Consider the following 55,000-nt stretch of genomic DNA (forward strand, 5'->3'; position numbering starts at 1 on the left):
AGGGTGGGCCGGGGGCGGCGCCCGGCCGCCCCGGGGCCGCGCACGGGCGGCCCGAACGGCGAGGAGAGGCGGGCACCCATGGCGGACGGCACGACCGGGGCGGAGCTGGGCGTCATCGGCGGCACCGGCCTGTACGCGCTGCTCGACGAGATCACCGAGGTGAGCGTCGACACGCCGTACGGGCCGCCGAGCGACTCGCTCCTCGTCGGCGAGGCGGCCGGCCGCCGGGTCGCCTTCCTGCCCCGCCACGGCCGCGACCACCTGTTGCCGCCGCACCGGATCAACTACCGGGCCAACCTCTGGGCGCTGCGCTCGCTCGGGGTGCGCCAGGTGCTCGGGCCCTGCGCGGTCGGCGGGCTGCGCCCCGAGTACGGGCCGGGCACGCTGGTGGTCCCCGACCAGTTCGTGGACCGTACCTGCGGGCGGCCGCAGACCTACTACGACGGCCGGCCGCTGCCCGACGGCTCGCTCCCGGAGGTCGTGCACGTCCCGATGGCCGACCCCTACTGCCCGGCCGGGCGCCGCGCCGTGCTCGACGCGGCGCGCGACCACGCCTGGGAACCGGTGGACGGCGGCACCCTGGTCGTGATCGAGGGCCCGCGCTTCTCCACCCGCGCCGAGTCGCGCTGGTACTGCGCCAACGGCTGGTCGACGGTCGGCATGACGGGCCACCCGGAGGCCGTCCTCGCCCGGGAGCTGGGCCTCTGCTACACCTCGCTCAACCTGGTCACCGACCACGACGCGGGCGTGGAGGCCGGCGAGGGGGTCACCCACACCGAGGTCACGGCGGTCTTCGGGCGGCACGTCGAGCGGTTGCGCACGGTGCTCTTCAAGGCCCTGGCGAGTCTGCCGGACACCCGCGACTGCGTCTGCTCGCACGCGCTGGACGGTGTGCGAACCGGCCTTCCCGGCGTCGGGGCGGACTGAGCCGCGGGCGGCCGACGGACCGACCCGCGGGCGGTCCCGGGAACCGTCCCCGGCCGGCCGCCGTCCTGTCCGGTGGGCGGACGCGGCGGACAAAGGGCTCGGCGGCACCCGTGCTGAGCACTAGTCTTTGCTGTCTCTTGGAGGAGACCGCTCCTTCAGACGCAGGAGCAGGGGGAGTGCCGGTGTCCGAGGCGAAGGGTGTCGAACTCACGATGTCGCGGGTACCCGAACCCAGATCCGTACGCCGTGACGAGCCCGCCCCCGGCGTCCCGGCCTCCGCCACCGGTGCCTCCCGCGCCCCCGCACGCTCCGGCGCGTCGTGCGGCGGGCCGGTGCTGCGTCCGCGCGGCCTGCACGACCTGCGCCGGGGCGCCGGGCCGGGCGCCGACCGCGCCGAGGGTCGCGGCCCCGCCGCGCTGCACTACCCGGCCGACGACCTGCTGGTGGTCTCCGGCCTGCCCGGCAGCGGCAAGAGCACCCTGATGCGGCGCTGCATCCGCGGCCGGCTGATCGACTCCCAGCAGGTCCGGGAGGAGCACGCGGAGCGGCTGCCCGGTTGGCTGCCGTACTTCGTCTACCGCCCGCTGGTGCGGTTCGAGCACTACCGGCGGCTGCGCCGGGCGATCCTGGCGGGCGGCCCGCTCGCGGTGCACGACTGCGGCTCGCTGCCGTGGGTGCGGACCTGGCTGACCCGTACGGCCCGGCGCCAGGGCCGGCGGGTGCACCTGGTGCTGCTGGACGCCAGCGCCGCCGAGGCGAGGGAGGGTCAGCAGGCCCGGGGGCAGGCGGTCTCCGCGTACGCCTTCGCCCGGCACCGCGAGGCCTCGGAGCGACTGCGCCGCCGGCTGGCCGGGACGGGGACGCCGCCGGCCGGGTGTGCGTCGGCCGTGGTACTCGACCGGGCCGCCGCGCGTGCCCTGCGGGAGATCGTCTTCGTGGCGTCGTAGGCTCGGCGCGGGCGGTCCGGGCCCCAGTGCCCGGCCGTCCGTGTCGTTCCGTCAGCTCCGGCCCGTGGGCCCGGAGGGCGGCCTCGGCGCGGGCGGAGTGTCAACTTTCGGACATCTCACGGCCATCCCGGCGAGGTCTCGGGTCGGTAAATGCTGCAACTCCGACCGGGGGCACCCGGGCAGGCTTCCGGGTTATGTCCGGATTGTCGTCAGAACTTTCAGGCTGGAAGACATCTGACGCGTACACGCGGCCCTGCGTAGCCTCGGCTCGGCGGCTCCCTCACAGCCGCCGACCCCCCCCACAACTCCCCCTCAGGAGCGCAGATGCGTCGTTCTGCCCACGTCCTCGGGCGTGTCCCCAGCAGATTCCTCAGCGCCGCAGCCCTCGTCGCAGCCCTCGGGCTCACCCAGTTCGCCGCCCCCTCCTCCTTCTCCTCGCCGGCAGCGGCACAGGCCGTACCGGCCGCCTCCGCCGCCGAGTGCGTCGGAGGGGACGGTGCCGACGCGGGTGCCCGCAGGCCCGCCGGCAGCGAGGCGCACGAGCCCAACGCCGTCAGCGACGTCCAGGCCAAGGCCATGGACGTCGACCTGAAGGCGCGGATCGCCCAGCTGCAGAAGTCCCCCGAGGGCAGCCAGCTGCTGGCCACCGGCACGCTCGCCGCCACCACCGTCCCGGTCTACTTCCACGTCGTCCACGCGGGCAGCACCGGCAAGCTCACCGCGACCGACGTCAGCCGGCAGCTGTCCGTCCTGAACGCCGCGTACGGCGGCCAGGGCGCGGGCAACACCGCCACCCCGTTCCAGTTCCAGCTGGTCTCCACCGACTACACGGACAACTCCTCCTGGTACAACGGCGTCACGCCGGGCTCGACCGCCGAGAGGTCGATGAAGAGCAGCCTGCGCAAGGGCGGCGCCAACGCGCTCAACATCTACACCGCCAAGCTGGGCCAGTCGCTGCTCGGCTGGGCGACCTTCCCCAGCTCCTACCGGTCGAACCCGACCGACGACGGGGTGGTCATCCTCGACAGCTCGATCCCCGGCGGCTCGGCCGCCAACTACAACGAGGGCGACACCGCCACCCACGAGGTCGGCCACTGGCTCGGGCTCTACCACACCTTCCAGGGCGGCTGCAGCGGCAAGGGCGACTACGTCGCCGACACCCCCGCCGAGAAGAGCGCCGCGTACCAGTGCCCGGCCGGCCGGGACACCTGCACCAGCACCGGCGTCGACCCCATCCACAACTTCATGGACTACACCTACGACTCCTGCATGACCCAGTTCACCGCGGGTCAGGTGACCAGGATGTCGGACTCCTGGGCGGCCTACCGGGGCTGACGCCGGGAATCCTCCGAGACCCTGACGGGTGCGTGGGCGATGGAGCCCGCGCACCCGTCAGAACCATGTCCGGGGGCCGTCCTCGAATCACCCTTTCGAGTGGACATTTCCGGGATTGCACCGCCGCTTCCGGTGGTTGATCCGGGTGTCGCGCGAGGTGCCGCGTGACGTGCCGTGCGATGTGTGGGCCTCCGGCGGCCCGGCCCGGCGCGGCATCCGGTGGCCTTATGTCCGGTTCGATCTATGTTTGGGGTGCAAGGGATGGATTTCGTGACGCGGTTCGGTCGCGGTGAGGAGCGGTGGCATGGGCAACGGCCTGGGTACGGGGACCGAGACGGGCGCGGGCGGCGCGGGCACCCGCGCGGGGAGGATCGTGGTCGGCGTCGACGGCTCGCCCGCCTCCGAGCATGCCCTGCGCTGGGCCGTCGCGTACGCGCGGGCGGTCGGCGGCACGGTGAACGCGATCTGCGCCTGGGAGTACCCGGCCTTCTACGGCTGGTCCGGGCTCAGCGTGCCGCCCGTCGAGGGTTACAACCCGGAGGAGCTCGCGGGCCGGACGCTCTCCGACACCGTGACGAGGGTGGTCGGGGCCGAGCCCGACGTCCGGGTGACCGAGGCCGTGATGCCGGGCAACGCCACCCAGATCCTGCTGGAGGCCGCCAAGGGGGCGGACCTGGTGGTCACCGGCAGCCGGGGCCGCGGCGGGTTCTCCGGCGCCCTGCTCGGCTCGGTCAGCCGCCACCTGACCGAGCACGCCCCGTGCCCGGTCGTCGTGGTCCGGGAGCAGCCGCCCGCCGGCGACTGAGCACCCGGCCCGCGACCGCGTGCCCGACCTGCGACCGCGTGCCCGACCTGCGACGGCGCACCCACCCGGCGGCCGGGAGTACCCGTCCGGCGGCGTCGGGGCGGTTCGGCGGGGCAGGATGGAGTCATGCCAGAAGGTGACTCCGTCTACCGTGCGGCCGCCCGGCTGCACGACGTCCTCGCCGGTCAGGTGCTGACCAGCGCCGACCTGCGGGTGCCCGCCCACGCCACCGCCGCCCTCACCGGCCGGCGGGTGCTGGACGTCACCCCGCGCGGCAAGCACCTGCTCACCCGGCTCGAAGGCGGCCTCACCCTCCACACCCACCTGCGGATGGACGGCCGCTGGGAGCTCTACCGGCCCGGCGAACGCTGGGCCGGCGGGCCCGCCTGGCAGATCCGGGCCGTACTCGGCACCGACCGGGGCACCGCCGTCGGGTACCGCCTGCCCGTCGTCGAACTGCTGCGCACGGCCGACGAGGAGCGCGCCGTCGGCCACCTCGGCCCGGACCTGCTCGGCCCCGACTGGGATCCGGCCGAGGCCGTCCGGCGACTCCTCGCCCACCCCGTGCGCCCGGTCGCGGAGGCCCTGCTCGACCAGCGCAACCTGGCCGGCGTCGGCAACGTGTACGCCAACGAGCTCTGCTTCCTCGCCGGGGTCACCCCCTGGACGCCGGTCGGCGAGGTCTCCCGGCCCGACCGCCTGGTCGAGCGCGCCCGGCAGCTGCTGGACGCCAACAAGCTGCGCCCCGGCCACGTCACCACCGGCGACACCCGGCCCGGGCGCCGGAACTGGGTCTACGGCCGGGCCGGCCGGCCCTGCCCGCGCTGCGGCACACAGGTGCTGACGGCCTCGCACGGGACACCGCCGCAGGACCGGGTCGCGTTCTGGTGCCCGTACTGCCAGCGCGGCCCGGCGCCCGCGGCCGCGACGGTCAGGGGCGCTCGACCAGCGCCGGGTGGCGGGGGTCGTCGACCCGGACGGTGAGGTCGGCGAGCTCGGCGGGCCCGGTCTCGGCCTCGTAGCGGGCGAAGGCGGGCAGCGTCCACCGCTCCTCCTCCGGGGTGCGGCGGGCCAGCGCGGCCGGGGTCATCGCCAGGTGCACGGTGAACTCGAACGGCAGCCACCGGCCGAGCAGCAGCGTCCCGTCCAGCAGCAGCACGCCCCCGGGCGGCAGCTCCCGGTAGGGCGCGCGGGTCGACCGGTCGGTCACCGGGTCCCGCAGCGAGGGCAGCACCCGGGCGCTGCCGCCGGGCTCCAGTGGGTCCAGCACCTCCCGGAGCAGGGCGCCGTCGTCCAGCCAGAGGTCGTGGAAGGCGTCGGCGTCCCGCTTGCCGTACTCCAGCCGTACGGAGGCCGGCCGCAGGAAGCCCGTCGCCGGCACCCGCAGGACGGCCCGGCCGCGGGTGCGCAGCTCCTTGGCCAGCGCGTCCGCCAGCTCCCCGGGCCGGGTGGCGGGCGCGCCGTCCACGGCCACCCGCAGTCGGCGGTCCTCCTCGGCCGGCAGTCCGGTGATCCGGTCGGCGAGGTGCCGGACCAGGCGTTCGGGGGTGATGGGCTGGGCGCGCACGGCGGCTCCGGTGGGCGGGGGTCAGCTGAGGGGCAGGGCGTGGAGGGTGTCGTCGTGGCCGGCGTAGAGGTGCTCCGGCCCCGACGAGAGGGTCCAGACACCGACCCCGGGGGCGGAGTCGCGGAAGGTCCACCGCTCGGCGCCGGTGGCGGCGTCGAGGGCGCACACCCCCTCCGCGGCCGGGCCCGGGACGAGCAGGAGGGAGCCGCCGAGCAGCAGCCGGCTGCGGGAGTCGAGACGGAAGGGGAAGCGGTGGGACCACAGCTCCGCGCCGGTGTCGGCGGCGTGTGCGGTGACCAGGCCGTTGTCCCGGGGGACGTACACCCGGGGGCCGTCGGCCAGCGGCGGCAGGCAGCGCCACTCCTCCGGCGGGCGTGGGGCCAGCCGCCAGGCCGTGGTGCCGTCGGAGCCGCGCACCGCCCGCAGGCCGGAGGGGCCCTCGGGGACGTGGAGGTGTTCGGGGCCCGGCACGTGCCATTTCAGCTGTTCGTCGGCGGGCACCGACCAGACCCGGTTGCCGGCGCGGTCGAGCAGCGTCAGCCGGACCGTGCCCCCGGTCATGGTGCGGGCGACGACCCGGCCGTCGGGCAGGGCCGCGGCGGGTGGCAGCAGTTGCAGGGCGTCGTCGGCCGGGAGGACCCAGCGCAGCTTCCGCTCCTGGGTGTCCAGGGCGAACATCCGTCCGGCGTCGACCACGGTGAAGCCGTAGAGGGTGGTGGCGTCGCAGCCCTGCAGCCAGATGCCCCGCTCGCCGAGCTCCTCCGGCAGGGGCAGGCTCCAGTCGGCGGCGGGCTCGGTCAGGTGACGGCTGTCGACATGGCCGTTGGAAGTGGTGAAGAGCCGGTCCGGGCCGATCACCAGCTGCTCGTAGGGGCTGCCGGAGCCGCCCCGTTCGGCCGGGACCTCCATGCGGCGCCGGGGTGTCCCGGTGGCCGGGTCCAGGGTCAGCAGCTCGTCGCGCGACGGGTAGACGGGCAGCACCGGGCGGGAGGTCAGCCGTTCGACGGACATCGGGGCACCGCCCCGGTACGTCCAGACCGGCGCCGGGCCGCTCAGCCGGGTGGGCAGCGGCCGTGGCACCGGCGCGGGGCCGTCCGCGTCCGGGCGCCCGAAGGCCCAGGCCGCCGCGCCCGCGAGCAGTGCCCCGCCGCCGGCCAGCAGCAGCCGCCGCCGGCCGAAGGACGACCGCTCCCCGGCCCCGCTCACCACGTCGCCGGCCACCCCGTCGGACGGGCCGTCCGCCGTCGGCCCGTCCCACTCCCAGGAGGCCCCCGACTCCTCGGGCGACACCTCGCCCCCGGCCCGCTCCGACCCCATGACCACTGCTCACTTCCCCCGTGGCAGCGGCCGCACCGGCCCACCGCACTGTCCACGGAGGATATCCGAGCCACCCCCACCGCCCGCGCCGCCCGGGTCCGCACCTACCGACTCGGCCCGGCCGCGGGCCGGGGGTCAGGGCGGCGGGCCCTCGTCGGCGAGGGTGGCGAGGACCTGGGCGTGGCAGGGGAGGGGGACGCACCAGCAGCCGAGGCGGTGGCCGCGGAGGGCGGGGACGAGGGCGAGCAGCTCGGGGCGGGCGAGGAGGTACGCGCGGTAGCGGGCCAGCATCTCCTCGCGGGTGAGGTCGGGGCCCGGCCGGAAGGGACAGTGGAGCGGTGAGCCCTCCAGGTGCCAGCCGCCGCGGTGCATCGGCCGGCCGACGTAGACCACGTCCGCGTAGGACGGGTCGTCCCGGTGGCCCTTGAGGTTGACCACGGTGGTGGGCATGCAGTCATGGTGCCCCGGCGGCGGCGGGACGCAAGCGGGGGACGTTCGCCTTGACAGGGTCCTGACCCCGGCGTAGCAAGAGAGGATGCGCCAGGGTGTGCCGGCGGACCAGGACGGACCGCCTCTGACCGGCGGTACCCGGGCGGAGCGGTCGGACCCGCCCCGCCCCGCCCCCGACGATGCCGACGCCCGGGCCACGCACGATGCCGACGCCCGGGCCGCGCACGAGCGGGAGACCCTGCTCGCGACCGCGGTCCGGCGGGCCCTGAGCACCAGCGATGCGTACGGCGGCATGGTGTACCTGCGCTCGCGGGACCGCCGTTCGCTGGTCCTCAGCACCCTCGCCGGGGTGCCGCTGTCGATCATCAGCGCGTTCCGTCGGGTCGCCGCCGCGGGGCCGCTGCCGATCGCGGTCAGCTACCGCACCGGGCGGACGATCGCGATCTCCGACACCGAGGACACCATGCGGCGCTTCCCGCAGCTCGCGGTCGGCATGCCGTACGACTTCGCCTCCGCCTACGTGCCGGTCCGCGCGGGCGAGCAGACCTTCGGCGTGATCTCGGTGCTCTGGCCGGCCTCGGACGACGGCGTGCCGGAGGGCGCGCAGCGGCAGCTGCGCATCGTCGCGGACCGGCTGGCCGCCGGGCTGGCCGCGCTGGAGTCGGACGGGCACCCGGTCGAGGTGGTCGGGGACGTGCCGGTGGTGGAGCTCGCGCCGTCCGTCGAGCCGACCACCCGGGTCGGCCTCTTCGACTGGAACCTCGCCACCGGGGCGCTCTCCGTGGACGACCAGTTCTGCGAGATCTTCGGCATCGACCCGGCCGGCTTCGACGGCCGCGCCGCCAGCCTGTCCACCCGGATCGCCCCCGGCGACCTGCCCGGCTTCCGGGCCGCCGCCCGCGACGCGCTCCAGCGCGGGCAGGTGCTGGCCGCCCAGGTGCGGGTGCTGGACCGGGACGGCCACCCGTACCCGGTGGAGCTGTGGGGGCGGGTCCCCGAGGGCGGCGGCCCGGACGGGCGCGCCCACCTGGTCGGCGCCGTGCTGGACACCCGGACCGGCACCGCCGCCGCGGCCGCCGTCGAACGGCTGCTCGACGGCGTGTTCTCGCTCGACCCGGACGGCCGGATCACCTACGCCAACCACAGCGTCGAGGTCCTGCTGCACGCCCGCCGCGAGGACCTGGTCGGCCACCACCCCTGGGACGTGCTGCCCTGGCTCGGCGACCCGATCTACGAGAACCGCTACCGGGCCGCGATGCTCTCCCAGCAGCCCACCGCCTTCCTCGCCGCCCGCACCCCGGACGCCTGGCTCGCCTTCTCGCTCTACCCCGACGCCCACGGCGTGACCGGCCGCGTCGTCGCCGCCGAGCCGCCCCCCGGCCGCCCCGAGCACCCGGTGGAACCGCAGCCCGTCGGCCGCACCGGCGTCGGCGGCATGTACCACCTGCTCCAGCTCGCCAGCGCGCTCACCGAGGCGGTCAGCGTGCGCGAGGTCTGCCAGGCGGTCGGCGACCAGATCCTGCCGGCCTTCGGCGGACAGGAACTCGCCATCTACACCGTCCGCGACAAGCGGCTCCACCTGGTCTCCCAGACCGGCTACCCCGACGGCTTCCTGGACCGCTTCGAGGGCACCCCGATGGCCGCCCGGCTGCCCGGCGTCGAGGCGCTCAGCACCGGCACCCCGATCTTCTTCGAGTCGGCGCACGACCTCGCCGCCGCCTACCCCGGCATCGCGCTGGACGAGATGGGCTCCTGGGCCTTCCTGCCGCTGATCGCCTCCGGCCACCCCGTCGGCAGCTGCATCATCGGCTTCGACGAGCCCCGCCCGTTCAGCCTGGAGGAGCGTGGCCTGCTCACCGCCCTCGGCGGCTTCATCGCCCAGGCGCTGGAGCGCGCCCGCCTCTACGACGCCGAGTTCGCCCTCGCCCGCGGCCTCCAGCAGGCCCTGCTGCCGCACCGGCTGCCGCAGACCGACGGCATCCGGGTCGCCGCCCGCTACCTCCCCGGCACCCAGGGCATGGAGATCGGCGGCGACTGGTACGACGCCATCGTCACCGGCCGCGACCTCAGCCTGATCATCGGCGACGTCGAGGGCCACAGCGTCGGCGCCGCCGCCACCATGGGCCAGCTGCGCAGCGCCGTCCGGGCCTTCACCACCGGCGGCCACCCGCCCGACGAGGTCCTCTCCCGCACCAACCAGCTGCTGCTCGACCTCGACCCCGGCCTGCTCGCCAGCTGCTGCCTGATCCGGCTCACCCCGGGCGACGGCACCGCCGTGATCGCCCGGGCCGGCCACCTCCCGCCGCTGCTGCGCCACCCCGACGGCCGCACCGAGGCGCTGTACGTGGCGGGCGGCCCGCTGCTCGGCGTCGACCACCGCGCCGAGTACCCGCTCAACGACCTGCGCCTGGAGGCGGGTTCGGTGCTCGCGCTGTACACCGACGGGCTGGTCGAGGACCCGGCCCTGGAGATCGACCAGGGCGTCGACCGGCTGCGCACCGCCCTCGCCCACGAGGACGTCGTCGGACAGGACCTGGACCGCCTCGCCGAACGGCTGCTGCACGAGGTCTCCACGCACCGGATCGACGACGTGGCGCTGCTGCTCACCGCGTACGACGCGACACCGGCGGCGGCCCGGGCGGCCGGGTAGCGCGGCGCGGGCGCGACTTTCGTCGAGGGCGGCCGCGACGAACGGTGACGGTGGCCCGCCCACCGCGGCCGTTAGCCTCACCGGGTGAATGCGATTGCGGGGATCCGGCCGGCGGCGGTGCGCCGGGCCGGGGCGAAGGCGGTACGGAAGGCGCTGCCCGGGCCCTGGCGGCCCCGGCGGCTGGTGGCCGAGATCGGCGGCGCCCTGCTGCTGGGCGCACTCGCGGCCCTGTTCGAGGTGGTCAGCAGGTCCGGCCTGGCCGCCGTCGTGGGCCCGGCGGTCGCCCTGCTGTTCCTGCTGCGCCGCGGCCTGCCCGCCACCGTGCTGGTGCTCACCGCCGCAGGCTCCGGCGGGGCGGGCGGACCGCTCCTGCTGCTGGTCTGCGCCGGCTGGTCGGCCGGCGCCAGGGTCACCAGGGTGGTCACCCTGGTCTGCTCCTTCACCGGGGCGTTCGCCCTGATGACGGTGATCGGGCTGGTGAAGGACGCCGGTGCGGTGCCGTCGAAGCTGCTGCTGGGCCTCTCGCTGGGCAGTTTCCTGCTGCTCGCCGTGCTGCCCGCGCTGTGGGGCCGCTACCGGGCCCAGCGCCGGGCCCTGCTGGACGCGCTGCGCGAGCGCAACGTGCAACTGCTGCGCGAACGCGCCATGATCGCCCACCAGGCGCGGCTGCGCGAGCGTCACCGGATCGCCCAGGACATGCACGACAGCCTCGGCCACCAGCTCGCCCTGATCTCCGTGCACTCCGGCGCCCTGGAGGTGGACCGCACGCTGACCGACCGGCAGCGGGAAGCGGTCGGGGTGCTGCGGCTGGCGGCGGTCGCCGCGATGCGGGAACTGCGCGAGGTGGTCGGGGTGCTGCACGACGAGTCCACGGCCTCCGCGCCGGGCGCCGGCGCCCCGGCCGTCCCCGGCACCGGCGCCGCCGGCGTGGCGGTCGGCGGGGTGAACGGCATCGAGCGGCTGGTCGCGTCCTCGCGCGCCGCCGGGACGGCCGTCACCCTGGGCCAGGACGGCGAGCGCCGTCCGATGACCGCGGCCGTCGACCACGCGGCGTACCGGATCGTGCAGGAGGCGCTCACCAACGCCCACAAGCACGCCCCCGGCGCGCCGATCACGGTGGCCCTGCGCTACGAGCCGGACGCGCTGGTGGTGGAGGTCGCCAACGCGCCCGCCCCGGTGCCGGTCGGCGCGGGCGCGGACGGCGGCGGTACGGACGGCGGCGCGGGCACCCGGGTGGTGGTCAGCGGCGGGCAGGGCCTGACCGGACTGCGTGAACGCGCCCGGCTGGTCGGCGGCATGGTGCACGCCGGCCCCACCCCGGACACGGGCTTCCGGCTCGCCGCGGTGCTGCCGTACGGCGGCTCGCCCGACGGCGCCGCGGCGGGGGACGGCGACGGTGACGGTGACGGTGATGGTGAGCCGGCGTACGGAGGTGGCGCGTTGGTGGTCGGTGGCGCGGCATCGGGCGGTGGCGCGTTGGCGGGCGGCGTCGCGACGCCGGTGCGGTCCGAGGAGCCCGGCTTCGGGGTGTGGGACCGTACGGCCGCCGACACCGGGGCGCGTGCGGCCCGCGGACGCCGGATCAGTCCCGCGGTCGGCTGCGCGGTGGGCGGGCTGATCGTGCTGTTCACCGTGCTCGGCCTGCTGGTGTGGGGGGTGGTGGCGCTGGTGCGCACCACCACCGACGCCACGGTGGAGAAGTCGGTGTACGACTCGATCGCCGTCGGCGAACCGGAGGCGCAGGTGCGGCGCAGACTCCCGGCCGGCAACTCCTTCTTCACCAGGGACCTGGAGAAGGCCGGCCCGACCCCGCCGGCGGGGTCGTCGTGCGTCTGGTTCCTGTCCGGGGAGACGGCCGAGAGCTGGGGCCAGGACAACGCGGCGCGGTTCTGCTTCAAGGACGGCGTCCTGGTCGAGAAGCAGCACTACCTCGTGAAGATGTGAGGATGTGACGCGGTGCCGCCCGACCGGCACCCGCGCCCACCTATCGAGGGGATGACCAGCAGTGATCCGAGTCCTCGTCGCCGACGACGAGCCGCTCATCCGGGCCGGGATCAGGATGATCCTGTCCTCCGCCGACGACATCGACGTGGTCGCGGAGGCCGCCGACGGCCGGGAGGCCCTGGAACTGGCCCGCGCCCACCGGGTGGACGTGGTCCTGCTGGACATCCAGATGCCGGTGATGGACGGACTGACCGCGCTGGGCGAGCTGCCCCGGGTGGCGCCCGGCGCGCGTGCGCTGATCCTCACCACCTTCGGGGAGCGGGACAACGTGCTGCGCGCGGTGACGGAGGGCGGCGCCGGCTTCCTGCTCAAGGACACCGCCCCCGGCGAGCTGATCCAGGCGGTCCGCGCGGCGGCCACCGGCAACGCCTTCCTGTCGCCGGCCGCGACCCGGCATATCGTGGACAGCCTGGCCGGCGGCAGGGGCGCCGCGGCCGCCGGCCGGGGTGCGGCCGCCCGGCGCCGGCTGGAGGTGCTCACCGCGCGCGAGCTGGAGGTGCTGGCCCTGCTGGGTGAGGGACTGTCGAACGCGGACGCCGGGGCCCGGATCCACATGAGCGAGGCGACCGTGAAGACCTACGTCAGCCGGATCCTGGCGAAGCTGGGCTGCGAGAACCGGGTGCAGGCGGCGCTCCTCGCCCGGGACGCGGGGCTGGACGGGGTGACGGGCTGACCCGTCGGGCCGGCTGACGGGCGGCCGGTTGATCGTCGGGCCGGGCGGGTGGCTGAGCGGTCGCAGGGCCGGGCGGGTGGCTCAGCGGGAGGCGAGCCGCAGGGCGATCCGGGTGTTGGAGTGCGCCACGCCGGCGTCGTGCTTGAGCCGGCGCAGCAGCTGGTCCAGGGCGGCGGCGTCGCTCGCGCGGGCGCGCAGCAGGTAGTCGTACTCGCCGGTGACGTGCGCGGCCTCGGTGATCCCGGGCAGCCGCAGGGCCGTCGTCTCGAAGGCGTCGCTGTCGGTCTCGGGCCGCAGCCGGACGTCGATGAAGACGGTCAGGCCCGGACGGGTGACGTCCGCGGCCGGGTCGATCAGTGCGGTGAAGCCGCGGATCACCCCGGTGCGCACCAGCCGGCGTACCCGGTCGGCGGCGGCGTTGGCGCTCAGGCCCACCCGGGCGCCGAGATCCCGGTAGGAGATCCGCGCATCCGCGCGCAGCTCACCGAGGATCTCCCTGTCGAGGTCGTCCATGCCGTGATTATCGCGGCGGACGCCGGAATCGGGCAGCGGGTTTCCGGGCCCGCGGGGCACGGTGGCCGACATGACGTTCGAGGTGGAGGCCCTGGTGGGGGCGGCCGCGGCGGGTGGCGCCGCGGGCCTGGGAGTGGCCGTGCCGCTGGGCGCGGTCGGGGTGCTGGTGGTGGAGGAGGGGCGCCGGGGGTGGCGCGCGGCGGTGAGCGCGGCGTGCGCGGTCGCCTTCGTCGACACCTTGTACGCGGCGCTGGCGACGGTGCTGGGGGCGCGGCTGTCGGAGGCGCTCGCCGGGTGGGAGCCGTGGACGCGGGCGGTCGCGGCGCTCCTGCTGGCGGTGGTGGCGGTGCGCGGACTGCTGGGGCTGCGGCGGCCGGTGTCCGCGGAGGTGTCGGCGGCGGTACCCGGCGGGGCCGGCACCGGGGCTGACGGAGGGTCGGGAGAGGGGGTCGGCGGGGGCCCGGGGCGGGGCGTCGCGGGGACGTTCCTGCGGTTCACGGGCCTGACGATGGTCAACCCGACGACGGCGCTGTACTTCGCCGCGCTGGTGACGGGAGGGGGCGGCCCGGGTGGCGTGGCGGCGGGGGCCGCGTTCGTGGCCGGGGTGTGCGTGGCCTCGCTGACGTGGCAGCAGTTCCTGGCGGTGGTGGGGGTGTCGATGGGCGCGCGCCTCTCGCCGAAGGCGCGGCGGCTGACCTACTGCGCCGGGTACGGGTTGGTGGGTTATTACGCTGTGCGACTGATCTGGCCGTGATGGGTGACGGCTGTGGCTGGTGCCACCAAGACAGGTGGCGGAATCGGGAACTCCGCTTGGTGCGGTGACGGATCGTTATATGACGATCGCTTCGGGTGGAGCTCGCGGGCGGCTTTGCCGGGGCATTGGTGTGATCGGGGGCGCATTGGCGGCCTTCTCGATCACGATAATCCTCTCAAAGGATGACATTCCCGGCGCGATTTCTTGATCGTTACCGCCGGTAACAGTCGGCTGACCTGCGCCGTCAGGGAATCGCTTGATGACTGACCGCAACCGCCCGTAGCTTCTTGGGCGGTGCAACGAGCACCACCCGGGTTCACCCCGATGCACGGCCCGCCGGCTGACCCCCGGTGCGAGGGCCGTGCCCGCCGACCGGCCGAGCTCGGACCGGGCCGGCGGCGAGCGGGGGACGCCGGGGCGGCACGGCACGTCGGACACGTGCCCGGCCGCCCGTCGAGTGAGGTGAGCGAAACGTGGCCCCACCGGGGCCTGGTTCCGCATGCCTGCCCGGGGCTTGTCGAGAGGATGTTCATGACTTCCGGTCACGAGACCACCGCCACCACCTCCTCCAAGGCCACCACCAAGCGCAACCGAGTCCGCGTGGCCGTCGTGGCCGGCGCCGCCGTCGTGGCGCTGCCGGTGGCCGGCCTCGTCTCGGCCCCCTCGGCCTCGGCCGCCTCCGCCTCGACCTGGGACGCCGTCGCCCGGTGCGAGAGCGGTGGCAACTGGTCGATCAACACCGGCAACGGCTTCTACGGCGGTCTGCAGTTCACCGCCAGTACCTGGCGGGCGTACGGCGGCACCGCGTACGCGCCGCAGGCGAACCAGGCCAGCAGGGCGCAGCAGATCGCCGTCGCCGAGAAGGTGCTCGCCTCGCAGGGTCCCGGTGCCTGGCCGGTCTGCTCCAGGAAGGCCGGTCTGACCAGGGGCGGCGCGCCGGCCCAGGTCGACGCCGCCACCGAGGCCAAGCCGGCCGCGCCCAAGGTCCAGGCTCCGAAGCCGCAGCCGCCCAAGCCCGCCCCCAAGTCCCAGCCCGCTCCCAAGTCCAAGCCCGCGCAGGCCGGGCCGGCCCAGAAGCCGGCCGCTGCCCCGACGCCTGACCGGAGCTCCAGCGACGCCACGCGATCGGCGCGGACGCCGACCCCGGCGGCCCCGGTCAACTCCCCGAGGAACGGCGCCCCCACCGGCACCTACACCGTCAAGAGCGGCGACACCCTGAGCGAGATCGCGGTCACGTTCGGCACCGACGTGCGGAGCCTGTACGCGAAGAACGTCAAGACCATCGGCGGCGACCCGGACCTGATCTTCCCGGACCAGGTGCTGGACCTCTGACCCCTGGTCGGACCACGGCCGGCCACCCCTCCGAGGGGCGGCCGGCTCCGGCGCGTGGGCCCGGTGCCCGGGCCTGTGTGCGGCTTTCGGCCCATGACCGGGCGGGGTCGCCCCGGTGTCCGCGTCAGTGGGCTCGCGGGGTGCCGAAGCTGATCGGTGACCACGAGTCGACCGGTTCCCCCGTCGCCGCCGACAACACCATGAACCGCGAGCGCGGGCTGAGCGGCGTCAGTGGCCGGGTTCTCGTACCGGGCGCGGCGCCATCTGCTGACGCTGGAGGGCGGGCGCGAGGTGCGGCTGCCGTTCGACCACCTCGGGGCGGATCCCGCGGCCGGCCCCGACCGGACGGGCCGGCCCGCCGTGGCCCCGTACTACCGGGACGCGTCGGGCGTCGGCGCCCGGGCCGATAGTTGAACGTTGAACGCGACGTCCGAATACCGCCGGACCCGTGATCGCCGGCACCCGATGATCGAGTCATGTCCGAGAACACGACAGCGAGGTCGGGGGAGATGGCGATGAGCACGACCATGGTGGCCGCACGGCTGGCGGGCAAGGCGGCGCTGGTGACCGGCGGCAGCCGGGGGATCGGCGAGGCGGTCGCGCTGCGGCTGGCCGAGGAGGGCGCCGACGTGGCGCTCACCTACCGGGACAGCGCCGAGCGTGCCGAGGCGGTCGCGGCCGAGATCGAGGGAATGGGCCGCCGCGCCTGGGCCGTACGGGCCGACAGCGCCGACCCCCGGGCGATCCGGGAGGCCGTGGACGCGGTGGCGACGCGGTTCGGCCGACTCGACATCCTGGTGAACAACGCGGGCGTCGGCGTGGTCGGCCCGATCGAGGAGATCGACGAGGCCGACATCGACCGGGTGCTGGACGTCAACGTCCGGGGGCCGCTGCTGGCCTCCAAGGCCGCTCTCGCGCACCTGGGCGAGGGTGGACGGATCGTCACCATCGGCAGCTGCATGGCCGAGCGGGTCGCCTTCCCCGGCGGCTCGGTGTACGCGACCAGCAAGGCGGCCCTGGCCGGGCTCACCAAGGCGCTGGCGCGGGAGCTCGGGTCGCGCGGCATCACCGCCAACCTGGTGCACCCCGGTCCGACCGACACCGACATGAACCCGGCCGACGGGCCGAGCGCCGAGTTCCAGGCGGGCTTCACCGCGCTGGGCTCGTTCGGCACCCCGGCGGACGTGGCCGGCACCGTCGCCCACCTGGTGGGCCCGGAGGGCCGCTACATCACCGGTGCCGCGATCGCGGTGGACGGCGGGTTCGCGGTCTGAGACCGGCGGGCCCTTCGGGGGCGCGGCCCCACCCGGGTGGTGAACCGCCATCCGGGCGGGGCTGCGCGCCGGTCCGCGCTCGGCGCACGCCCGCGGGTCATCATCGGCGGGGGTGCCGGGAACGACCCCGGGGACCGGGCGGAGCGAGCAGAGGGAGACGGCGGATGGCCACCTTGCGGATCGAGCACGTGCTGACCGACTACCACATCTGGAAGCGGCTGTTCGACGCCGACCCGCTGCACCGCGAGCGCTCCGGCGTGCGCGGGTACCGCATCCACCGGGCTCCGGGGCCGTCCCAGTTCGTGGCCGTCGACCTGGAGTTCGACACCGTGATGCAGGCCGAGGACTTCCTGGGCCGCCTCAAGGAGATCTGGGCCGGCCGGGCCGACCTCGCCCACGACCCCCACGGCTGGGTGGTCGAGACCGTCGCGACCCACCGCTACTGAGCGCGCGCCCGCCCACCCGAGGGAGACACCGCATGACCGGGAACGACGACGTGGCCGGAAACGATGACACGGCCGGGAACGGCGGCACGGCCGGGAACCACGACGCCGCCGGGAACGACGACGCGGCCGGGGGCGCGGCCGATCCGATCGGCCGGCTCGCCAGCGTCCTCGCGCAGACCGCCGGGCTGATCGACGGCGTGGGCGAGGAGCAGCACGGGCACGCCACGCCCTGCCGCTCGTGGACCGTGGGCGAACTCCTCGGTCACCTGGTCCACGACCTGAGGCAGTTCACCGTCACCGCCGAGGGCGGACGGCCGGACTGGGAGGACCCCGTCGACCGGGTGGACGCGGACTGGCTGCACGTCTTCGAGGCCGGCGCCGAGGACCTGGTCGCGGCCTGGCGGGAGAACGACGACCTGACCGCGGAGTACGAGAGCGGCTCCGGAGCCACACCACCCCGGGGCTTCCTGCTGGACCAGCAGGTGGCCGAGTTCGCCGTGCACGGCTGGGACCTGGCCCGGGCGACCGGCCAGTCCACGACCGGGCTGGACCTCGACGCCGCGCAGGCCTCGCTGGCCTGGGGGAAGGGCGCGCTGCGCCCGGAGTTCCGGGGCACCGAGGCGGACGGCCACCGCTTCGGCCCGGAGGTGGCGGTGGCCGGGGACGCGCCCGTCTACGACCGGCTGGCGGCGTTCTTCGGGCGCGACCCCGGCTGGCGCTGAGGCCCGGTGTGGTGCGGCTCGCTGCGGTGGGCCACCTCGGGCGGTGAGCCCGGCTGCGGCGGACCGGTCAGTCGCGGCTCCAGCGGAAGGCGATCTCCGGGTAGCGCTGGGCGGGTCCGTCCAGCAGCGGGGAGCGATGGCCCCTCAGGAAGCGGTCGAAGAACGCCCGGACGTACACCCTGACCAGCTCGGTGGAGCGCTCGGCGGCGACGGTGCCGAGCAGTTCCGCGTACAGCTCGGGCGGCCAGACCCCGGCGACCCCGCCCGGCCCGGCGAAGTGCGGCACGTCGGTGAAGGTGAGGTGACCGGCGCCGCCGAGTCGCAGCTGCCGGCCCCAGGCGCGCTGGTGCTCGCGCCACTGCTGCCAGGTCGCGTGGTCCTCCAGCGAGGTGAGCAGCAGGAACGGCCGGTCCAGGCCCTCCTGCGCGACCGGCGAGCCGAAGAGGCCGCCGTCCAGGTCGAGCCCGGCGGCGAAACGGCGGTCCTGGCGGATCGCCTCGGCCGCCGCCGCGCCGCCCATCGAGTGGCCGAGCACGCCGATCCGCCCGGGGTCCGGGCAGGGCAGGCCGCCGCGGCCCGGGGCGGCGAGCCGGCGGCCGGTCAGCTCGGTGGCGACGAACCGCAGGTCACCGACCCGGACGGCGATCTCCTTGCGCTCCTGCGCGTCCCAGTCGTCCGGGGTCTGCGGCAGTGCGCCGAGCACCAGCCGACCGTCCGGGAACTCCACCGCGCCGGCGTCGTAGGTGTGGTCGATCGCCGCGACCAGGTAGCCGTGCGCGGCGAGCTCCTCGGCCAGCGCGGTGCAGTCGCTGCGGTGGCCCCCGCGGCCGTGGCCGAGCAGCAGCAGCGGCAGCCGGCCCGGGAGGGCGGGCGCGTCGAGCCGGGCGTGCGGGCGGACGGCGGCCAGGGTGCCCGGGTTCAGCGACAGGTCGGCCTCGATGGTGGCGGCGACCCCGGGCGAGGTGTACGGCGCGAGGGGGCGGCCGGGCGCGGGGAGCGCCGGGTACCAGAGCTGGACCATCAGTTCGCGCGGCCGGGGGGTCGGGGCGAAGGGGTCCTCGCGGTCCCGGTCGACCAGGTGCAGCGCGGTGGTGCCGACCGGCCGCCGGACGGTGGGGGCCGGGAGTCCGCCGGACGGCCGCGGGACGCCGGATTCGGTGCCGGCTCCGGCCGGTGCGGAGGGTCCGGCGGGTGCGGCCGGGGGCGCCGCCGGGGTGGCGGGCGGCGCGGCCGGAGGCGCTGCGGGCGCGGCCCACGCGGAGGCCGTCGGCAGGGCGAGGGCCGAGGTGCTGAGCCCGGCGAGGGCCAGCAGCGATCGGCGACTGATCATCATCCACCCCTGGGGTAGGCACATGTGGTGCCTCCTCACCCTAGATGGTCTGGACCATTGTGCCTAGGGTCGGGCCGGGCCGGGTCGGATCGAGGCCGGGTCAGGCCGGGGCCGGGGGCTTAGGTGATCGGGCCCAGGGCGGCCGCCCGCTTGATCGCCTCGCGGATGCGCGGGTAGGTGCCGCAGCGGCAGACGTTCTCGATCCGGTCGATGTCCGCGTCCGTCGGGGAGGGGTTGCGGCGCAGCAGCGCGACCGCCGTCATGATCTGGCCCGGCTGGCAGAAGCCGCACTGCGCGACGTCGCACTCCAGCCACGCCTCCTGCACCGGATGCAGCACCTCGCCGTCCGCGAGGCCCTCGATGGTGGTGACCCGACGGCCGGCGCAGTCCTTGACGGCCACGGTGCAGGGCTGGAACTCCTCGCCGTCCAGATGGCTGGTGCAGGCGCGGCAGACGCCCACCCCGCAGCCGTACTTGGGGCCGGTGACGCCGAGCCTGTCGCGCAGCACCCAGAGCAGCGGCATGTCGTCCGGCGCCTCGACGGTGACCGGCCGCCCGTTGAGGACGAAGGTGTGGCTGGGCATGGTTCGGCGCCCCTTCAGAAGTCGATCGGGAACGAGCGGGGGCTGGTGCCGGTGGCCCGGGCGTAGGCGTTGGCGACCGCGGCGCAGGCGGCGGGCACGCCCAACTCGCCCGCGCCGCCCGGGGATCCGCTCGGCGGCAGCAGGTGGATCTCCACCTCGGGCGGGCTGTGCCGCTGCCGGGCGTAGCGGAAGTCGGCGAAGCTGCCCTCGCGGACCGCGCCGTGGTCGATGTGGTTGCCCGCCTGCAGGACCACCGAGATGCCGTCGATCAGCGCCCCCGTCAACTGGGCCTCCAGCCCATGGGGGTTGACCGCCCGGCCGACGTCCGCGGCGATCACCGCCCGGGTCGCCCGGGGCCGCCGCGGATCGGTGGCGTCCAACTCGACCAGGTAGGCCGCGCAGGAGCCGTGCTCGTCGTGGAAGCCGAAGCCCTGCGCGTGCCCGGCGGGCATCGACCGGCCCCAGCGCCCGGCCTGGGCGGCCTTGTCCAGCACGGCCCGGGAGCGGGCCCCGCGCAGCCGGGCGCGGCGGAAGGCCACCGGGTCCTGGCCGAGGCGGCGGGCGATCTCGTCCATCATGATCTCGTCGGCGACCCGGACCGTGCCCGAGTAGACCGAGCGCCAGCTACCGGTGTGCATCTCCAGCGGCAGTTCGGAGAGCAGCTGGGTCACCACGCCCAGCTCGTACGGATTCTTCTCGCTGAGCAGGAAGAAGCCCTGGGCCAGGCTGAGACCGGCCGCGTCCAGGTCGAAGCCGGCGCCGGTCAGCGCCTCGCCGAGACCGTGCCGCAGGTCGGTGGCGACGGTGGCCACCCGGTGCTCGTAGGTGAGCACCTGCCCGAGGGCGTGGGTCGCGCGGACCCGGTGGTGGCTGGCGGGCCGGAGCCGGCCGTGCCGCATGTCGTCGTTGCGGGTCCACATCAGCTTGACCGGCCGGCCGGCCGCCCGGGAGACCCGGGCCGCCTCCAGCGCGGCGTCGAAGAACAGCCGGCGGCCGAACGAGCCTCCGCCGCGCACCACGTGGACGGTGACCGCGTCCTGCGGCAGGCCCAGTTCGGCGGCGATGGTCTGCTGCGCGACGATCGGGGCCTGCGCGGCGAACCAGAGCTCGGCGCGGTCGGCGCGGACGTCGGCGACCGCGGTCAGCACCTCCATCGGCGCGTGGTTGACGAAGGCGAAGTCGAACTCGCCGTCCACGTGCAGGGTGAGCAACGGCGGTACCAGGAACGGGAGGTGGGTGGCGCGCAGCCGTTCCCGGATGTCGGCGTCGGAGAGGGCCGCGACCGGGCCGGGCCGCCAGGAGAGCCGGAGCGCGTCGCGGGCCTTCAACGCCTGGTCGAAGGTCTCGGCGAGCACCGCCACCCCGGTCGGGATCCGGACGATGCCCAGCACCCCCGGCATCGCGCGGGCGGCGGAGTCGTCCACCGAGGCGAGGGTGCCGTTGATGGTCGTCGGGCGGGCGACCACGGTGGGCACCGCGCCGGGCACGGCCAGGTCACCGGCGTACCGGGCGCGCCCGGTGACGATGTCGCGGGCGTCGATCCGGCCGGTGGGCCGGCCGACCAGGCGCTGCTGCCCGGCGCTCCGGGGTGTGGTGGGCACCGCGGGGACCGTCACATCGGCGGCCGCGGCCGCGAGTTCGCCGTAGCCGGCCCGGCGGCCGTCCGGGGCGAGCACCGCGGAGTCGGCGGTGCGCAGGGTGTCGGCGGGCAGGCCCCAGCGCCTCGCCGCGGCGGTGACCAGCCGGGCCCGGGCGGCGGCGGCCGCGGCGCGCACCGGGTCGTACAGCGAGCGCACCGAGTTGGAGGCGGCGGTGAGCTGGTTGAACAGCAGGTCCGGGCGGCCGTCGGAGAGCGGGACGTCGACGTCGCCGAGGCGGGCGTCCAGCTCGTCGGCGACCATCATCGCCACGGCGGTGGTCAGGCCCTGGCCGACCTCGGTCCGGGGCAGGTGCAGCACGGCGCGGCCGGCCGGGGTGACCTCCAGCACGAGGAGGTGGGCGGTCGGCAGGCCGGCCAGGATCAGCGCGTCGCCGAGGTCGACCACGTCCGGGATGCCGGGCAGGCCCAGGAGTTGGGGTGGGGCCTCGGCGGGCGCGGTGGCGGTCGGGGCTGCGGCGGTTGCTGCGGTGCTGGCGGTGCCGGCGGGTGCCGGGGCGGCGGCAGCCTCGGTCGCCTCGGCCGCTCGTACGGCGACGGTGAGGGTGGGGGCGGCGAGCAGGTAGCTGAGGAAACGCCGTCGGGCGACCGGGGGGCGGGAGGGGGAGGGGCCGGGTGCGGGCGGCAGGGGCGCGGGATCGGGGGCGGCCTCGGTCCCGGCCGCGGGTCCGGGGGGAGTGCTGGAGGTGGTGATGGCGGGCCCCTTCGAGCGGGCGACGGTCCCGGGCGGGCGTCACCCGGACGCCCCCGGCCCGGGCCGGCCGGGTCGCGAACGCGGTCGAGCATAGGAGGGCGCTACTGACGGGTCAACACGGTCGGTCCGGGCCGTTCGAGCACCTGAACGGCCGTCCGGCCGGGCCGGCGGGGGCGGGTCGTCCGCGTCCGGGTCGGACCGTACGGGTGTCCTGGGCGGATGCGCGAGCCGGGCTCCGGGGAGTGCGGGGGAGCGGGCGAGGGTGGCGACGGGTGGGGCGGGCGGGTGGGGTGCCCGGGCGAGTGGTGTTCGACGGGTTTTCGAGGGCGGCTGGTTGACGGGTCGTCGGGGTCGGGGCGGGGCCTCGGGGGCGGGCCGGCGTCGGGTCGTCGGGGTCGGGGGCGGAGCCTCGGGGGCGGGCCGGCGTCGGGTCGTCGGGGTTTGGTGACTTGTCGTCAATCCGCCGGATCGGCGTTGACCTGACCAGGGCGCTGAGGGTTGGCTCTGTTTCGGCCGAGGCGTCCGGGACGCACGGCCGTTCGTCCATTTCTGCCAGGGGAGGGCACATGAGTACAGGGGCACGCCGGAACGGGTGGGGGCCCGCGGTCCGCGCCGTCTGTGTGGGGGCGGTCGTGCTGCTGGGGGTGACGGCGGTACCGGCACAGGCCGCGCCGCAGGTACCGCCGGCGGCGGCCGCGAAGGGTGCGGCGGCGAAGGGCGGGACCGAACGGGTCAGCCTCGCACCCGGTGGCGGGCAGGCCAACGGCGGCTCGTACGCCAGCGCGCTCAGCGCCGAAGGCCGGTACGCGGTCTTCATCTCGGACGCGAGCGACCTGGTGCCGGGGGACACCAACGCGAGTGCGGACGTGTTCGTCCGCGACCTGTGGACCGGCCGTACCGAGCGGGTCAACGTGAGCACCGAAGGTGCCCAGGCCGTCGGCTACTCCTACGATGCCGTGATCAGCGGCAACGGCCGGTTCGTGGCGTTCACCTCGAGCGCCGGCAACCTGGTCGCGGGGGACGCCAACGGCTCCGAGGACGTCTTCGTCCACGACCGCCGGACCGGCCGCACCGAGCGGGTCTCCGCCGGTCCCGCCCAGGGCGGGGCGCAGGAGGCCCGGGACTCCTTCATGGCGTCGATCAGCTGGGACGGCCGCTACGTCGCCTTCGGCTCCAGCCGGTCGGACCTGGTGCCCGGGGACACCAACGGGGTCGCCGACGTCTTCGTCTCCGACCGCTGGACGGGCGGCCTCCGCCGGGTCAGCGTCGGCGAGGCCGGCGTCCAGGCCGACCGGGCGTCCACCCGGCCGGTGATCAGCGCCGACGGCCACACGGTCGGCTTCATCTCCAAGGCCACCAACCTGGTGCCGGCCACCGGGCCGGAGACCGGGGGCGGCGCGGAGGGGGTTGCCGCGGCCAAGGCCGACACGGCCGACGCCTCGGATGCCTCGGACGCCTTCGCGGGTACGGCGGACGCCCGGCACGCGGGTGGTGCCGAGCTGACCCGGCCCCGCTTCTACCCGTTCTTCCTGCACGACCTGCGCAGCGGCCGGACCACCGGCGGATCGCTCGCGACGGACGGCAGGCCGGTCGGTGTCACCAGCGCCTCGCTCAGCCCCGAGGGCCGGTTCGTGGTCTTCACCGTGTTCGCCGACGGCACGGTGCCGGGTGACACCAACCGGCTGCTGGACGTCTTCGTCCGCGACCTGTGGCTCGGCACGACCAAGCTGGTCAGCGGTGGTGCCGACGGCGCCCAGGCCAACGGTTCCTCCTACGACGGCGTGATCTCGGCGGGTGGCCGCTGGGTCCACTTCACCTCCGACGCGAGCAACCTGGTCGCCGGTGACACCAACCAGCTCGACGACGTCTACCGGCACGACCTGTGGACCGGCCGCACCGAGCGGCTCAGCGTCGCCCCGGACGGCACGCAGAACCCGAGCGGCGCGACCGGTCCGGTGATCGACGCGCTGGGCACCACGGTGCTGTTCCAGGCCGAGGACGGCACGCTGGTGCCCGGCGACACCAACGGGGTGACCGACGTGTTCGTGCGCAGGCTGCCGCTGTTCTGACCTCCTTCCTCCGGGAGCGGTCCCGCCCCCGGGCCGGCCGTGGTGCCGGCCGGCCCGGGCCCTCGACTACAGCCCGCCGAGCGGGACGGCCGGGTCGGCCAGCGCCGCCGGGTCCACCGTCCGTCCTGAGCGCACCAGTTCGCGGATCGCGTCGGTCACCTCCCAGACGTTCACGTTCATCCCGGCCACGACGCGGCCGGACGAGAGCCAGAAGGCGATGAACTCCCGGTCGGCCACGTCGCCCCGGAACACCACCCGGTCGTACCCCCCGGGCTCGACGTAGCCGGTGTACTCCATGCCGAGCTCGTACTGGTCGGTGAAGAAGTACGGCACCCGCTCGTACACCACGTCCTCACCGAGCATCGCGCGGGCGGCGGTCTGCGGCTGGTTCAGCGCGTTCGCCCAGTGCTCGACCCGGATGTGGCGCCGCAGCAGCGGGTGGAACGCGTTGGCGACGTCACCGGCCGCGAAGATGTCGGGATCCGAGGTCCGCAGCCGCTCGTCGGTGCGGACACCGTTGTCGATCACCAGCCCGGCGGCCTCGGCGAGCGCGGTGTTGGGCGTGATGCCGATGCCGACGATGACGACGTCGGCGGGCACCGTCGTACCGTCCGCCAACCGGACCCCGGTGACGCCGCCCTCGCCGGTGATCTCCTCGACCGAGACCCCGAAGCGCAGGTCCACCCCGTGGGCACGGTGCAGATCGGCGAAGACCTGCGCCACCTCACGGCCGAGGACCCGTAGCAGCGGCAGCTCGGCCGCCTCCAGGACGGTCACCTCGCAGCCGCCCTCGCGGGCGGCGGCCGCCGTCTCCAGTCCGATCCAGCCGGCCCCGATCACCACGACCCGGGCGCCGGACGCGATGTCCTGCCGGATCCGGTCGCTGTCCCCGACCCGGCGCAGGTAGCGGACCCCGTCGAGGTCCTCTCCCGGAACCGGGAGCCGGCGCGGCGACGAACCGGTGGTCAGCAGCAGCTTCTCGTACGCGATCTCCCCGTCGTCGGCGAGCGTGACGGTGTGCCGGGCCGGGTCGATCGCGGCGACCGCCGTGCCCGTGCGCAGCGTCACGTCGTGCTCGGCGTACCACTGCGGCGGGTGGACGTAGATCCGCTCCCGGGCCGTCTTCCCGATGAGGTACCCCTTGGAGAGCGGCGGCCGCTCGTACGGACGCTCGTGCTCCTCGCCGATCAGTACCAGCGGGCCGGCGTAGCCCGCCCCGCGCAGCGCCTCCGCCGCCTTGGCGCCGGCCAGGGACGCCCCGACGATCACGTACGGGCGGTCGTGCTCCGTGCCACCGGTCGCATTACCCGTGCTCATGGCCAACTCCTCGCTGTACGGACGGCTTGCGGACGGAAACCGTGCCCAGCCTGGTGGCGGGCGGTGGCGCTGTCGAGGCCGCGTGGGGCGTGCCGCGACAGGCTCGCCCGAACGGGTGAGCGCGGGGTGGGACCGGCGTTCAGCTCTCCACGGGTCGGCCCTCCGTGCTCCGGCCGGGCGTGTACCGGCCAGGCGTGTACCGCCCGGGTGCGTACCGGCCGCGCGCGTACCGGCCCTCGGCGCTCCGGCTCCCGCCCGTTCGGCCCGGCACGGCTCAGTCCTCCATCGCCGCGTGGACCAGCGCGGTGTCGACGAACTGCTCGAACCGCACGATCCGCCCGCCGCGCACGGTGAAGTGGTGGGCGACCCGGACGTTCAGCGGGCGGCCGGTGGCCCGGTTGATCGCGGTGTAGCGGGCGAGCACCACCACGTTCTCGCCGTCCACGACGTAGCGGTCGTCGTGGGCGGTCCAGCCGTCCCACTCGGCGGCCAGCCGCTCCATCACCCGTGAGGTCACCTCCTTGGGCGTGCGGTAGGTGCCGGCCAGCGGGAAGCCCGCCATCTCCGTCCACTCCACGTCATCGGCGAGGGTGGACCGCAACGCCGCCATGTCCCCGCGGGCCGAGGCCAGGTACTGGCGGCGCACCACGTCGGCGGGCGCGGAGGACTCGGCGAAGGACGCCGTCGACTTCGGGATCTCGATCATCGTGGCTCAACTCCAGGTCATCTCGCCCTTGGCGACCTTCGTGCCGAGGTCGACGGCCAGCTTCATGCCGAGCTCCGGGAACCGGTGCTCCAGGGCCTCCCGGGCCTGCTCCGCGGTGTCGGCCCGGCCGATCTCGGTCTCGAAGGCGCGCAGGTAGTCGCGGGTGTGGTCGAGGGCGGTCGTGTCGGTGGGCGCGCCCCCGGTGCGGTGGCCCGCCACCACGAACTGCGGCTCCAGCGCCGCCATCCCATCCAGCAGGTCGATCCAGGCGGCCCGCTGCTCGGGCGTCGGCGTGTCGGCCGTCCACACGTGCAGCCCCTCGAAGAGCAGCACCCCGCCGAGGACGGTGTGGTGGTGGTGCTGCCAGAGGTAGTGCCGGTCGGGGAGGTGGAAGTCGGCGCCGCGCAGCTCGAAGCGGTGACCCTCGAAGACGACCTGGTCGCCGTGCAGCACCTCGGGCAGCACCAGCCGGGTCGGCAGCTCCCCGCCGAGGTGCGCCCAGGCCTGCAACTTGCCCTCGTACGACTCGCGGATGTGGTCCACGGTGGCCGCGGTGGCCAGGAACCTGGCCTCGGGGAAGGCGTCCTGGACCTCCTCGGCGCCGAAGTAGAAGTCCGGGTCACCATGACTGACGAACACCGTGGTCAGCCGCTTGCCGGAGGCGCGCACGAGCTCGGCCAGCCGGCGCCCGTCGGAGCGGGTGAACCCCGCGTCGACCAGCATGGCGTCGTTCGGACCGGTCACCAGGACGGAGGTCTTGTTGAGCGAGCTGTCGGGGCTGTCGATGACCTGGAAGTCGAGGGAACTCATGGGAGTCCTTCCTTGCGGCGCCGGCGGGTGGTACGAGGGGTGGCCCGTTGTCCGTCCCGCCGGTGGCGTGCGGTTCGCTCGGACGTGCGGTTCGGGGCCCGGGGGCCGGACGGGCGTCGGGATCGGGGACGGGTCAGTGGTCGCCCCCGGCGGCGACCAGGCGGGCCTCCAGTTGGGCGACGGTCGCGTGACCGGTGGCGAGGACGGAGCACCGACCGGACCCGTCGTCGAGGAGCAGGGTCGGGAAGCTCTCCACCCCCAGCTCGCGGGAGCGGTGGAAGTCCGTCCGGGCCGCCGCCGTGGTGCCGGGCGCGGACAGGGCCGCGACCACCGCGTCCGCGTCCAGCCCGGCCTGCTCGGCCACCTTCCGGTAGGTGGCCGGGTCCGACAGGCTCAGGCCGTCCAGGTAGAACGCCTCCTGGAGCCGGGCCAGCAGTCCGGCGGCCGACCGCGCCGGGTCGGCCGGCGACCCGGCCGCCGCCAGCAGGGCGGCCGTCCCCCGGGCGGCGGCCTCGGAGTCCATGACGAAGGAGCCGTCGGCCGTCAGGCGCAGGTACCCCTCGCCGAACTCCGCGCCGGTCAGCTCGGTGATCGCGGCGTTGGCCCCCCGGACGTGCCCGAAGGCCCGGATCGGGACCCGCCGGTCGCCGGTGAACAGCCCCCCGGACACCACCTCCAAGGGGAGCTCGGGATGGCGGGTGGTGAAGTCGGCGAGCGTGCGGGCGAAGCCGTACGACCAGCCGCAGTAGGCGTCGTACACGTAGATCAGTCGCATGGCGCGGTGCCTCCGGTGAGCGGGACGGTGCTGCCCGCACGGCGCGGGCGATTCGACTGATTCAACAGTAACTGACTCGTCAGACATTCCCGCTGCCGCACACTTCTTCCGCCCAGCCTGGTGGGCGGGGGCGGCGGGGGCATCCCGCGCTGCGCCGGGCGGGGGAGCACGGGTGGTGGTGGGAGGGGTGGAGGGACAGGAGGGGCGGGAGGGGTGGCGCCGTGGTCAGGGCCGGGGGTGGCGGGGGCGTCCCGCGCTGTGCCCGTGGGGGATCGGGGGTGGTGGGCGCGGAGGGGTGGCGCCGTGCTCGGGAGGCGGCCGTGGTCCCGGCGGGTGCGACCGGTGGTGCGCGGACACGTCCGGGGAGTGGTGGATCCGCGGTGCGGCCGCCGACGGGGGCCGGTGGCGGTGATGCTCAGCGCAGGCGGGGGAGGGAGTCCGCGGCGGTGATGCTGAGCCGGCGCAGGTCGGCGATGAACCCGTCGCGGTCGGCGTGCGGGACGTGGTCGAGGAAGTAGTGCTGGACGTTCTCGGCGTGCACCCGCGCGGCCCGGACGCAGGTCCGCTCCCCGAGCTCGGTCAGCGCGACGAGCTGGACCCGGCGGTCCTCGGGGTGCTGGGTGCGGCGGACCAGGCCGGCCGCCTCCATGCGGTCGACCAGGCGGGTCACCCCGCCCGTCGTCAGTACGCGCTCGCGGCCGATCTCGCGCATCGGCAGGCCCGGCTCCCCGGCCCGGCCGAGGACCAGGAGCACCTCGAACACGGAGTGGCTGATGCCGCACTCCGCCTCGATGGCACGCCCCAGGATGTGCTCCAGCCGGCTCGCGGCCCCCAGCAGGTGGCCGAAGGCCAGGATCCGACGGTCACCGGCGGCCTCGGCGGCCGTGGAGATGGCGGGGGTGCCCGATGTCGTTCGGGGTGCGGTCCCGTCGTGCGCCGGGGTGTCGCGCGAGGTCCCGTCGTGCGTCGCCGGGTCGCCGGGCGCCGGATCGCCGGCCGTCGCGTCGTTCGCCACCGTGGCACCGCCCGTCTCTCGTCCTCGCCACCCGGGGCCGATCCCCGTCCGGCATCGTCCACGGCGTACGCCCGTCACGTCCCGCGCCGGAGCCGGTGTGGCGTCCGCGTGCCGTCGGCGCCGGGGCCGCGCACCGCCGCCGGGCGTCGCCGATCGACCTGGAGGTGATCATCCCACAGCCCCGTCCCGCACGGTCCGGTCACTCGTTCGAGTGGATGCTGGGAGGAGCGGGGAGAGACGGGAACAGCGGCCCGGGGAGCCACGTTCATCCCGGCATGACCAATGACGCCGTGCTTCACGACACCGCCGACCAGGGCGTCGACCGGGCCACCGACCCGACGTCGCGGCCGCTGCGCTACGCGGCCTTCTCCGGTGACCCCGCCGGGGGCAACCCGGCCGGCGTGGTGCTGGACGCCACCGGGCTGTTCGCAGGGCGGATGCTGGAGATCGCCGCCGGGATCGGGTACTCGGAGACGGCCTTCCTCATACCCGACCCGGCGGGCGACCCGTCCGGACGCGCCTACACCGTGCGGTACTTCAGCCCGCTGGCGGAGGTGCCGTTCTGCGGTCACGCCACGGTGGCCTCGGCCGTGGCGCTCGCCGAGCGGTACGGTGCCGGGCCGTTCGTGTTCGCCACGCGGGCGGGCGTGGTGCCGATCGAGGTGGACGAGGACGCGGGCGAGCTGCGCGCCACCCTGACCAGCGTCGAGCCGTACGTGGAGGAGGTGGGCGGGGCGGACGTCGCGGAGGCGCTGGCGCTGCTCGGCTGGTCCGCCGAGGAGCTCGACCCGGACCTCCCGCCCCGGATCGCGTACGCCGGTGCCCGCCACCTGGTGCTGGCCGCCGGGAGCCGCGCCCGGCTGGCCGAGCTGGCGTACGACTTCGACGGACTCGCCGCCTTCATGACGGCACGTGACCTGCTGACCGTCCAGCTGGTCTGGCGGGAGGACGCGGACACCTTCCACGTCCGCGACCCGTTCCCGGTGGGCGGCGTGCTGGAGGACCCGGCGACCGGCGCGGCGGCGGCCGCCCTCGGTGCCTACCTGCGGGAGCGGGGTGCGGTGACCGTGCCCGCCGTACTGACGCTGCACCAGGGAGCGGACATGGGCCGGCCGGGCCTGCTGACGGTCGGGTTGCGGGAGGGCGACGCCCGGGTGCGGGTGTCGGGAAGGGCGGTGGCCATCGAGGAGTGACCGGTCGGTCGGTCGGCTGAGGGCACGCGGGAAGCGGGAAGGAGGAGGGAAGCAGGAAACAAGCCCACGGGGCACGGACGGTGGCGCGTCACGGAACGCCGGCGGAGGTGCTCCGGGGTGCGGTGGTAGGCGTCGGCCACGGAAAATGGTTGGCGCTGAGAGGGCCGCCTGAGCGACCCTGCCCGGATGCAACGAGCGAACGGACGGACGGTCAGCGTCCACCTCACGTATCACGGTGACTATCTGGGCCCGATGGGCCCGTTCGAGGTGGACGAGGGCTGGTGGTCGGCCGTCGGTTCGGTGGTGGAGCGGGCGTCGGCGGAGGCCGGCGTGCCCGTCATGGTCGTCCGCCTGATGACGGTGGAGGGCGAGGGCGGGCAGGGCGGCCACGTCACCTACCACGCTGAGGCGCTGGAGCGGCCGACCGGACGCGGGGCGCGGCGGCCCGGCGACGAGGTGGCCGCGCTGCTCGGCCCGGCGGAGCGTCGGGCGGCCTGGGCGACAGCCGAGGGTCTGCGCGACGCCCTGGACTGGGCCGAGCGGGCACTGGCGGCCGTCGGCCGGCCGGTCGAGGGGCCGGTACGACAGGTCCGCACCTGGAACCTCTCCGGTCTGTTCCGGCTGGGTACCGGGCAGGGCGACGTCTGGCTGAAGGCGACCAACCCGGTCTTCAACGCGGACGAGGCCGGAGCCATCGCCCTGCTCGGCGAGGCCGACGCCGGCCTGGTGCCCGCCGTCCTGGCGGCCGACCCGCGGGGCGGGCGGGTGCTGCTCGACCACGTTCCCGGCGAGGACCTCTGGGGTCCGTCCGCCGAGGAGGTGGCCGCCGTGGTGCCGAGGCTGGTCGCCGCGCAGGCGGCCCTGGCCGCCGACGGGCGGGCCGCCGGGGCGGGGCTGCGCGACCGGAGGCCGAGGGTCCTGCTCGGGCAGGCGCGTGCGCTGCTGGAGAGCGAGGCGGTCGCCGAGCTGACGCCCGCCGAACTCGCCGACGCCCGCGCCCTGGTGGACCGGCTGCCGGAGCTGGTCGACGCGCTGGAGGCGTGCGGTCTGCCGGAGACCCTCGTCCACGGCGACCTGCACCCGGGCAACTGGCGTTCCGACGGTCACGGCACGGTGATCGTTGACTACGCCGATTCCCACCTCGGGCACCCGGTGCTGGACGGGCTGCGTCCGCGCAACTACGTCTCCGAGGAGGGCTGGGAGCACCTCAGCGGTCTCTGGGTCGAGGCGTGGTCGGCACACGTTCCCGGTTCGGACCCGGCCCGCGCCCTGGCGCTGGCCCAGCCGCTGTACCACCTCGCGTTCGCGGTGCGGTACCAGGAGTTCCTGGACAACATCGAGACCAGCGAGCGGCCCTACCACGAGGGCGACCCGGCCGGGGAGATCCGGGCCGCGATCGCCTGCGCCGCGGTGGTCTGAGCCCCGGCGACCGGAGTCACGGCTGCCCGGGCCGTGGCGGTCAGGGCCGGCGCTCCCCGGCCCGGGGGAGGGCCGGAGGGCGGGGCCCCGGTGGCGGGCGGTGTGGCGCGGGGTCAGTTTCCGGCCGGGCGGAGGGTGAGCGCCTCGACCGGGCAGAGGTCCACGGCCTCGGCCAGATCGGGCGTCAGCTCCTGGTGCGCCCCGCGCCGCCCGTCATCACCCGATCCATCGTCACTCGGGCCGCCGTCACCCGGCCCGTCGCCCCCGGGCGAGGCGTCGGCCCCCGGGTGAAGCGGGCGGGCCAGCCCGTCCGGCCCGAGGGTCAGGGAGCCGGGAGCGGTGATCGCGCACATGCCGGAGCCCATGCAGCGGTCGCGGTCCACCCGGAGCAGCACGCGGTCGCCGATCCGGTGCCCGGCCGCCGGAGAGGCCTCCCCGCCCACTCCGGCCACCGCGCCGACCTCGCTCACCGCACTCGCTCCGCCCACCGGGCCCGCCCCGCCCGACGCGGCCCCGGCGGCCCCGCCGTCGGCGGTCACCAGGCCACCTGGAGGGTGTTGGGGCTGCGGGTGAGCAGGCCACGGCGCCAGTCGATGTCCTCGACCGGGGTGGTCAGCTGCAGGGCGGGCAGCCGGCGGGCGAGGCGGTGCAGGGCGAGTTCGAGTTCCATCCGGGCCAGCCAGGCGCCCAGGCAGTGGTGCGGTCCGGCGCCGAAGGTGAGGCTGGTGGCGGGCAGGGGTGCGAAGAGATCGGTGATCAGGTCGCCGGGGAAGACCGCGGGATCGTGGTTGCCGGCGCCGGTGTCGGCGGCGACCACGCTCCCCGCCGGGATGAGCACCCCGCCGATCTCCACGTCGGCCACGGCCCGGCGCAGCAGTCCGGGGAGGGCGTCGGCGTCGCCGAGCGGCACGGCGCGCAGCAGCTGCTCGGTGGCGGCGGCGGCGCTCTGCTCGTCGGAGGCCAGCTGCTGCCAGGCCTCGCGGCCGTCGCCGAGCAGGTAGACGACGGCGTTGCCGAGGGTGGTCATGGTGGTCTCGTGGCCGGCGACGACCAGGCCGACGACCATGGAGACCAGCTGGGGTTCGGTGATGTCGTCGCTGTCGGCGGCGGCCTGGAGGAGGCCGCTCACCAGGTCGTCGCCGGGGTCGGCGCGCCGTTCGGCGATCAGCTCGACGGCGAACCGGGCGAACTCCTGCATGGCGCCGCGGACCGCCTCGGCGGAGTGGGCGGTGGTGGAGAGCGCGTGGTCGCTCCAGTGGGCGAGGCGCTTGGAGTCCAGGTTGTCCAGGCCCATCAGCCGGCTGATCACGGCGACCGGCAGCGGCCGGGTGTAGGCGGCGACGATGTCGGCGGGGGAGCCCTGGTCGATGAGCTCGTCCAGCAGCCCCTCGACCACCGAGGCGACCCAGGGGCGCCAGCGGGCGATCGCGCGCGGGGTGAAGGCGCGTTGCACCGTTCGGCGCAGGCGCTGGTGCTCGACGCCGTCGAGGTTCAGCAGGCTCTGCGGGTCGTCCAGGATGTTGGGCACGAGCGAGACCGGCGGCGCGTCCGGGGCGTAGAGTGCGGTGCGGCCCAGCCGGGGATCGGTCAGCACCTGTCGTACGTCGGTGTGCCGGGTGACCAGCCACACCGGGGTGCCGGTGGGGAGCGCGGCCAGGCGGGGCGGAGCGGACGGCAGGTGGCGCAGGCAGTGCAGCGGGATCAGGGGCTCGACGGACATCCGTACTCCAGACTCCTGGCGATGGGCTGCGGGGGCGGCCCGGGCGGGGGGTGATCCGGGGAAGCTCGTGATGCGGGGGGCTGCGCACGGCCCCTCATGAGGGCGGGCGGGCAGGGCTCGGTACGACCGTATGTGTGCGACTGCCGTGCAGTCAGCGGCACTTCCAGCCATCGGAAGGCGGTTTACGGCACGATGCCGGGCACCCGGTGCCGCCCGTGGACCGGGGTGCCACGGCCGTTGGGGGCGGCCCGTCGGAGGTGGCCCGTCGGTGGTGGCCCGGCGGCGCGCGGTGACCATGATCACTTACGTGGTTCCCCGGGCGGTCGCCACCGTGGGCGCTACGCTTCGTGGGCAAGCAGTATCCGCAGGTGGCGCGGCCACGGCGGCCGTACGCGGCCACGGTCGGACGGACGGGGCGACGGGCATCCGCAGGGCGGCCCGCGCCCACCCCGTTCCCGTCCGTGCGGGGTCCGTACCCGCTCGCGCGTGCCACGGACGCGGCAGGACCAGCCGGCGCAGTGCGGCGCCGGCCGACGGAGGTGGAATCGGATGGCCCAGCAGGTCAAGGCAGTCATCGCGCGTGCCAAGGGCGCGCCCGTGGAGGTGGCGACGATCGTCGTGCCGGACCCGGGACCGGGCGAGGCGGTGGTGCGGATCCAGGCCTGCGGCGTCTGCCACACCGACCTGCACTACCGCGAGGGCGGCATCAACGACGAGTTCCCCTTCCTGCTCGGCCACGAGGCCGCCGGCATCGTGGAGTCGGTGGGCGAGGGCGTCGACGAGGTGGCACCGGGTGACTTCGTGATCCTCAACTGGCGTGCGGTGTGCGGGCAGTGCCGTTCCTGCCGGCGCGGGCGGCCGCAGTACTGCTTCAACACCCACAACGCGAAGCAGCGGATGACCCTGCTGGACGGCACCGAGCTGTCGCCGGCCCTGGGCATCGGCGCGTTCGCGGAGAAGACCCTGGTCGCGGCCGGGCAGTGCACCAAGGTCGACGCGACCGCGGAGCCGGCCGTGGCGGGGCTGCTCGGCTGCGGGGTGATGGCGGGCCTCGGTGCCGCGATCAACACCGGCGGCGTGGGCCGAGGCGACTCGGTCGCGGTGATCGGCTGCGGCGGGGTCGGTGGCGCGGCGGTGCTGGGTTCGCGGCTGGCCGGTGCGGCGCGGATCATCGCCGTGGACATCGACGACCGCAAGCTGGAGACCGCCCGCACCCTGGGCGCGACGCACACGGTCAACTCCCGCACCACCGACCCGGTCGAGGCGATCCGGGAGCTGACCGGCGGCAACGGCGCGGACGTGGTGGTCGAGGCGGTCGGCCGTCCGGAGACCTACCAGCAGGCGTTCTACGCCCGTGACCTGGCCGGCACGGTGGTGCTGGTCGGCGTGCCGACGCCGGAGATGACGCTGGAGCTGCCGCTGCTGGACGTCTTCGGGCGCGGCGGTGCGCTGAAGTCCTCGTGGTACGGCGACTGCCTGCCGTCGCGGGACTTCCCGATGCTGATCGACCTGTACCTCCAGGGCCGGCTGGACCTGCGCGCGTTCGTCTCCGAGACCATCGAACTCGGCGGCGTGGAGCAGGCGTTCGAGCGCATGCACCAGGGCGACGTGCTCCGTTCGGTGGTGGTCCTGTGAGCACCCCCGCTCCCGTTCCCGCCCCCGACGCCCGGATCGACCGGCTGGTCACCGCCGGCACCTTCGAACTCGACGGCGGCAGCTGGGAGGTGGAGAACAACGTCTGGATCGTCGGGGACGACGCCGAGGCCGTGGTGATCGACGCCGCGCACGACGCCGACGCGATCGAGGCCGCCCTGGGCGGTCGCCGGCTGCTGGCGATCGTCTGCACGCACGCCCACAACGACCACGTGGACGCGGCCCCCGCGCTCGCCGCGCGCACGGGCGCGCCGATCCTGCTGCACCCCGACGACCTGCCGCTGTGGAAGCTCACCCACCCCGGGCGGCTGCCGGACGGCGAGCTCGCCGACGGGCAGCGGATCGAGGTGGCGGGCGTGACCCTGACCGTGCTGCACACCCCGGGCCACGCCCCCGGCGCGGTCTGCCTCCACGCGCCCGAGCTGGGCACGGTGTTCACCGGTGACACGCTGTTCCAGGGCGGTCCGGGCGCCACCGGGCGGTCGTTCTCGCACTTCCCGACGATCATCGACTCGATCCGCGACCGGCTGCTCGCGCTGCCGCCGGAGACGGTGGTGCGCACCGGCCACGGCGACCCGACCACGATCGGCGCCGAGGCTCCCGCGCTGCCGGAGTGGATCGCCCGCGGCCACTGAGGGGCGGGGCCCGGCCACCGCGGCCGGGCCGCCCCGAGGGGGTGCGCGATGAGGTGCGTGCGATGAGGTGCGTGCACGCCCGGCCCGGTGGCGGCGGGCCGGGCGTGCCGTCGTACGATCGTGGACATGGCCCATGACCCTCGTGAACTCGACGAAGCATTCCTCGCCTTCTGGCGCGAGCGGCACATCTCCACCCTGACCACGCACCGGCCGGACGGTTCGCCGCACGTGGTGCCGGTCGGGGTCACCTTCGATCCGGAGAAGGGGATCGCCCGGGTGATCACCAGCCGGACCAGCCGCAAGGCGCGCAACGTCCAGGAGGCCGGTCCGGAGGGCATGCGGGTGGCGGTCTGCCAGGTGGACCGGGCGCGCTGGTCGACCATGGAGGGCGTGGCCGTGGTCCGCGACGAGCCGGAGGCCGTGGCCGAGGCGGTGCGGCGCTACGCGGAGCGCTACCGCGAGCCGCGGGTGAACCCGGACCGGGTGGTCATCGAGATCACCGTCTCCCAGGTGCTGGGAAGGGCCTGATCCGGAGGGGCACCTGGCGGTCCATCGGGGCGTCGGTTCGGCGGCGCCCGGCGTTTATCGGGCGTTGATCGTCGCCGCTTAGCGTCGGGGCATGAACGGTAGACCGATCGAATCGGCGTACGCGCCGCACCCGCACCCCGGCCACGAGGGCCGGATGACCGAGCAGGACACCCGCGCCTTCCGGACGCTGCTGGCCCGGCTGGAGGAATCGCTCGCGGCGGACCGCCGTGCCGCCGCCCGCACACCGGTGACCGCGCGCTCCGATGGCTGAGCCGCCCCGGGGCGCGGCCGCCGCCCCGGCCGGCTTCCCCGCCGGCGCCCGGGCCGTCACCTCCGCGGCCGCCCGGTCCGGCGTCCCGGTGGTCGTCCCCACCGGCGGTCGGTCCGGCGTCCCGGTGGTCGTCCCGCTCTGGCGGCGTGGCGCGGGTGGGGTACCGGCGGAGCCCGGGGTGCGGATGGCGCACCCCGGGTCCCTGACCAGCCATCAGCCGGTTCAGTTGATGGGTCAGTTCACCGCGACGGCCGACCAGGCGGCGGCCACCGCCGCGTACTCGGCGCTGCCGGCCCCGTAGAGGTCGGTGGCGGCCTTGAGGGTGGCGGTGCGGGCGCCGGCGTAGTTGGTGCTGGACGTCATGTAGACGGTCAGCGCGCGGTACCAGACCTTGCCGAGCTTGTCCCGCCCGATACCGGTGACCGTGGAGCCGTTGCAGGTCGGGCTGTCGTACTGGACGCCGTCGATCACCCTGGCGCCGCTGCCCTCGGCGAGCAGGTAGGCGAAGTGGTTGGCGACGCCCGAGGAGTAGTGCACGTCGAGGTTGCCGACGCCGGAGCTCCAGCAGTCCGCCGACTTGGTGTCCCTGGACGGCTTGTCCATGAACCGCAGCGCCGCCTTGCCGAAGCCCGGCTTCACGATCTCCTCGCCGATCAGGTAGTCCCCGGGGTCGCCGGCGTTGGCGGCGTAGAACTCCACCAGCGTCCCGAAGATGTCGGAGGTCGCCTCGTTGAGGCCGCCGGACTCGCCGGAGTAGACCAGCTTGGCGCTGCGCGAGGTGACGCCGTGGGACATCTCGTGCCCGGCGACGTCCAGCGACACCAGCGGGCCGAAGGTGGTGCCGTCCCCGTCGCCGTACGTCATGCAGAAGCAGCTGTCCTGCCAGAAGGCGTTGTTGTAGTTGCTGCCGTAGTGCACCCGGTTGTACGAGCCCTTGCCGTCGCCGGCGATGCCGCTGCGGCCGTGCACGTTCTTGTAGTAGTCCCAGGTGGTGTTGGTGCCGTACTGGGCGTCGACGGCGGCGGTGGCCCGGTCGGCGGTGGTGCCGGAGCCCCAGTGGTTGTCGGCGTCGGCGAACAGGACGGCGGGTGCCCGGCTGAAGCAGATGCTGCCGAAGCACAGGTCGGTCTTGTTCTGGGCGTCTCCGGTGTAGGTGTTGCCCCGGTTCGGGTCCTTCAGCTGGTAGGTGCCGCCCGAGACGGTGGTCTCCAGCGGGACGGTGCCGCCGTAGAGCGAGGAGCCGTCGCCGGTGGCGGTCTCCAGGGCGTCCCAGGCGGTGAGGACGGCGCCGGTGGTCGCGTCGGACAGCACGGTCCGGGCGACCGGGTTGCCCAGGTAGTCCTGGCCGGTGGCGGTGGTGCGCCAGGCCAGTCGGGCCGGTCCGTGCAGCGCGTCGACCACCAGCTCGGCCTCCGCGGTGGTCTGCCGCGCGGAGCCCCCGAGCGCCTGGACGGCCTGCGAACGGGCGGCGGACGCCGGGACGGCGGGAGCGGTGCCGGGGACGGAGAGGTCGGCGGTGCTCGCCCGGTCGGCGCCCCGGTAGGAGCCGTCGGGGCCGAGGTGGACGATCAGGTCGCCGCCCAGGACGGGCAGCCCGGCGAAGGTCCGGTCGTAGCGGACGTGCCGGGCGCCGTCGGCGTCCAGGACCACGTCGCGGACGGTACGGCCCTGGCCGGGTGTGACGCCGAGCCGGGCGGAGTGGGCGGCGAGGGCGGCGTCCGCCCTGGTCACGGCCTCGGCGCGGGCGGCCTGGGCGGCCTGGGTGGCCGCCGGAGCGGCGACGGTGGTGGGTTCGGGTGCGGCGACGGCCGTTCCCGGGAGGGCGGCGGCGGTGAAGGTGCCGGTCGCTACGGCGAGGGCGACGGCGGCCGCGGTGGTGCGCAGACGGAACGACATGGTGCTCCTCGGTGCTCGGCGAAGGCCGCGGCGACGGACGCACGACTGGATGTGCTCCGACGAGGGGGCGGCGGCTGGACGCGGCGAACTACCGGCAGCGGCGAGGGAGTTGCGGGCGCGCGGCGCAGGCGCGCGAGTGGGGGTGCGGCGATGGCGCTGTGCTGAGGGCTGCCGGGAGCAGTGTTTTACATGCTCAGGACAGGCCGTGTCCAGAGTGCGGACGTCCGGACGTGGGACGCGCCGCCCGGTCAGGGACCGGGCGGCGCGCGGGAGTTGTCGTCAGTGGTGCCGGCACTGCTCAGCAGCCGCAGTCGCAGCCGCAGTCACAGTCCCCGCAGCAGTCGCACCCGTCGCAGCAGCCGTCGCAGTTACCGCAGTTGCAGTTGCCGCAGTCACAGTCGCAGTTGCGCTGGCACCAGCCCTCCTTGCGCTCCCGGCTGAACGGGTCGTCGTGCTCGCAGCAGAGCAGCTGGCAGGTGCAGGCCATCAGGGCCCAGGCCGCGCAGCCGGCGAGCAGGTTGCGCGGGGACGGCGGCTTGCTGCCGGGCGGCGTGAAACCGGGACCCTGCGGCACCCACGGCGGGACGGGAGCCCCCGGCCCGGCCGGCGGCGCACCGGGATCCTGGCGCGGCGGCGCCTCGTACGGGTTGGAGCCGGTGGCCCCGCCGTCGACGGGCGTCGCGCCGGCACCGAACACCCCGAGCGCCGGATCGGCGCCGTTCGCGCCGAGGGCCTCGTGGGCCCCGGCCGCCGCGCTTCCGGCGCGACAGCTCGCCGGGTGGTCGGCCGGGCCGAAGACCCGGTCCACGGCGCGGTCGGTCTCGTGCGCGAGCAGGAGGTGCACCAGCGCGCGGTCGGTCAGTTCGACCTCGCGCAGGGTGAGCCGGATCCCGTGGACGGCGTCCCGGCACAGGCGCTCGGCCTCGGCGCGGTCGGTGCCGGTGGCGGTCAGCGGGTTCCAGGCGCCGCTCGCCGCGTCGGCCGCCTGGTCCTCGGCGGCGTCCAGCAGGTGGGCGAGCCGGCCGAACAGCCGGCCGGCCTCGGCCAGCGCCTCGGCGTTGCCCGGCCGTCCGGCCAGCACCGCGGTGTGCGCGAAGGCGGCGGCGGTGGCCGTCTCGGTCGGCTCGGTCACCAGCAGGACCGAGTCCCCCGGCGCCAGGGTCCGCTCCAACTCGCCCTGACGGGAAGCGGCTTCGAGCAGTACGGCGGTGTCGAAGCCGACCGCGGAGGCGCTGCCGGTGCTCTTCCGGTCCCACCGCCGGGTCACCCGGCGGGCGCCGGCGGCCACCGGGCGGCGGGCGAACACCCCGTCCCCGTCCTCGACGTGGTCGCGGATCTTCACGGAGGCGAGCGCCAGCGAGACGGCGGCGGCCAGCCGGGCCCCCTCGCCCTTGGCGACCGAGGCGGTCCGCATCCCGCGCAGCGGACAGGGGCCGGCGGTGCGCCGCCAGGAGCCGTCCTCCTTCGGGCTCTGGGCCTCGACCAGGACGGAGATGATCAGGCCGTCGTAGTTGGTGGCGGTCCGGGCGAGCTGTCCGTGATCGTCGCGCAGCGCGAGACAGAGCCCGCACAGATGCGCCAGCCATGACGTCTGCAGACGCTCCGAGAGCCGGTGCTTACAGGGTCTGATGATGCCGAACATGGTCCCCCTCGCTGCGCTGCGGGCCGCACAGGCCCGCTGATCAGCGGACATCATACGATCAGCCGCCTGCTGCCGTACCGGCCCTGACCAGGCTGTGAAGAACCCCGGACACTCGTGCGGCACGACAGGTCGCCACGGCCGGGGCGAGGGCCGGAGCCCTTGCGTCGTCGCGAGGGAACGCGAGGGAAAACACCTTCGGGCCTTTCCCATATCCGGGATAGCATCGCGAATATGGGAACAGATATGGCCGTCGACGACCGTCTGGCCGGGCGGCTCGCCGAACTGCGGCTCGAACGGGGCTGGACGCTGGAGGAACTGGCACGGCGGGCCGACGTCAGCCGCTCCACGCTCTCCCGGGTGGAGCGGGCCGAGGTCAGCCCCACCGCCGCCCTGCTCGGCCGGCTCTGCGCGGTGTACGGGCGGACGATGTCGCGGCTGCTGTCCGAGGTGGAGTCCGCGCCCGCCCGGCTGGTGCGGGCCGGTGAGCAGCAGGTCTGGTGCGACGAGACCACCGGCTTCGTCCGGCGCTCGGTCTCGCCGCCGCACGGGGCCCTGCGCGCCGAGGTCATCGAGGGCCGGCTGCCACCGGGCGCGGACATCGCGTACGACAAGCCGTCGGTGCCCGGCCTTGAGCACCATCTCTGGCTACTGGAGGGTGAGTTGGAACTGACCATCGACGGCGAGCCGCATCTGCTGGCGGCCGGCGACTGCCTGCGCTTCGTCGCCACCACCAGCCGATTCCGCTGCCCGGGGCCGCAGGACGCCCGGTACGCGCTGGTGGTGGTGCTGCCGTGAGCGGCGACTGTTCGATATCCGGCTGTTGTCGCGTGCTCCTGGACCGCGGCTCCCTGGACCGCGACCTGCTGGACCGCGACCTGCTGGACCGCGGCTCCCTGGACCGCGACCTGCTGGACCGCGGCTCCCTGGACCGCACCCCCCGGGGAGCGCGCCGTGGCTGAGCGCTTCGACGCGGCCGGGCGGCGGGTGCTGCTGGTGTGCGTGGCGGGCGGCTTCACCACGCTGCTCGACCAGTCCGTGCTGAACACCTCCATCCCCGCCCTGCGCGAGAGCCTGCACGCCCAGCCCGCCCACCTGCAGTGGATCGTCGCCGGGTTCTCGCTGGCCTTCGGCCTGGCGCTGGTGCCCGGCGGACGGCTGGGCGACGTCAGGGGCCGCAAGTGGTTCTTCGTCGCCGGGCTCGCCCTGTTCACCGCCGTCAGCCTGGTCTCCGCGACCGCGACCGAGCCATGGGTGCTGGTCGCCTCCCGGCTGCTCCAGGGCGCCGGCGCCGGACTCGTCAACTCACAGATGATCGGCACCCTGCAGGACGTCTTCACCGGCCAACTCCGCTCCCGGGCCCTCGGGTTGTACATGGTGGTCGGCGGTCTGGCGGCGACCCTCGGCCCGCCGGTCGGCGGCGCGATGCTGGCCGCGTTCGGCCCCGAGCACGGCTGGCGGGTGACCTTCCTGCTCAATGTGCCGTTCGGCCTGGTCACCGTGCTGCTGGCGGCCCGCTGGCTGCCGCGTCCGCGCTCCAGCGCCGGCCACGCCGACCTCGACCTGGTCGGCCTGCTGCTGGTCGGCGCGCTGACCATCGCCCTGATGCTGCCGTTCGTGCAGCCGCCCGGCTGGACCGGCTGGCTGGGCTTCGCGGCCGGCGCCTGCGCGTTGCTCGCCCTGCTCGCCTGGTGGCAGCGCCGCTACGCCCGGGCCGGCGGACACCCCCTGCTGCACCCGGCGCTGGTCCGCTCCGCGCCGTACGCGCTGGGGACGGCCGTGCAGATGGCGCAGTTCGGCTCCTCGATCGCCGCCGGGCTGATCCTGGCGATGTTCCTCCAGGACGGCCTCGGAATGTCGGCGCTCGGCGCCTCGCTGGTGGCGCTGCCCTCGGCGGTGGCCTTCGGGTTCGCCTCGGCGATGGCCTGGCGGGTGGTGCAGCGCTTCGGCCGCGCGACCGTCACGCTCGGGATGGCCGTATCCGCCGCCTCACTGCTGGCCGGCGGGCTGATCGCCCGGTGGGCGCCCGTGGCCGCGCTGCCGTTGCTGCTCGCCGGGGTCCAGCTGATCGGCGGGGTGGCCACCGGGCTGATGGGGGCCACCAACCAGGCGTACGTGCTGCGCCACGCGCCGGCCGAGGCGGCCGGGGTGAGCGGGGCGATCCTGCAGATGGCGCAGCGGATCGCGGCGGCGGTCTGCGTCTCCGCGCTGTCCGGCCTCTACCTGCGCGGGACGGCCGGCGGGGGTGACCACCGGACGGCGTTCCTGTGGTCGAGCGCGGTCTGCGCGGGCGTCGCGGCGCTGGCGGTGCTGGCCTCGGTGCTGGCGACGCGCGCCGCGGAGGCGGCGGAGGCCGCCGAGTCCGCGGCGGACGGGCCGGACGAGGCGGATGACGCGGACGACGCGGACGGGCCGGACGAGGCGGATGACGCGGATGACGCGGCTGATGCGGACGGCGCCGATGAACCGGACGACGCGCCCGGGGCGGGGGGTTCGGCGCCGGTGGGCGCCGAGCGCTGACGGACCGGAGGGCACGCCACCCGGTGCACCGGGAGCGGCCGGCGGAGTCCGTCGCGGCGGTCGCGCCGTTCCCGGACCCCGCCGGCCGGGCCGGGTGAACCCGTCCCGGCCCGTGCGCCGTGCCCGGCCGGGTACGTGCGTCGGACGCCGTGCCCGGCCGAGCGCCTATGTCAGACGCCGTGCTCGGCCGGGAGCCGGCCGGAGCGGATCGCCGCCACCAGTTCGGCGTGGTCCGCCTCGGTGCGGTCCGCGTAGGCCACCGCGAAGGCGGCGATCGCCTCGTCCAGCGCCTCGTTCTTGCCGCAGTAGCCGCTGACCAGCCCCGGGTCGGCGGTGTGCGCGTGCGCCCGGGCCAGCAGCGCGCCGGTGACCCGGGCGTAGTCGTCCAGCTGTCCGGGCAGCAGCGCCGCCGGGTCCACGCTGCCCTTGCGGTTGCGGAACTGCCGCACCTGGTAGGGGAGTCCGTCGACCGTGGTCCAGCCGAGCAGCGGGTCGCTGACCACCTGCATGCGCTTCTGGCCGAGCACCACCCGGCGGCCCTCGTGCGCGTCCGCCTCGGTCACCGGGTGACCGGCGCCGGCCAGGTGGGGCAGCAGCACGGAGGCGCGGGCCTCCTTCACCTGCAGCACCAGCGGCTGCTCGCGGTGGTCGGTCAGCAGCACCACGTACGAGCGGGTTCCGACGCTGCCGGTGCCGACGACCCGGAACGCCACGTCCTGCACCCGGTAGCGGGAGAGCAGCGGGTGCAGCTCGGCCGGCACGGTCCGGACGTACGGGGCGAGGGCGTGGGCCACCGAGGCGGCCGTCAGGTCCGACACCTCGCTGAGCACGGGCGGCGTCGCGGTGAAGCGCCAACCGCCGTCCTCGGTGCGGACGGTGGACTTCGCGGCGAACTTGGCGCTGGTGTTGCCGAGCGCCTTGGCGCCGACCTTCAGCATCAGCTCGGCCAGGTCGTGCGCCTGCGCGAAGGAGACCAGCTGGTCGTCGGCCACCGCGTTCCAGGCGTCCGAGGAGGGCAGCTTGGCCAGCGCGCGCATGGTCCGCCGGTACGAGCCGGCCGAGTCGAACGCGGCCTGCCGGGCGGTCGCCTCGTCGGCGCCGATCTCGCGGCCGGCCAGGACCAGGCTGGCGGCCAGCCGCTTGAGGTCCCACTCCCACGGGCCGGGCACGGTCTCGTCGAAGTCGTTTATGTCCATGACGAGTTGGCCGCGGGCGTCGCCGTAGAGGCCGAAATTGGCGGCGTGCGCGTCACCGCACAGCTGGGCGAGGATCCCGGTGTCGGGCGTACCCGCCAGATCGGCCGCCATCAGGCCGGCCGAACCCCGGAGGAAGGCGAACGGCGTCGCGGACATCCGGCCCAGCCGGATCGGCACCAGGTCGGAGAGCCGCCCCGCGTTGGAGGACTCGATCGCCTCGACGGCGGTCGGCCGGTCCGAGGCGGGTGTGAAGTCCGCGTGGCGCTCCCGGGCCGTGCGCTCCCGCAGCGCCTTCCCGCGTTCCCGCGCCCCCGCGTCCTGGCGCGGTGCGAAACCCTCCACCGCGAACCGCCGCCCCGGTCGCCGACCGGTTCCCGCCCCGTCCACCGCATCGGTCAGCTGCGTCACTGCGCCCCGTTTCCCAGTCGTTCCCTGCCGCGCCCCTCCGGTACGGATGGCCACGAACCCGCAGGCTATCGGCCCGCAGGCTACCGGCCCCGTACGACGGCCCGTACGGGGAGGGGGACGCGTGGACGCCGACCGCGGTTGCGGCGGACGGCGGTGGGCCCCCGAGGACCGGACCCGTCCGGCCGTCGCCCGGGGAGGCGGCGGCCGGACGGGATGTCAGCCTCGGTCAGAGCGGCATCAGTTCGGGCCGCTTGGCCTCGACGTGGTCGCCGGAGGACTCGCCGCGCAGCCGGCGGCCGACCCACGGGATCAGGTAGTCGCGGGCCCACTGGAGGTTCTCGCGGCGCTGGTCGGCGCTGGTCGGCTCGGGCTGGTTCGGCCAGGGGGCGTCCGGGTCCTGCTCGGTGTGCAGGCCCAGCGAGCGGGCGGCCAGCAGGGCGACCCGCTGGTGGCCCTCGGGGGAGAGGTGCAGGCGGTCCTCGCTCCACGCCCGGCGGTCCTGGACGGCGCGCAGCGACCACAGGTCGGCCACCGCGCAGCCGTGGCGGTCGGCGACCGCCCGCATGTGGCCGTTGTAGGTGGCGATCTTGCCGCGCAGGTGACGCAGCAGCGGGACGTCCCGGGTGTCGAAGCCCGTGCAGATCAGCACGTTCCCCGCGTACTCGGTGAGCTGGACGACGGCGGCCTCGAAGCGCTCGGCGACCTCGTCGGGGTCGCTGCCCGGGCGCAGGATGTCGTTGCCGCCGGCGCAGAAGGTGACCAGGTCGGGGCGGAGCCGGCGGACCTGCGGCACCTGCTCGGCCGCGATCTGGTCGAGGAGCCGGCCGCGGACGGCCAGGTTGGCGTACCGGAACCCGCCGGGCGGACGACCCGCGGCGAGCAGGCCCGCCAGACGGTCGGCCCATCCCGCGAAGGCGCCGTCGGCGCCGGGGTCGTTCAGGCCCTCGGTGAAGCTGTCGCCGAGGGCGACGTAGGAACTGAGGTCAAGGGTCTCCTGGATGTTCGACATGGAAGTAGATATTTCACTGCCTCAAGTGACCTACGCCACCGTAGGTGGCCCCGGGGCGTACGTGAGATCGGCCACGTGACGGTCCGGGGCCGGGCGGGGACCGTTCGCGGCCGGTCCGGGGTTGGTTCCGGGGTTGGTCCGCGCTCGGTCCCGGGCTGGTCCGGGGTTGGTTCCGGGGCTGGTTTTGAGGCGTTCCGGGGGCGGCTCCGGTGTCGCCCGGGGGTCGGTCCCGATGCCGGCGGGGGTCCGGTTCGCGGCGGTGGCCCGGGGGTGTTCGCGGGAGCCGCGGTCCGTTCTATTGACGTGCTGTCTAATAATCCCTACGTTCGGGTAACGGGCCCCCACCTCGCCACCCTCCGGAAGAGGAGCCGCACATGACCACGGCCGCCGACCACCCCACCGGTACCGGCACCGCCGCCGGCACCGGAACCGCGGACCGCAGCGCCGTACCCGACCGCGAGCGCACCGCCCGCCGGCTGCTCGCCTCCTCCGCCAAGCTGTCCTTCGATCCGCTCAAGGAGATCGACTGGACCGCCGAACCGCTCCCCGGCCGCTACTACTGCGCGCCCGAACGCCTCTCGCTCTACGGCACCCCGCTCTGGGAGAGGCTCACCGAGGAGCAGCGGATCGAGCTGAGCAAGCACGAGGTGGCGAGCGTCGCCAGCGTCGGCATCTGGTTCGAGGAGATCCTGATGCAGATGCTGCTGCGGCACGCCTTCGACCGTGACCCCACCAGCGCCCACGTGCAGTACGCGCTGACCGAGATCGCGGACGAGTGCCGCCACTCGGTGATGTTCGCCAAGATGATCGCCTGGATGGGCGTGCCCGCGTACGGGCCCGGCCGCCGGGCCCACGAGCTCGGCCGGATCTTCAAGGCCACCTCCAGCCACAGCCAGACCTTCGGCGGCACCATGTACGTCGAGGAGATCCTGGACGCCTTCCAGCGCGAGATGATGGCCGACGAGTCGCTCCAGCCGATGACCCGTCAGGTCTCCCGGATCCACGTCATCGAGGAGTCGCGGCACATCAGCTACGCCCGCGAGGAACTGCTCCGCAAGCGGCTCGGCCCGGTCCGCCGGCGCGTGGAGCAACTGGCCATCGGCCTGATCATCCACCTCTCCACCGGCAGCCTGATCAACCCGCGCCTGTACGCCGCCGTCGGCATCGACCCGCGCGAGGGCCGCCGCGCCGCGCTGGCCAACCCGCACTGGCGGACCACCCGGCGGGAGATGGCCGCCAAGGTGATCGAGGTGCTCGACCGGGCCGGCCTGGTCGGCCGCACCAACCGCTGGCTGCTGCGGGCGGCGGGGGTCGTCTGAGAGTCGTGGGAGTCGGGAGCCGCACGGTGTGCCGGGTCTCCGTGGGGTGCATCGGGTTCCCGTGGTGCCGTCGGCTTCCCGTGCGGTGCGCCGGTTTTCCGTGGGGTGCGCCGGGCGCCGCGCCGCTGCGCCCGCCCGTGCGCCCGCCGTACAACCCGGACGGGTGTACGAACCTCCGTCGTCGGGCAGCCGCTCCCTGACCGGACCCGGGTCCCCGGGCATCCGGACCCGTGACGGCGGAGGCTGCCGCATGCCGTACCGACCCCCGGAGCGCACCGCCAGGGCGCGGCGCTACCTGATGTGCCGACCGACCCACTTCACCGTCGACTACGCGATCAACCCGTGGATGGACCCGGCGAGTCCGACCGACACCGGGCTCGCCGTCCGCCAGTGGGAGCGGCTCCACGCGCTGTACCGGCGGCTCGGCCACACCGTGGAGCTGATCGATCCGGTACCCGGTCTGCCCGACATGGTGTTCGCCGCCAACGGGGCCACCGTGCTGGACGGCCGGGCCCTGGTCGCCACCTTCCGACACCCCGAACGGGCCGGCGAGTCGGCCGCCTACCAGGACTGGTTCCGCGCCCGCGGCTACCGCGAGGTCCGGCGGGCCGGCCACGTCAACGAGGGCGAGGGCGACCACCTGGTGGCCGGCCGGCGGGTGCTGGCCGGCACGGGCTTCCGCACCGAACGGGCCGCGCACGCCGAGGCCGGCGCGCTGTTCGGGGTGCAGGTGCTCAGCCTGACCCTGGTCGACCCGCGTTTCTACCACCTGGACACCGCGCTCGCCGTCCTCGACGAGGAGCACATCATGTACTACCCGGAGGCCTTCGCCCCCGAGAGCCGGGCCGCGCTGCGTGCCGCGTACCCCGACGCGATCCTCGCCGACCGCGCCGACGCCGAGGTGTTCGGCCTCAACGCCGTCTCGGACGGCCGGCGGGTGCTGCTGCCGGAGGCCGCGAAGGGCCTGGCCGCGCGGCTGGTGGAGCACGGCTATGAGCCGGTGCCCGTGGACCTCTCGGAACTGCTCAAGTCCGGCGGGGGCGCCAAGTGTTGCACCCTGGAGCTGCGGCCGGGCTGAGGCCGGCGGCAGCTCCAGGGTGCGGGCCGGGTGTCCGCCGGGGCATCGGCGGCGGACACCCGGCGGGGGTTCCCCGGGTTCCTCCGGTCGGTGTCAGGCGTCCTGGCCGAGCCAGAGGTCGGGGCCGAACACCTCGTAGTGGATGTCCGCCGCCGCCACCCCGGCCGCCAGCAGTTGCGTCCGCACCGAGCGCAGGAACGGCAGCGGGCCGCAGAGGTAGGCGGTGGTGCCGGCCGGGATATCCAGGCCCGACAGGTCGACCAGCCCGGTCCGGTCGGCCGGCCAGTCGCCGAGCGGCCGCTCGTAGAAGACGTGCGCGGAGGCGTTCGGCAGCTTGGCGGTGAACTGCTTGAGCTCGGGGCGGAAGGCGTGCGACAGCTGGTCGCGGTCGCCGTGCACCGTGATCACCCGGCGGGGCGATTCGGTCGACGCGAGGTGGGCCAGCATCGCGGTGATCGGGGTGTTGCCGATGCCGGCGGAGGCGAGCAGCACCGGACCGTCGCCGTCGGCGAGCGCCACGTCGCCCATCGGCGGGGTGAGTTCGAGCGTCGCCCCGGCCTGGACGTGGTCCTGCAGGTGGGTGGAGACCTCACCGGCCGGGACGCCCTCGGTGTCCGCGCGCTTCACCGAGAAGGCCAGCGCGCCGTCCGGCTGCCCGGAGAGGCTGTACTGGCGGATCTGGCGGGCGCCGTCGGCCATCGTCACCCGCACCGACACGTACTGGCCGGGCCGGGCGGGCGGCACCGGGCCGCCGTCGGCCGGACGGACCAGGAAGGTCACCACGTCGTCCGTCTCCTGGTAGCGGGCGACCACGGCCCACGGCCGCCAGAGGTCGTCCGGCCCGCCGTGCTGGGCGGCGGCGGCCTCCTCGCGCAGCCGGTCCTCGATGGCGATCAGGGCGTTGGCCATCAGCCAGTACACCTCGTCCCAGGCCGCGGCCACCTCGGGCGTCACGGCCTCGCCCAGCACCTGGACGATCGCGGCGAACAGGTGCTCGTGGACGATCCGGTACTGGTCGTTGGAGATGCCGACGGAGACGTGCTTGTGGGCGATGCGGGCCAGCATCGCGTCCGGGCGCTGGTCGGGGTGGGCTATCAGCGCCGACGCGAAGGCGGCGATGGAGCCCGCCAGCGCCTGCCGCTGGGTGCCGTTCGCCTGGTTGCCCCGGTTGAAGAGGTCGCGCAGCAGCTCCGGGTGGGCGGCGAACATCTTGTCGTAGAAGAGCGGCGTGATGTCGCCGATGGCGGCGCCCACGGCGGGCAGGGTCGCTTCGACGATCTCGGCGGACTTCGGGGACAGCATCGGGCGTCTCCAAACTGGTATCTGAGACTCGTATTTTCGGCCGTGCGGATGCGCGGTCGCGGGGTGGCGCGGGGTCGTGCGGTGGTGCCGCTCGGGTGGTGGTGCCGGTCGTGCGGTGGTGCCGGTGGTGCGGGTCCGGGTCGGTGCCGATGGTGCTGGTGGTACCGACGGTGTCGGTGGTGCCGGGCCCGGCCGGGTCTCACCGGCCGGACGTCAGTCGGCCGACGGCCGGGGTGTGAGGCTCAGCAGCACCGGGCCGGTGGGGGAGGCGACGAGGTCGTCGATGCAGAGCGGGTCGAGCGTCGCGAAGAAGGCCTCCTGGGCCTTCCGCAGCGCCCCGCGCAGCCGGCACGCCGCCCGCAGCGGACACGGCGTCTCGTCCTCGCAGCCCACCACATCGCCGACCCCCTCCAACTCCCGCAGCAGCAACCCGAGCGAGCCCCGGCGCCCGGCGTACGTGAGGACGAGTCCTCCGCCGCGCCCGCGCCGCGCCTCCACCACCCCGAGGTGCTGCAGCCTGCTGACCACCTTCGCCGCGTGGGTGTACGGCACACCGACCGACTCGGCCACCTCGCGGGTGGTCAGGGTCGCCCCCTCGTCGAGGACCGCCAGGCGCATGGCGATGCGCAGGGCGATGTCGGTGCTCTTGGTCAGCCTCACGCTCGAAAGGCTATCGAATGCGACTTCTGGATTCCAATTTGGGTCCCCTTACCTGATGGCCTGATCGCCTGGTCTCCGGCCGGGTCGTCGATGGTCTGGTGGTCGATGATCTGGTGGTCGGTGGTCGGTGGTCGGTGGTCGGTGGTCGGTGGTCGGTGCTCGGCGGTCAGCGGTCGGCGATGGTGACCCGGCGGCGGAAGGTCTCCGGGGCGCCGAGGTGGCGGACGATCCAGGACGCGATGGTGGCCCGGGTGGCCGTGCCGGCGCGGGCGAGCGGCAGCCCGTACGAGACCCGGGGTTCGGCGGAGGCCGGTCCGTCCTTGAGCATCGGCGCGCGGACGACGGTCCAGTTGGTGTCGGAGTCGGCCAGCACCGCCTCCATCAGGCCCAGGTCGCGGTGGACCTCCCGGTAGATACGGTCGACCACCAGTCGCGTCACCATCCGCTGGGCGAAGGGGAGATGGTCGCCCTCCAGGCCCGCCGAGGACATCACCACCAGATGCCCCACCCCGCCTTCCCGGGCGGCAGCCGTCAACTGCCGCGCGCCGTCGGAGAACACGGTGGTGGGGCCGCGGTCGGCGGTGCCGAGCGTCGAGACGGCCGCGTCCTGACCGGCCAGCGGCTCCAGCAGGCTGCCGGGCCGGTGGACATCGGCCGTTACGGCGAGCGGCGTCCCGTGCTCGAATCGCGGGAGTCGGGCGGGGTTGCGGACCACCGTCGTCACGGTGTGCCCGGCGGCCAGGGCCAGTTCGACGACCAGTCGGCCGGTGCGTCCGGCGGCGCCGATCACGGCGATCTTCATGGTGATTCCTCCCGGGTCGGTACGCGGCTCGAATGCGGTGCCGCCGCGCTTGCCGATTTATTCATACAGCCTGTATGACTGAATTGACACCAGTCAAGCACGGCTCGGCCGAGGGAGCGAACGGACATGGCAACGGACAACGCGCGGGCGGCGGTTGGCACGGGTGGGGCGAGTGGCCCGCAGGTCACGGGCGGCGGCCTGAGCGGTCCGAACGGCCTGAGCGGACCGGGAAGCCCGGGAAGCCCGGGAAGTCTGGGCGGCGCGGTGGGCGCGGGGGCCGGCGGGGGAGCCTGGTACCCCGACCTGGCCGGGAAGGTCGTGGTGATCACCGGCGGCAGCCGGGGCATCGGCGCGGAGACCGCCCGGGCCTTCGCCCGGCAGGGCGCGGCGGTCGCCGTGGTGGGGCGGGACGAGTCGGCGCTGGCCGCCGTCGCCGGTGAACTGCGCGCACTCGGCGGCAAGGCGCTCGCGGTGGCCGCCGACTGCACCGAGGCCGCCCGGCTCACCCGCGCGGCCCGGGCGATCGAGGAGGACCTCGGTCCGGTCGACGTGGTGGCGGCGTTCGCGGGCGGGGGCGGTGCGCCGGTGCCGACCGTCGACGAGACCGAGGACCACTGGACCGGCGTCCTGCGGGGCAACCTCACCGCGACGTTCCTCACGGTCCGGGCCTTCCTGCCCGGACTGCTGGCGCGGGGCGGTGGTTCGGTGATCACCATGGCGTCCACCGCGGGCCGGCTGCCGAGCGGTTCCTCCGCCGCGTACGCCGCCGCCAAGGCCGGAGTGCTGATGTACACCCGGCACCTCGCCCTGGAGGTGGCCGGGCAGGGGGTCCGGGTGAACGCGCTCGCGCCGGGCGCGGTCCGCACCGAACGGACCGCCGCCCACATGCCGCCGGAGGTCCAGCGGGCGGTGGCCGCCGGTCACCCGCTCGGCCGGTTGGGCGAACCGGAGGACATCGCGGCCGCCACGCTGTTCCTGGCCTCCGGCGCGTCCTCGTGGATCACCGGCCAGACGCTGGACGTCAGCGGGGGGCGGGTCATCCTCTGAGCCGTGTCCGGTGCGGCCGCGTCCTGCGCCCCGCGCCCGTGTGCCGTGCCTTGTCCGGCCGCTCGACCCCGCCGGGTGGCCCGGATCGGGGATACTGCCTGTTCGCGCGATGTGCGAGCGGCACACCGCGGCGGGACGAGCCGTCGGACGACCAGTGGAGGCGAGCGCCATGAGCCCCCGGGGCTACCGGATGGGACAGCGACAGGCGGACGTCGACGAGACGCGCGCGCGGATCGTCGAGGCCGCCCGCGGCCAGCTGACCGAAACGGGCACGCTCTCGCTGGACGCGGTGGCCCGCCGCGCGGACGTCGCCCGCGCCACCGTCTACTACCAGTTCGGCTCGAAGACCGGCCTGCTGGAGGCGGTGTGCGACGCCCTGGCCGCCCAGGGCCGGATGGAACGGCTCGCCGAGGCGTTCGGCTCCGCCGACCCCTGGCAGGCGGTGGACCGGTTCGTCGAGGTGATCGGCGAGTTCTGGGCGGTCGACCGGGCCTGCACCCGCCGGGTGCGCGCGCTGGCCGCGTTGGACGAGGAGGTCGGCCGGGTCATCGCGGAGCGCGACGCCCGCCGCCGCCACGGCGCCCGGGTGCTCATCGGCCGCCTCCCGGACGCCCCGCCGGACGCGGCGGCCCTGCTGTTCGTGCTCACCGGCTTCGAGACCTTCGACGCGCTGGCGGGTGAGGCGGAGGCGGCCGGTTCGGATTCCGGGGCAGCGGCGGACGGTACGGCTTCCGATGAGGCCGACCCTTCGGCTTCCGAGGCGGTGGACGGAAAGGCTTCCGTGGTGACGGACCCTTCGGCCTCCCCGGTGGCGGCCGAGGCCGATCTGCGGGTGGCCATTCCGGCCGTCATCCGGTTGGCCCGGGCCGCGCTGGGCGGACCCGTGGCCTGACGGGCTCGGCGGGCGTTCCGGATGCCGCCTCCCGGTGCCGGTGCGGCGGGGTGAGGATGCGTCAGCCGTCGCGCAGGATGCGGTAGGCCGTCGGCGGGTGGACCCGCAGGATCGCGAGCAGGGCCCGGGCCGCGCCGACCGGGATGACCGGGCGGCCCCGTTCGATCCCGCGCAGGATCGCGGCGGCCGCCTGCCCGGCCGGGATCTTGCGGGCGGCGCCCTCCCGTCCGGCCGTCATCGGGGTGTCGACCAGCGGCAGCACCACCTCCTGCACCCGCACCCACGGGGTGTCCGCCTGCGACTGGTAGCGCAGCGACTGCAACAGGGTGTGCACGGCGGCCTTGGTGGCGCAGTACACGGGCGCGGTGCGCTTGGGCGCGTACGCCAGGCCCGAGGTGACCGCCACGAAGGAGGCCGGCGAGGCGGGACCGCCCGCGGCGATGTGGGGCCAGCAGGCGGCGGCGAGTTCGACGACCGAGGTGAGGTTGACCGCGATCTCCTGCCCGGCGCGGGCCAGTACCTCCGGCTCCGGCCCCCGGGTGAGGTCGCCCGGTTGCTGGACGCCCGCGTTGGCGACCACCACGTCCAGACCGCCGAGCCGTTCGACGGCCTCCCTGACCACGCGGGCGGCCTCCCCGGGCACGGCCAGGTCGGCGGTGAGGCGTACGACGGCCGGACCGTCGCCGGTGCTGCCCGTCGCCCGGCGTCCGCAGACGGCCACCCGGGCGCCGGCCTCGGTCAGCACTCCGGCCAGTGCCAGGCCCACTCCACTGGTACCGCCGGTGACCAGGACACGTTTTCCGTTCACGTTCATGTCGCAGACGATGCACCGGGCCACCGGGGACCACTTGTACGATCGCGCCATGATTCCGAGCACGGATGTGCGATGCCTCCGGGCGCGGGGCGCGCGGTGACTCCGGGCACGGGACGGCCCGCCGCCGGACGACCCGCCGCCCGGGAGATGGGCCGCACGGTGCACCCCGAGCTGGCCGCGGCGGTCCTCGGCGCACTCGACGGGGGTCCGGCCGACCGGTGCGCCATCGCCGTGAGCCCGTGCGCCGCCGCCGCGCAGGTGCGCGATCGCCTGGCCGTCGGCGAACCGGTCCCCGAACTGCTGCACCGGGAACTGCTCACCGCGCTCCACGGCCGGGGCTGGGCGGCCGTACGGGACGCCGGTCGACGGCTCTTCGAGCGGCCGCGAGACCCGCTGCTGCGCTCCCTCCTCACCGGTACCGACCTCGCCGAGGCCTTCGCCCGCGCCCGGCTCGTCGAACCCTGGCTCTACGCCGGCCACCGCACCCGGACCGTGCTGCGCCCCGGCGTGCTGACGGTCAGCCACGGCACCTACCTCGGGCGGGAACCGGAGCTCCCCGAGACGGTGTTCGTCTGCGCCGTGCACGCGGCCGGGGTGGCCGCGATCACCGGCCGCGAGGCCTCGGTCGTGCTGCTCGATCCGGACGGGCGGGAGCTGCCCCCGGCCGCGGCCTGGCAGCGCCCCGCACCCGCGGCCATACGGGGCTGGCGGCTGCGCTGGGAGGAACCGCCGGACCCGCCGCCCGCCGACCCCGGACGGACCCTGGTCGCCGAGGTGCGGCGCCGGATCGCACTGGACCCGGCGGCCACCTGGCGGCTCGCGGCGACCGCCGCCGGCCTCGGCGTCGCACCGCGCACCCTGCAACGCGCCTTCACCCGGGCCGGGACGACGTTCCAGGCCGAGCTGACCGCCGTGCGTCTCGACGTGGCGGGTCACCTGGTCCGCCGTACCCGGCTGCCGCTCGCCGAGGTGGCCGCGGCGGCCGGGTTCACCGACCACCCGCACCTGACCCGGCGGTTCCGGCAACGGTACGGCTGCACCCCGGGCGAGTTCCGCCGGAGCCGGGGGACGGCGGCCTCGCCGGACGGCTGAGGTGACCGGGGCGGTCTGGGCTGCTCGCGCAGAACCAGTACGGCAAGGCCGAGAACCTCATCGCCGGGATCACCCGCAAGGGCAACGACGGTACCTGGCACGAGATCCGCGACCTCAACGTCCCCGTGGCGCTGCGCGGAGAGTTCGACGCGGTCCACTCCACCGGCGACAGCGCCCATTGCCTGCCCACCGACACCACCAAGAACACCGTCTACGGCGGAGGGCACCGTTCACCGCCCCGGCGTCATCCCGGTCATCCCGGTGACAGACTGGATCACTGCCTGACCCGCCTCGCCTGACCCGCCTCGCCTGACCCGCCTCGCCTGACCCGCCGCGCCTCGTTCGTGGTTCCGGTTCCGGGCGTCCGCGGGCCTTCGGTTCCGGGCGTCCGGGGATCCGGCGGGCCTCGGTGCCCGGCCAGGGGTGGGGCAGGAGCTCAGGGGGCAGCAGCGGGTCCGTGGTCACGGCCCGGGTGAACGCGGCGGCCAACTCCACTGTGATGGCCAGGCGTTCGGCCCGGTCCGGGGGGACGACGGCATTGAGCCGGGCGAGTCGCGCACCGGCCGGTTCGGCCGGCCGGCGGTGGCCGTCGGCGAGCGCGTCCAGCGGCCAGAGGCGGCGCGCGAGGGCGAGCGGGTCGTCCTCGCGCGCCGATCCGCAGGTCGGTGGTGGTCGGCAGGGTGACGCGCTCGCACACTCCGAGACGTTCGGCCTCCGCCTCGACGTACGGATCCCACACGTTGGCGCACATGTAGACCCCGCCCTGCGCGCCTGCGCCCCCGAGGTGGACCAGCGCCTCGCGCAGCGCGTCCCGGGCGGAGCGGTCGGCCTCCGGGATGGCGAAGGCCGCGAGGTGACAGCTCCCGCCCCCGCCGACGTCCACCAGGTGGACGCCGCGTTCGAGGCAGAGCCGGGCCATCCGGGCGTCCGGCGGCTCCACGCGGAGCACGACGACGGTGACGCCCCGGGCCAGGACCTCCCCGAAGCCGGCCAAACGCGCTGGGTGGAGGCGCGGCCCGCTCGGGATTCGCCGTCGGCCACGCATTGATCTTTGCATACCCTGTGGGGGTACCTTGTGTCGAGATGTGCATGGACTGGTGGTCAGGTTCTGAATACTTCGCGACAATCTCCGTCAACTCCTGATGGTTCGTCATCGGCGTCCCTACGCTTCGTGCGGCCAGGGTGGCGACACGGTACGTGTGCGACCCCCGGGCCGGTCCAAGTCCCCCGTGAA

General features: G+C 75.0%; 52 protein-coding genes and 3 pseudogenes. 31 read left to right on the plus strand and 24 right to left on the minus strand.

The annotated features are described in order from the left end of the window. Window positions 1-78: 78 nt before the first annotated feature. From ACWEQL_RS04675 to ACWEQL_RS04695, 5 genes are all read left to right on the plus strand, one after another. Complete coding sequence (locus ACWEQL_RS04675) at window positions 79-927, plus strand: S-methyl-5'-thioadenosine phosphorylase (RefSeq protein WP_452148697.1); 849 nt, start codon at window positions 79-81, stop codon at window positions 925-927. A gap of 182 nt (window positions 928-1,109) precedes the next feature. Continuing rightward, entirely contained in the window at window positions 1,110-1,874 is a 765-nt protein-coding gene (locus ACWEQL_RS04680) for an AAA family ATPase (RefSeq protein WP_452148698.1), read from the plus strand. A 324-nt stretch (window positions 1,875-2,198) separates the two neighbouring features. Beyond that, complete coding sequence (locus ACWEQL_RS04685) at window positions 2,199-3,209, plus strand: zinc metalloprotease (RefSeq protein WP_452148699.1); 1,011 nt, start codon at window positions 2,199-2,201, stop codon at window positions 3,207-3,209. Window positions 3,210-3,513: 304 nt separating this feature from the next. After that, complete coding sequence (locus ACWEQL_RS04690) at window positions 3,514-4,014, plus strand: universal stress protein (protein WP_452148700.1); 501 nt, start codon at window positions 3,514-3,516, stop codon at window positions 4,012-4,014. A gap of 126 nt (window positions 4,015-4,140) precedes the next feature. Beyond that, on the plus strand, window positions 4,141-4,998 hold the full coding sequence (locus ACWEQL_RS04695) for a DNA-formamidopyrimidine glycosylase family protein (protein ID WP_452148701.1): 858 nt from the start codon (window positions 4,141-4,143) through the stop codon (window positions 4,996-4,998). Here the strand turns inward: ACWEQL_RS04695 and ACWEQL_RS04700 are convergent. From ACWEQL_RS04700 to ACWEQL_RS04710, 3 genes are all read right to left on the minus strand, one after another. Beyond that, window positions 4,946-5,581, minus strand: coding sequence for a uridine kinase (locus ACWEQL_RS04700; protein WP_452148702.1), 636 nt, complete (start codon window positions 5,579-5,581; stop codon window positions 4,946-4,948). The two genes, ACWEQL_RS04695 and ACWEQL_RS04700, sit on opposite strands and share 53 nt — an antisense overlap. Before the next feature lie 21 nt (window positions 5,582-5,602). Further along, window positions 5,603-6,898, minus strand: coding sequence for an outer membrane protein assembly factor BamB family protein (locus ACWEQL_RS04705; protein ID WP_452148703.1), 1,296 nt, complete (start codon window positions 6,896-6,898; stop codon window positions 5,603-5,605). Between the two features lie 135 nt (window positions 6,899-7,033). Further along, a complete protein-coding gene (locus tag ACWEQL_RS04710) occupies window positions 7,034-7,348 on the minus strand; it encodes a DUF4326 domain-containing protein (RefSeq protein WP_452148704.1) in 315 nt (104 codons plus the stop codon). Between the two features lie 85 nt (window positions 7,349-7,433). Here ACWEQL_RS04710 and ACWEQL_RS04715 point away from each other — a divergent pair, with 85 nt between their 5' ends. The 3 genes from ACWEQL_RS04715 (at window position 7,434) to ACWEQL_RS04725 (ending at window position 12,675) form a co-directional block, all read left to right on the plus strand. Beyond that, the gene (locus tag ACWEQL_RS04715; RefSeq protein ID WP_452148705.1) at window positions 7,434-9,998 is read left to right on the plus strand and encodes a SpoIIE family protein phosphatase; all 2,565 of its coding nucleotides are present in this window, start codon (window positions 7,434-7,436) and stop codon (window positions 9,996-9,998) included. 84 nt (window positions 9,999-10,082) lie between these two features. Beyond that, a complete protein-coding gene (locus tag ACWEQL_RS04720) occupies window positions 10,083-11,942 on the plus strand; it encodes a sensor histidine kinase (RefSeq protein ID WP_452148706.1) in 1,860 nt (619 codons plus the stop codon). A 61-nt stretch (window positions 11,943-12,003) separates the two neighbouring features. Next, window positions 12,004-12,675: a response regulator transcription factor gene (locus tag ACWEQL_RS04725; protein ID WP_452148707.1), complete on the plus strand. Its 672-nt coding sequence runs from the start codon at window positions 12,004-12,006 to the stop codon at window positions 12,673-12,675. A gap of 81 nt (window positions 12,676-12,756) precedes the next feature. Here the strand turns inward: ACWEQL_RS04725 and ACWEQL_RS04730 are convergent, their stop codons facing one another. Then, window positions 12,757-13,188, minus strand: a complete 432-nt coding sequence (locus ACWEQL_RS04730; RefSeq protein WP_452148708.1) for an Lrp/AsnC family transcriptional regulator — start codon at window positions 13,186-13,188, stop codon at window positions 12,757-12,759. Window positions 13,189-13,258: 70 nt separating this feature from the next. Between ACWEQL_RS04730 and ACWEQL_RS04735 the strand changes: the two genes are divergently transcribed. The 6 genes from ACWEQL_RS04735 to ACWEQL_RS04760 all read left to right on the plus strand — a co-directional run bounded on the left by ACWEQL_RS04735 (window position 13,259) and on the right by ACWEQL_RS04760 (window position 17,716). Next, complete coding sequence (locus tag ACWEQL_RS04735; protein ID WP_452148709.1) at window positions 13,259-13,942, plus strand: LysE family transporter; 684 nt, start codon at window positions 13,259-13,261, stop codon at window positions 13,940-13,942. Window positions 13,943-14,473: 531 nt separating this feature from the next. Continuing rightward, the gene (locus ACWEQL_RS04740; RefSeq protein ID WP_452148710.1) at window positions 14,474-15,274 is read left to right on the plus strand and encodes a transglycosylase family protein; all 801 of its coding nucleotides are present in this window, start codon (window positions 14,474-14,476) and stop codon (window positions 15,272-15,274) included. A gap of 231 nt (window positions 15,275-15,505) precedes the next feature. Next, window positions 15,506-15,688 carry a hypothetical protein gene (locus ACWEQL_RS04745; RefSeq protein WP_452148711.1) on the plus strand — a complete coding sequence of 61 codons (183 nt, stop codon included), beginning with the start codon at window positions 15,506-15,508 and terminating at the stop codon, window positions 15,686-15,688. Window positions 15,689-15,783: 95 nt separating this feature from the next. Beyond that, a complete protein-coding gene (locus ACWEQL_RS04750) occupies window positions 15,784-16,548 on the plus strand; it encodes an SDR family NAD(P)-dependent oxidoreductase (protein ID WP_452148777.1) in 765 nt (254 codons plus the stop codon). A 164-nt stretch (window positions 16,549-16,712) separates the two neighbouring features. Further along, a complete protein-coding gene (locus tag ACWEQL_RS04755; RefSeq protein ID WP_452148712.1) occupies window positions 16,713-16,994 on the plus strand; it encodes a hypothetical protein in 282 nt (93 codons plus the stop codon). A gap of 32 nt (window positions 16,995-17,026) precedes the next feature. After that, window positions 17,027-17,716 (plus strand): TIGR03086 family metal-binding protein, encoded by a 690-nt coding sequence (locus tag ACWEQL_RS04760; protein ID WP_452148713.1) that lies wholly within the window; start codon window positions 17,027-17,029, stop codon window positions 17,714-17,716. Window positions 17,717-17,783: 67 nt separating this feature from the next. On the opposite strand, the gene ACWEQL_RS04765 is transcribed toward ACWEQL_RS04760, so the two are convergent. The 3 genes from ACWEQL_RS04765 to ACWEQL_RS04775 form a co-directional block, all read right to left on the minus strand. Beyond that, window positions 17,784-19,049, minus strand: coding sequence for an alpha/beta hydrolase (locus ACWEQL_RS04765; RefSeq protein WP_452148714.1), 1,266 nt, complete (start codon window positions 19,047-19,049; stop codon window positions 17,784-17,786). Window positions 19,050-19,165: 116 nt separating this feature from the next. Then, entirely contained in the window at window positions 19,166-19,630 is a 465-nt protein-coding gene (locus ACWEQL_RS04770) for a (2Fe-2S)-binding protein (RefSeq protein WP_452148715.1), read from the minus strand. Window positions 19,631-19,644: 14 nt separating this feature from the next. Then, complete coding sequence (locus ACWEQL_RS04775) at window positions 19,645-21,675, minus strand: molybdopterin cofactor-binding domain-containing protein (protein WP_452148716.1); 2,031 nt, start codon at window positions 21,673-21,675, stop codon at window positions 19,645-19,647. Between the two features lie 872 nt (window positions 21,676-22,547). On the opposite strand from ACWEQL_RS04775, the gene ACWEQL_RS04780 reads away from it, so the two are divergent. Then, the gene (locus tag ACWEQL_RS04780; RefSeq protein ID WP_452148717.1) at window positions 22,548-24,050 is read left to right on the plus strand and encodes a TolB family protein; all 1,503 of its coding nucleotides are present in this window, start codon (window positions 22,548-22,550) and stop codon (window positions 24,048-24,050) included. A 66-nt stretch (window positions 24,051-24,116) separates the two neighbouring features. On the opposite strand, the gene ACWEQL_RS04785 is transcribed toward ACWEQL_RS04780, so the two are convergent. The 5 genes from ACWEQL_RS04785 to ACWEQL_RS04805 form a co-directional block, all read right to left on the minus strand. Continuing rightward, window positions 24,117-25,367 carry an NAD(P)/FAD-dependent oxidoreductase gene (locus ACWEQL_RS04785; RefSeq protein WP_452148718.1) on the minus strand — a complete coding sequence of 417 codons (1,251 nt, stop codon included), beginning with the start codon at window positions 25,365-25,367 and terminating at the stop codon, window positions 24,117-24,119. A 274-nt stretch (window positions 25,368-25,641) separates the two neighbouring features. Next, window positions 25,642-26,073: a nuclear transport factor 2 family protein gene (locus ACWEQL_RS04790; protein WP_452148719.1), complete on the minus strand. Its 432-nt coding sequence runs from the start codon at window positions 26,071-26,073 to the stop codon at window positions 25,642-25,644. Window positions 26,074-26,079: 6 nt separating this feature from the next. Beyond that, the gene (locus tag ACWEQL_RS04795) at window positions 26,080-26,883 is read right to left on the minus strand and encodes an MBL fold metallo-hydrolase (RefSeq protein ID WP_452148720.1); all 804 of its coding nucleotides are present in this window, start codon (window positions 26,881-26,883) and stop codon (window positions 26,080-26,082) included. Window positions 26,884-27,016: 133 nt separating this feature from the next. After that, the gene (locus ACWEQL_RS04800) at window positions 27,017-27,658 is read right to left on the minus strand and encodes a DsbA family protein (RefSeq protein ID WP_452148721.1); all 642 of its coding nucleotides are present in this window, start codon (window positions 27,656-27,658) and stop codon (window positions 27,017-27,019) included. 415 nt (window positions 27,659-28,073) lie between these two features. Further along, complete coding sequence (locus tag ACWEQL_RS04805) at window positions 28,074-28,550, minus strand: MarR family winged helix-turn-helix transcriptional regulator (protein WP_452148778.1); 477 nt, start codon at window positions 28,548-28,550, stop codon at window positions 28,074-28,076. 398 nt (window positions 28,551-28,948) lie between these two features. Here ACWEQL_RS04805 and ACWEQL_RS04810 point away from each other — a divergent pair, with 398 nt between their 5' ends. Together ACWEQL_RS04810 and ACWEQL_RS04815 are read left to right on the plus strand one after the other, a co-directional pair. Beyond that, the gene (locus ACWEQL_RS04810) at window positions 28,949-29,866 is read left to right on the plus strand and encodes a PhzF family phenazine biosynthesis protein (RefSeq protein ID WP_452148722.1); all 918 of its coding nucleotides are present in this window, start codon (window positions 28,949-28,951) and stop codon (window positions 29,864-29,866) included. Window positions 29,867-30,052: 186 nt separating this feature from the next. Continuing rightward, the gene (locus tag ACWEQL_RS04815) at window positions 30,053-31,285 is read left to right on the plus strand and encodes a phosphotransferase family protein (protein WP_452148723.1); all 1,233 of its coding nucleotides are present in this window, start codon (window positions 30,053-30,055) and stop codon (window positions 31,283-31,285) included. A gap of 113 nt (window positions 31,286-31,398) precedes the next feature. Here the strand turns inward: ACWEQL_RS04815 and ACWEQL_RS04820 are convergent, their stop codons facing one another. Both ACWEQL_RS04820 and ACWEQL_RS04825 read right to left on the minus strand, forming a co-directional pair. Then, a complete protein-coding gene (locus ACWEQL_RS04820; protein ID WP_452148724.1) occupies window positions 31,399-31,824 on the minus strand; it encodes a ferredoxin in 426 nt (141 codons plus the stop codon). Then, window positions 31,821-33,005, minus strand: a complete 1,185-nt coding sequence (locus tag ACWEQL_RS04825; RefSeq protein ID WP_452148725.1) for a cytochrome P450 — start codon at window positions 33,003-33,005, stop codon at window positions 31,821-31,823. The genes ACWEQL_RS04820 and ACWEQL_RS04825 overlap by 4 nt, the downstream gene beginning before the upstream one ends. 549 nt (window positions 33,006-33,554) lie before the next feature. On the opposite strand from ACWEQL_RS04825, the gene ACWEQL_RS04830 reads away from it, so the two are divergent. The 5 genes from ACWEQL_RS04830 (at window position 33,555) to ACWEQL_RS04850 (ending at window position 36,393) form a co-directional block, all read left to right on the plus strand. Then, the gene (locus ACWEQL_RS04830) at window positions 33,555-34,640 is read left to right on the plus strand and encodes an S-(hydroxymethyl)mycothiol dehydrogenase (protein WP_452148726.1); all 1,086 of its coding nucleotides are present in this window, start codon (window positions 33,555-33,557) and stop codon (window positions 34,638-34,640) included. After that, window positions 34,637-35,293: an MBL fold metallo-hydrolase gene (locus tag ACWEQL_RS04835; RefSeq protein WP_452148727.1), complete on the plus strand. Its 657-nt coding sequence runs from the start codon at window positions 34,637-34,639 to the stop codon at window positions 35,291-35,293. The genes ACWEQL_RS04830 and ACWEQL_RS04835 overlap by 4 nt, the downstream gene beginning before the upstream one ends. A gap of 126 nt (window positions 35,294-35,419) precedes the next feature. Next, entirely contained in the window at window positions 35,420-35,821 is a 402-nt protein-coding gene (locus ACWEQL_RS04840; RefSeq protein WP_452148728.1) for a pyridoxamine 5'-phosphate oxidase family protein, read from the plus strand. A 91-nt stretch (window positions 35,822-35,912) separates the two neighbouring features. After that, window positions 35,913-36,092, plus strand: coding sequence for a hypothetical protein (locus ACWEQL_RS04845; protein WP_452148729.1), 180 nt, complete (start codon window positions 35,913-35,915; stop codon window positions 36,090-36,092). Next, window positions 36,085-36,393, plus strand: a complete 309-nt coding sequence (locus ACWEQL_RS04850; protein ID WP_452148730.1) for a hypothetical protein — start codon at window positions 36,085-36,087, stop codon at window positions 36,391-36,393. Before ACWEQL_RS04845 ends, ACWEQL_RS04850 begins: the two co-directional genes overlap by 8 nt. Here ACWEQL_RS04850 and ACWEQL_RS04855 read toward each other — a convergent pair. Further along, a complete protein-coding gene (locus tag ACWEQL_RS04855) occupies window positions 36,327-37,988 on the minus strand; it encodes a M4 family metallopeptidase (RefSeq protein ID WP_452148731.1) in 1,662 nt (553 codons plus the stop codon). The genes ACWEQL_RS04850 and ACWEQL_RS04855 overlap by 67 nt on opposite strands. A 298-nt stretch (window positions 37,989-38,286) precedes the next feature. Continuing rightward, window positions 38,287-39,630: a DUF5685 family protein gene (locus ACWEQL_RS04860; RefSeq protein ID WP_452148732.1), complete on the minus strand. Its 1,344-nt coding sequence runs from the start codon at window positions 39,628-39,630 to the stop codon at window positions 38,287-38,289. 231 nt (window positions 39,631-39,861) lie between these two features. Between ACWEQL_RS04860 and ACWEQL_RS04865 the strand changes: the two genes are divergently transcribed. Genes ACWEQL_RS04865 through ACWEQL_RS04875 form a run of 3 tightly spaced genes read left to right on the plus strand, consistent with a single transcriptional unit; the run spans window position 39,862 to window position 42,147 of the window. Continuing rightward, entirely contained in the window at window positions 39,862-40,425 is a 564-nt protein-coding gene (locus tag ACWEQL_RS04865) for a helix-turn-helix domain-containing protein (RefSeq protein ID WP_452148733.1), read from the plus strand. Window positions 40,426-40,457: 32 nt separating this feature from the next. Continuing rightward, window positions 40,458-40,589 (plus strand): hypothetical protein, encoded by a 132-nt coding sequence (locus tag ACWEQL_RS04870; protein WP_452148734.1) that lies wholly within the window; start codon window positions 40,458-40,460, stop codon window positions 40,587-40,589. Next, on the plus strand, window positions 40,582-42,147 hold the full coding sequence (locus tag ACWEQL_RS04875) for an MFS transporter (protein WP_452148735.1): 1,566 nt from the start codon (window positions 40,582-40,584) through the stop codon (window positions 42,145-42,147). The genes ACWEQL_RS04870 and ACWEQL_RS04875 overlap by 8 nt, the downstream gene beginning before the upstream one ends. A gap of 170 nt (window positions 42,148-42,317) precedes the next feature. On the opposite strand, the gene ACWEQL_RS04880 is transcribed toward ACWEQL_RS04875, so the two are convergent. Beyond that, complete coding sequence (locus ACWEQL_RS04880) at window positions 42,318-43,685, minus strand: DUF2252 domain-containing protein (RefSeq protein ID WP_452148736.1); 1,368 nt, start codon at window positions 43,683-43,685, stop codon at window positions 42,318-42,320. A 292-nt stretch (window positions 43,686-43,977) separates the two neighbouring features. Next, window positions 43,978-44,760 carry an SGNH/GDSL hydrolase family protein gene (locus tag ACWEQL_RS04885; RefSeq protein ID WP_452148737.1) on the minus strand — a complete coding sequence of 261 codons (783 nt, stop codon included), beginning with the start codon at window positions 44,758-44,760 and terminating at the stop codon, window positions 43,978-43,980. Between the two features lie 374 nt (window positions 44,761-45,134). Between ACWEQL_RS04885 and ACWEQL_RS04890 the strand changes: the two genes are divergently transcribed. Then, window positions 45,135-46,079, plus strand: coding sequence for an AurF N-oxygenase family protein (locus ACWEQL_RS04890; protein ID WP_452148738.1), 945 nt, complete (start codon window positions 45,135-45,137; stop codon window positions 46,077-46,079). Between the two features lie 250 nt (window positions 46,080-46,329). Beyond that, window positions 46,330-47,157, plus strand: a complete 828-nt coding sequence (gene ddaH, locus ACWEQL_RS04895; RefSeq protein WP_452148739.1) for a dimethylargininase — start codon at window positions 46,330-46,332, stop codon at window positions 47,155-47,157. A gap of 93 nt (window positions 47,158-47,250) precedes the next feature. Here the strand turns inward: ddaH and ACWEQL_RS04900 are convergent, their stop codons facing one another. The 3 genes from ACWEQL_RS04900 to ACWEQL_RS04910 all read right to left on the minus strand — a co-directional run bounded on the left by ACWEQL_RS04900 (window position 47,251) and on the right by ACWEQL_RS04910 (window position 49,921). Continuing rightward, window positions 47,251-48,459: a globin domain-containing protein gene (locus tag ACWEQL_RS04900; RefSeq protein WP_452148740.1), complete on the minus strand. Its 1,209-nt coding sequence runs from the start codon at window positions 48,457-48,459 to the stop codon at window positions 47,251-47,253. A gap of 213 nt (window positions 48,460-48,672) precedes the next feature. Then, window positions 48,673-49,119 (minus strand): RrF2 family transcriptional regulator, encoded by a 447-nt coding sequence (locus ACWEQL_RS04905; RefSeq protein ID WP_452148741.1) that lies wholly within the window; start codon window positions 49,117-49,119, stop codon window positions 48,673-48,675. A gap of 166 nt (window positions 49,120-49,285) precedes the next feature. Beyond that, on the minus strand, window positions 49,286-49,921 hold the full coding sequence (locus ACWEQL_RS04910; RefSeq protein ID WP_452148742.1) for an NAD(P)-dependent oxidoreductase: 636 nt from the start codon (window positions 49,919-49,921) through the stop codon (window positions 49,286-49,288). A 126-nt stretch (window positions 49,922-50,047) separates the two neighbouring features. On the opposite strand from ACWEQL_RS04910, the gene ACWEQL_RS04915 reads away from it, so the two are divergent. Together ACWEQL_RS04915 and ACWEQL_RS04920 are read left to right on the plus strand one after the other, a co-directional pair. Further along, window positions 50,048-50,968, plus strand: coding sequence for an SDR family NAD(P)-dependent oxidoreductase (locus tag ACWEQL_RS04915; protein ID WP_452148743.1), 921 nt, complete (start codon window positions 50,048-50,050; stop codon window positions 50,966-50,968). Window positions 50,969-51,137: 169 nt separating this feature from the next. Beyond that, window positions 51,138-51,860, plus strand: a complete 723-nt coding sequence (locus ACWEQL_RS04920) for a TetR/AcrR family transcriptional regulator (RefSeq protein WP_452148744.1) — start codon at window positions 51,138-51,140, stop codon at window positions 51,858-51,860. Window positions 51,861-51,921: 61 nt separating this feature from the next. Here ACWEQL_RS04920 and ACWEQL_RS04925 read toward each other — a convergent pair whose 3' ends face one another. Beyond that, window positions 51,922-52,674 (minus strand): SDR family NAD(P)-dependent oxidoreductase, encoded by a 753-nt coding sequence (locus ACWEQL_RS04925; RefSeq protein ID WP_452148745.1) that lies wholly within the window; start codon window positions 52,672-52,674, stop codon window positions 51,922-51,924. A gap of 96 nt (window positions 52,675-52,770) precedes the next feature. Between ACWEQL_RS04925 and ACWEQL_RS04930 the strand changes: the two genes are divergently transcribed. Together ACWEQL_RS04930 and ACWEQL_RS04935 are read left to right on the plus strand one after the other, a co-directional pair. Beyond that, on the plus strand, window positions 52,771-53,766 hold the full coding sequence (locus ACWEQL_RS04930) for a helix-turn-helix domain-containing protein (protein ID WP_452148746.1): 996 nt from the start codon (window positions 52,771-52,773) through the stop codon (window positions 53,764-53,766). Window positions 53,767-53,786: 20 nt separating this feature from the next. After that, a pseudogene (locus tag ACWEQL_RS04935) lies at window positions 53,787-53,981 on the plus strand (factor-independent urate hydroxylase); the annotation flags it as partial. A gap of 190 nt (window positions 53,982-54,171) precedes the next feature. Here ACWEQL_RS04935 and ACWEQL_RS04940 read toward each other — a convergent pair. Both ACWEQL_RS04940 and ACWEQL_RS04945 read right to left on the minus strand, forming a co-directional pair. After that, window positions 54,172-54,498: pseudogene (locus ACWEQL_RS04940) on the minus strand (PaaX family transcriptional regulator C-terminal domain-containing protein); the annotation flags it as partial. Then, a pseudogene (locus ACWEQL_RS04945) lies at window positions 54,443-54,823 on the minus strand (hypothetical protein); the annotation flags it as partial. The pseudogenes ACWEQL_RS04945 and ACWEQL_RS04940, both read right to left, overlap by 56 nt. Between the last annotated feature and the right edge of the window lie 177 nt (window positions 54,824-55,000).

The sequence above is a fragment of the Kitasatospora sp. NPDC004240 genome, from assembly GCF_053603215.1.

Bases quoted from the DNA above. Each gene is read 5' to 3' on its own strand.
- ACWEQL_RS04675 (WP_452148697.1), top strand. From the start codon at position 79: ATGGCGGACGGCACGACCGGGGCGGAGCTGGGCGTCATCGGCGGCACC.
- ACWEQL_RS04685 (WP_452148699.1), top strand. From the start codon at position 2,199: ATGCGTCGTTCTGCCCACGTCCTCGGGCGTGTCCCCAGCAGATTCCTC.
- ACWEQL_RS04690 (WP_452148700.1), top strand. From the start codon at position 3,514: ATGGGCAACGGCCTGGGTACGGGGACCGAGACGGGCGCGGGCGGCGCG.
- ACWEQL_RS04695 (WP_452148701.1), top strand. From the start codon at position 4,141: ATGCCAGAAGGTGACTCCGTCTACCGTGCGGCCGCCCGGCTGCACGAC.
- ACWEQL_RS04705 (WP_452148703.1), bottom strand. From the start codon at position 6,898: ATGGGGTCGGAGCGGGCCGGGGGCGAGGTGTCGCCCGAGGAGTCGGGG.
- ACWEQL_RS04710 (WP_452148704.1), bottom strand. From the start codon at position 7,348: ATGCCCACCACCGTGGTCAACCTCAAGGGCCACCGGGACGACCCGTCC.
- ACWEQL_RS04715 (WP_452148705.1), top strand. From the start codon at position 7,434: ATGCGCCAGGGTGTGCCGGCGGACCAGGACGGACCGCCTCTGACCGGC.
- ACWEQL_RS04730 (WP_452148708.1), bottom strand. From the start codon at position 13,188: ATGGACGACCTCGACAGGGAGATCCTCGGTGAGCTGCGCGCGGATGCG.
- ACWEQL_RS04735 (WP_452148709.1), top strand. From the start codon at position 13,259: ATGACGTTCGAGGTGGAGGCCCTGGTGGGGGCGGCCGCGGCGGGTGGC.
- ACWEQL_RS04740 (WP_452148710.1), top strand. From the start codon at position 14,474: ATGACTTCCGGTCACGAGACCACCGCCACCACCTCCTCCAAGGCCACC.
- ACWEQL_RS04750 (WP_452148777.1), top strand. From the start codon at position 15,784: ATGGCGATGAGCACGACCATGGTGGCCGCACGGCTGGCGGGCAAGGCG.
- ACWEQL_RS04755 (WP_452148712.1), top strand. From the start codon at position 16,713: ATGGCCACCTTGCGGATCGAGCACGTGCTGACCGACTACCACATCTGG.
- ACWEQL_RS04760 (WP_452148713.1), top strand. From the start codon at position 17,027: ATGACCGGGAACGACGACGTGGCCGGAAACGATGACACGGCCGGGAAC.
- ACWEQL_RS04765 (WP_452148714.1), bottom strand. From the start codon at position 19,049: ATGATGATCAGTCGCCGATCGCTGCTGGCCCTCGCCGGGCTCAGCACC.
- ACWEQL_RS04770 (WP_452148715.1), bottom strand. From the start codon at position 19,630: ATGCCCAGCCACACCTTCGTCCTCAACGGGCGGCCGGTCACCGTCGAG.
- ACWEQL_RS04780 (WP_452148717.1), top strand. From the start codon at position 22,548: ATGAGTACAGGGGCACGCCGGAACGGGTGGGGGCCCGCGGTCCGCGCC.
- ACWEQL_RS04785 (WP_452148718.1), bottom strand. From the start codon at position 25,367: ATGAGCACGGGTAATGCGACCGGTGGCACGGAGCACGACCGCCCGTAC.
- ACWEQL_RS04790 (WP_452148719.1), bottom strand. From the start codon at position 26,073: ATGATCGAGATCCCGAAGTCGACGGCGTCCTTCGCCGAGTCCTCCGCG.
- ACWEQL_RS04795 (WP_452148720.1), bottom strand. From the start codon at position 26,883: ATGAGTTCCCTCGACTTCCAGGTCATCGACAGCCCCGACAGCTCGCTC.
- ACWEQL_RS04800 (WP_452148721.1), bottom strand. From the start codon at position 27,658: ATGCGACTGATCTACGTGTACGACGCCTACTGCGGCTGGTCGTACGGC.
- ACWEQL_RS04810 (WP_452148722.1), top strand. From the start codon at position 28,949: ATGACCAATGACGCCGTGCTTCACGACACCGCCGACCAGGGCGTCGAC.
- ACWEQL_RS04815 (WP_452148723.1), top strand. From the start codon at position 30,053: ATGCAACGAGCGAACGGACGGACGGTCAGCGTCCACCTCACGTATCAC.
- ACWEQL_RS04825 (WP_452148725.1), bottom strand. From the start codon at position 33,005: ATGTCCGTCGAGCCCCTGATCCCGCTGCACTGCCTGCGCCACCTGCCG.
- ACWEQL_RS04830 (WP_452148726.1), top strand. From the start codon at position 33,555: ATGGCCCAGCAGGTCAAGGCAGTCATCGCGCGTGCCAAGGGCGCGCCC.
- ACWEQL_RS04840 (WP_452148728.1), top strand. From the start codon at position 35,420: ATGGCCCATGACCCTCGTGAACTCGACGAAGCATTCCTCGCCTTCTGG.
- ACWEQL_RS04845 (WP_452148729.1), top strand. From the start codon at position 35,913: ATGAACGGTAGACCGATCGAATCGGCGTACGCGCCGCACCCGCACCCC.
- ACWEQL_RS04850 (WP_452148730.1), top strand. From the start codon at position 36,085: ATGGCTGAGCCGCCCCGGGGCGCGGCCGCCGCCCCGGCCGGCTTCCCC.
- ACWEQL_RS04855 (WP_452148731.1), bottom strand. From the start codon at position 37,988: ATGTCGTTCCGTCTGCGCACCACCGCGGCCGCCGTCGCCCTCGCCGTA.
- ACWEQL_RS04860 (WP_452148732.1), bottom strand. From the start codon at position 39,630: ATGTTCGGCATCATCAGACCCTGTAAGCACCGGCTCTCGGAGCGTCTG.
- ACWEQL_RS04865 (WP_452148733.1), top strand. From the start codon at position 39,862: ATGGGAACAGATATGGCCGTCGACGACCGTCTGGCCGGGCGGCTCGCC.
- ACWEQL_RS04885 (WP_452148737.1), bottom strand. From the start codon at position 44,760: ATGTCGAACATCCAGGAGACCCTTGACCTCAGTTCCTACGTCGCCCTC.
- ACWEQL_RS04890 (WP_452148738.1), top strand. From the start codon at position 45,135: ATGACCACGGCCGCCGACCACCCCACCGGTACCGGCACCGCCGCCGGC.
- ddaH (WP_452148739.1), top strand. From the start codon at position 46,330: ATGCCGTACCGACCCCCGGAGCGCACCGCCAGGGCGCGGCGCTACCTG.
- ACWEQL_RS04900 (WP_452148740.1), bottom strand. From the start codon at position 48,459: ATGCTGTCCCCGAAGTCCGCCGAGATCGTCGAAGCGACCCTGCCCGCC.
- ACWEQL_RS04910 (WP_452148742.1), bottom strand. From the start codon at position 49,921: ATGAAGATCGCCGTGATCGGCGCCGCCGGACGCACCGGCCGACTGGTC.
- ACWEQL_RS04915 (WP_452148743.1), top strand. From the start codon at position 50,048: ATGGCAACGGACAACGCGCGGGCGGCGGTTGGCACGGGTGGGGCGAGT.
- ACWEQL_RS04920 (WP_452148744.1), top strand. From the start codon at position 51,138: ATGAGCCCCCGGGGCTACCGGATGGGACAGCGACAGGCGGACGTCGAC.
- ACWEQL_RS04925 (WP_452148745.1), bottom strand. From the start codon at position 52,674: ATGAACGTGAACGGAAAACGTGTCCTGGTCACCGGCGGTACCAGTGGA.